Source organism: Streptomyces sp. NPDC001292 (assembly GCF_042896465.1).
GTDB lineage: Bacteria > Actinomycetota > Actinomycetes > Streptomycetales > Streptomycetaceae > Streptomyces.
This window is the reverse complement of record NZ_JBIAXG010000004.1, coordinates 157,500-213,735: the sequence shown is the minus strand read 5'-3', so window position 1 is coordinate 213,735 and position 56,236 is coordinate 157,500. Positions and strand designations below refer to the sequence as shown.

At 70.8% G+C, this 56,236-nt stretch carries 52 protein-coding genes and 2 pseudogenes (2 of these 54 only partly in view); 27 read left to right on the top strand and 27 right to left on the bottom strand.

The window, feature by feature from the left end:
- From ACFY4A_RS07505 to ACFY4A_RS07495, 3 genes are all read right to left on the bottom strand, one after another.
- On the bottom strand, positions 1–403 hold the 5' end (the start) of the coding sequence (locus tag ACFY4A_RS07505) for a patatin-like phospholipase family protein (protein WP_390828446.1). Its footprint begins 554 nt before the window's first position; only the first 403 of its 957 coding nucleotides appear in the window; the start codon lies at positions 401–403; its stop codon lies beyond the left edge, outside the window.
- Positions 404–637: 234 nt separating this feature from the next.
- Positions 638–775 (bottom strand): hypothetical protein, encoded by a 138-nt coding sequence (locus tag ACFY4A_RS07500; RefSeq protein ID WP_390828533.1) that lies wholly within the window; start codon positions 773–775, stop codon positions 638–640.
- A gap of 305 nt (positions 776–1,080) precedes the next feature.
- Positions 1,081–1,263, bottom strand: a complete 183-nt coding sequence (locus ACFY4A_RS07495; RefSeq protein WP_390828445.1) for a GNAT family acetyltransferase — start codon at positions 1,261–1,263, stop codon at positions 1,081–1,083.
- A 231-nt stretch (positions 1,264–1,494) separates the two neighbouring features.
- Between ACFY4A_RS07495 and ACFY4A_RS07490 the strand changes: the two genes are divergently transcribed.
- A complete protein-coding gene (locus ACFY4A_RS07490) occupies positions 1,495–1,782 on the top strand; it encodes a hypothetical protein (RefSeq protein WP_390828444.1) in 288 nt (95 codons plus the stop codon).
- A 223-nt stretch (positions 1,783–2,005) separates the two neighbouring features.
- Positions 2,006–3,619, top strand: a complete 1,614-nt coding sequence (locus ACFY4A_RS07485; RefSeq protein WP_390828443.1) for a right-handed parallel beta-helix repeat-containing protein — start codon at positions 2,006–2,008, stop codon at positions 3,617–3,619.
- Positions 3,620–3,637: 18 nt separating this feature from the next.
- Here the strand turns inward: ACFY4A_RS07485 and ACFY4A_RS07480 are convergent, their stop codons facing one another.
- Entirely contained in the window at positions 3,638–4,147 is a 510-nt protein-coding gene (locus tag ACFY4A_RS07480) for a hypothetical protein (RefSeq protein WP_390828442.1), read from the bottom strand.
- Positions 4,148–4,864: 717 nt separating this feature from the next.
- On the opposite strand from ACFY4A_RS07480, the gene ACFY4A_RS07475 reads away from it, so the two are divergent.
- Complete coding sequence (locus tag ACFY4A_RS07475; protein WP_390828441.1) at positions 4,865–7,054, top strand: phosphocholine-specific phospholipase C; 2,190 nt, start codon at positions 4,865–4,867, stop codon at positions 7,052–7,054.
- 236 nt (positions 7,055–7,290) lie between these two features.
- Here ACFY4A_RS07475 and ACFY4A_RS07470 read toward each other — a convergent pair whose 3' ends face one another.
- Together ACFY4A_RS07470 and ACFY4A_RS07465 are read right to left on the bottom strand one after the other, a co-directional pair.
- Complete coding sequence (locus ACFY4A_RS07470) at positions 7,291–8,358, bottom strand: LacI family DNA-binding transcriptional regulator (RefSeq protein WP_390828440.1); 1,068 nt, start codon at positions 8,356–8,358, stop codon at positions 7,291–7,293.
- Between the two features lie 171 nt (positions 8,359–8,529).
- Positions 8,530–10,461 carry a DUF2264 domain-containing protein gene (locus ACFY4A_RS07465; RefSeq protein ID WP_390828439.1) on the bottom strand — a complete coding sequence of 644 codons (1,932 nt, stop codon included), beginning with the start codon at positions 10,459–10,461 and terminating at the stop codon, positions 8,530–8,532.
- A 312-nt stretch (positions 10,462–10,773) separates the two neighbouring features.
- On the opposite strand from ACFY4A_RS07465, the gene ACFY4A_RS07460 reads away from it, so the two are divergent.
- From ACFY4A_RS07460 to ACFY4A_RS07440, 5 genes and pseudogenes are all read left to right on the top strand, one after another.
- Positions 10,774–12,114, top strand: a complete 1,341-nt coding sequence (locus ACFY4A_RS07460; protein WP_390828438.1) for an ABC transporter substrate-binding protein — start codon at positions 10,774–10,776, stop codon at positions 12,112–12,114.
- Positions 12,111–13,082: a carbohydrate ABC transporter permease gene (locus tag ACFY4A_RS07455; RefSeq protein ID WP_390828437.1), complete on the top strand. Its 972-nt coding sequence runs from the start codon at positions 12,111–12,113 to the stop codon at positions 13,080–13,082. Before ACFY4A_RS07460 ends, ACFY4A_RS07455 begins: the two co-directional genes overlap by 4 nt.
- Complete coding sequence (locus tag ACFY4A_RS07450) at positions 13,079–13,960, top strand: carbohydrate ABC transporter permease (RefSeq protein ID WP_390828436.1); 882 nt, start codon at positions 13,079–13,081, stop codon at positions 13,958–13,960. The genes ACFY4A_RS07455 and ACFY4A_RS07450 overlap by 4 nt, the downstream gene beginning before the upstream one ends.
- 116 nt (positions 13,961–14,076) lie before the next feature.
- Positions 14,077–15,060, top strand: coding sequence for a hydroxyacid dehydrogenase (locus ACFY4A_RS07445; protein ID WP_390828528.1), 984 nt, complete (start codon positions 14,077–14,079; stop codon positions 15,058–15,060).
- Positions 15,061–15,456: 396 nt separating this feature from the next.
- A pseudogene (locus ACFY4A_RS07440) lies at positions 15,457–15,673 on the top strand (aldehyde dehydrogenase family protein); the annotation flags it as partial.
- On the opposite strand, the gene ACFY4A_RS07435 reads toward ACFY4A_RS07440, so the two are convergent.
- From ACFY4A_RS07435 to ACFY4A_RS07420, 4 genes are all read right to left on the bottom strand, one after another.
- The gene (locus ACFY4A_RS07435; RefSeq protein WP_390828435.1) at positions 15,648–16,484 is read right to left on the bottom strand and encodes a DUF2877 domain-containing protein; all 837 of its coding nucleotides are present in this window, start codon (positions 16,482–16,484) and stop codon (positions 15,648–15,650) included. The pseudogene ACFY4A_RS07440 and the gene ACFY4A_RS07435 overlap by 26 nt on opposite strands.
- The gene (locus ACFY4A_RS07430) at positions 16,481–17,941 is read right to left on the bottom strand and encodes a DUF1116 domain-containing protein (protein ID WP_390828434.1); all 1,461 of its coding nucleotides are present in this window, start codon (positions 17,939–17,941) and stop codon (positions 16,481–16,483) included. The genes ACFY4A_RS07435 and ACFY4A_RS07430 overlap by 4 nt, the downstream gene beginning before the upstream one ends.
- A 230-nt stretch (positions 17,942–18,171) precedes the next feature.
- Positions 18,172–19,752 (bottom strand): transcriptional regulator, encoded by a 1,581-nt coding sequence (locus tag ACFY4A_RS07425; protein WP_390828433.1) that lies wholly within the window; start codon positions 19,750–19,752, stop codon positions 18,172–18,174.
- A gap of 346 nt (positions 19,753–20,098) precedes the next feature.
- A complete protein-coding gene (locus ACFY4A_RS07420; RefSeq protein WP_390828432.1) occupies positions 20,099–21,679 on the bottom strand; it encodes a PucR family transcriptional regulator in 1,581 nt (526 codons plus the stop codon).
- A 191-nt stretch (positions 21,680–21,870) separates the two neighbouring features.
- On the opposite strand from ACFY4A_RS07420, the gene ACFY4A_RS07415 reads away from it, so the two are divergent.
- The 3 genes from ACFY4A_RS07415 to ACFY4A_RS07405 all read left to right on the top strand — a co-directional run bounded on the left by ACFY4A_RS07415 (position 21,871) and on the right by ACFY4A_RS07405 (position 24,912).
- Positions 21,871–22,896 carry a carbamate kinase gene (locus ACFY4A_RS07415; RefSeq protein WP_390828431.1) on the top strand — a complete coding sequence of 342 codons (1,026 nt, stop codon included), beginning with the start codon at positions 21,871–21,873 and terminating at the stop codon, positions 22,894–22,896.
- 170 nt (positions 22,897–23,066) lie between these two features.
- Positions 23,067–24,344, top strand: a complete 1,278-nt coding sequence (locus ACFY4A_RS07410; protein ID WP_390828430.1) for an amidohydrolase family protein — start codon at positions 23,067–23,069, stop codon at positions 24,342–24,344.
- 1 nt (position 24,345) lies between these two features.
- Positions 24,346–24,912 carry a DUF1097 domain-containing protein gene (locus ACFY4A_RS07405; protein ID WP_390828429.1) on the top strand — a complete coding sequence of 189 codons (567 nt, stop codon included), beginning with the start codon at positions 24,346–24,348 and terminating at the stop codon, positions 24,910–24,912.
- A gap of 146 nt (positions 24,913–25,058) precedes the next feature.
- Here the strand turns inward: ACFY4A_RS07405 and ACFY4A_RS07400 are convergent, their stop codons facing one another.
- Positions 25,059–26,600: a M28 family metallopeptidase gene (locus ACFY4A_RS07400; protein ID WP_390828428.1), complete on the bottom strand. Its 1,542-nt coding sequence runs from the start codon at positions 26,598–26,600 to the stop codon at positions 25,059–25,061.
- A gap of 442 nt (positions 26,601–27,042) precedes the next feature.
- On the opposite strand from ACFY4A_RS07400, the gene ACFY4A_RS07395 reads away from it, so the two are divergent.
- On the top strand, positions 27,043–27,891 hold the full coding sequence (locus tag ACFY4A_RS07395; protein WP_390828427.1) for an arylamine N-acetyltransferase: 849 nt from the start codon (positions 27,043–27,045) through the stop codon (positions 27,889–27,891).
- Between the two features lie 56 nt (positions 27,892–27,947).
- Entirely contained in the window at positions 27,948–28,121 is a 174-nt protein-coding gene (locus tag ACFY4A_RS07390) for a hypothetical protein (RefSeq protein ID WP_390828426.1), read from the top strand.
- A 224-nt stretch (positions 28,122–28,345) separates the two neighbouring features.
- Here ACFY4A_RS07390 and ACFY4A_RS07385 read toward each other — a convergent pair whose 3' ends face one another.
- Complete coding sequence (locus ACFY4A_RS07385; protein WP_390828425.1) at positions 28,346–29,848, bottom strand: LVIVD repeat-containing protein; 1,503 nt, start codon at positions 29,846–29,848, stop codon at positions 28,346–28,348.
- Between the two features lie 65 nt (positions 29,849–29,913).
- Between ACFY4A_RS07385 and ACFY4A_RS07380 the strand changes: the two genes are divergently transcribed.
- A complete protein-coding gene (locus ACFY4A_RS07380; RefSeq protein WP_390828424.1) occupies positions 29,914–30,615 on the top strand; it encodes a DUF305 domain-containing protein in 702 nt (233 codons plus the stop codon).
- A 447-nt stretch (positions 30,616–31,062) separates the two neighbouring features.
- Here ACFY4A_RS07380 and ACFY4A_RS07375 read toward each other — a convergent pair.
- The 3 genes and pseudogenes from ACFY4A_RS07375 to ACFY4A_RS07365 all read right to left on the bottom strand — a co-directional run.
- Positions 31,063–31,197, bottom strand: a pseudogene (locus ACFY4A_RS07375) (3-alpha,7-alpha,12-alpha-trihydroxy-5-beta-cholest-24-enoyl-CoA hydratase); the annotation flags it as partial.
- A 160-nt stretch (positions 31,198–31,357) separates the two neighbouring features.
- The gene (locus ACFY4A_RS07370; protein WP_390828527.1) at positions 31,358–31,945 is read right to left on the bottom strand and encodes a TetR/AcrR family transcriptional regulator; all 588 of its coding nucleotides are present in this window, start codon (positions 31,943–31,945) and stop codon (positions 31,358–31,360) included.
- 48 nt (positions 31,946–31,993) lie between these two features.
- Positions 31,994–32,119 (bottom strand): hypothetical protein, encoded by a 126-nt coding sequence (locus tag ACFY4A_RS07365; protein WP_390828423.1) that lies wholly within the window; start codon positions 32,117–32,119, stop codon positions 31,994–31,996.
- 4 nt (positions 32,120–32,123) lie between these two features.
- Here ACFY4A_RS07365 and ACFY4A_RS07360 point away from each other — a divergent pair, with 4 nt between their 5' ends.
- The gene (locus ACFY4A_RS07360) at positions 32,124–32,528 is read left to right on the top strand and encodes a PhzF family phenazine biosynthesis protein (RefSeq protein ID WP_390828422.1); all 405 of its coding nucleotides are present in this window, start codon (positions 32,124–32,126) and stop codon (positions 32,526–32,528) included.
- Positions 32,529–32,656: 128 nt separating this feature from the next.
- Here ACFY4A_RS07360 and ACFY4A_RS07355 read toward each other — a convergent pair whose 3' ends face one another.
- Complete coding sequence (locus ACFY4A_RS07355; protein ID WP_390828421.1) at positions 32,657–33,817, bottom strand: nitrilase-related carbon-nitrogen hydrolase; 1,161 nt, start codon at positions 33,815–33,817, stop codon at positions 32,657–32,659.
- Positions 33,814–34,479, bottom strand: coding sequence for a FadR/GntR family transcriptional regulator (locus ACFY4A_RS07350; RefSeq protein ID WP_390828420.1), 666 nt, complete (start codon positions 34,477–34,479; stop codon positions 33,814–33,816). The genes ACFY4A_RS07355 and ACFY4A_RS07350 overlap by 4 nt, the downstream gene beginning before the upstream one ends.
- Positions 34,480–34,576: 97 nt before the next feature.
- Between ACFY4A_RS07350 and ACFY4A_RS07345 the strand changes: the two genes are divergently transcribed.
- From ACFY4A_RS07345 to ACFY4A_RS07315, 7 genes are read left to right on the top strand one after another with little or no spacing between them, the layout of a single operon-like run.
- Positions 34,577–35,770, top strand: coding sequence for an amidohydrolase family protein (locus ACFY4A_RS07345; RefSeq protein WP_390828419.1), 1,194 nt, complete (start codon positions 34,577–34,579; stop codon positions 35,768–35,770).
- The gene (locus ACFY4A_RS07340) at positions 35,767–37,386 is read left to right on the top strand and encodes an ABC transporter substrate-binding protein (RefSeq protein ID WP_390828418.1); all 1,620 of its coding nucleotides are present in this window, start codon (positions 35,767–35,769) and stop codon (positions 37,384–37,386) included. The genes ACFY4A_RS07345 and ACFY4A_RS07340 overlap by 4 nt, the downstream gene beginning before the upstream one ends.
- Positions 37,383–38,333, top strand: coding sequence for an ABC transporter permease (locus ACFY4A_RS07335; protein ID WP_390828417.1), 951 nt, complete (start codon positions 37,383–37,385; stop codon positions 38,331–38,333). The genes ACFY4A_RS07340 and ACFY4A_RS07335 overlap by 4 nt, the downstream gene beginning before the upstream one ends.
- On the top strand, positions 38,330–39,142 hold the full coding sequence (locus tag ACFY4A_RS07330) for an ABC transporter permease (protein ID WP_390828416.1): 813 nt from the start codon (positions 38,330–38,332) through the stop codon (positions 39,140–39,142). Before ACFY4A_RS07335 ends, ACFY4A_RS07330 begins: the two co-directional genes overlap by 4 nt.
- On the top strand, positions 39,139–40,107 hold the full coding sequence (locus tag ACFY4A_RS07325; RefSeq protein ID WP_390828415.1) for an ABC transporter ATP-binding protein: 969 nt from the start codon (positions 39,139–39,141) through the stop codon (positions 40,105–40,107). The genes ACFY4A_RS07330 and ACFY4A_RS07325 overlap by 4 nt, the downstream gene beginning before the upstream one ends.
- Entirely contained in the window at positions 40,104–40,937 is an 834-nt protein-coding gene (locus ACFY4A_RS07320; protein WP_390828414.1) for an ABC transporter ATP-binding protein, read from the top strand. The genes ACFY4A_RS07325 and ACFY4A_RS07320 overlap by 4 nt, the downstream gene beginning before the upstream one ends.
- A 12-nt stretch (positions 40,938–40,949) precedes the next feature.
- On the top strand, positions 40,950–42,260 hold the full coding sequence (locus ACFY4A_RS07315) for an amidohydrolase family protein (protein WP_390828413.1): 1,311 nt from the start codon (positions 40,950–40,952) through the stop codon (positions 42,258–42,260).
- A 157-nt stretch (positions 42,261–42,417) separates the two neighbouring features.
- On the opposite strand, the gene ACFY4A_RS07310 is transcribed toward ACFY4A_RS07315, so the two are convergent.
- From ACFY4A_RS07310 to ACFY4A_RS07300, 3 genes are all read right to left on the bottom strand, one after another.
- Positions 42,418–42,600: a hypothetical protein gene (locus ACFY4A_RS07310; RefSeq protein WP_390828412.1), complete on the bottom strand. Its 183-nt coding sequence runs from the start codon at positions 42,598–42,600 to the stop codon at positions 42,418–42,420.
- Between the two features lie 214 nt (positions 42,601–42,814).
- Entirely contained in the window at positions 42,815–43,168 is a 354-nt protein-coding gene (locus tag ACFY4A_RS07305) for a PP2C family protein-serine/threonine phosphatase (protein WP_390828411.1), read from the bottom strand.
- A complete protein-coding gene (locus tag ACFY4A_RS07300) occupies positions 43,056–43,331 on the bottom strand; it encodes a SpoIIE family protein phosphatase (RefSeq protein ID WP_390828410.1) in 276 nt (91 codons plus the stop codon). Before ACFY4A_RS07300 ends, ACFY4A_RS07305 begins: the two co-directional genes overlap by 113 nt.
- 406 nt (positions 43,332–43,737) lie before the next feature.
- On the opposite strand from ACFY4A_RS07300, the gene ACFY4A_RS07295 reads away from it, so the two are divergent.
- Positions 43,738–44,103 carry a hypothetical protein gene (locus tag ACFY4A_RS07295; protein ID WP_390828409.1) on the top strand — a complete coding sequence of 122 codons (366 nt, stop codon included), beginning with the start codon at positions 43,738–43,740 and terminating at the stop codon, positions 44,101–44,103.
- A 245-nt stretch (positions 44,104–44,348) separates the two neighbouring features.
- Here ACFY4A_RS07295 and ACFY4A_RS07290 read toward each other — a convergent pair whose 3' ends face one another.
- Both ACFY4A_RS07290 and ACFY4A_RS07285 read right to left on the bottom strand, forming a co-directional pair.
- Positions 44,349–45,320 (bottom strand): bile acid:sodium symporter, encoded by a 972-nt coding sequence (locus ACFY4A_RS07290; RefSeq protein WP_390828526.1) that lies wholly within the window; start codon positions 45,318–45,320, stop codon positions 44,349–44,351.
- A 398-nt stretch (positions 45,321–45,718) separates the two neighbouring features.
- A complete protein-coding gene (locus ACFY4A_RS07285; protein ID WP_390828408.1) occupies positions 45,719–46,207 on the bottom strand; it encodes a hypothetical protein in 489 nt (162 codons plus the stop codon).
- A gap of 109 nt (positions 46,208–46,316) precedes the next feature.
- Between ACFY4A_RS07285 and ACFY4A_RS07280 the strand changes: the two genes are divergently transcribed.
- From ACFY4A_RS07280 to uvrA, 4 genes are all read left to right on the top strand, one after another.
- Positions 46,317–46,505 (top strand): hypothetical protein, encoded by a 189-nt coding sequence (locus ACFY4A_RS07280; protein WP_390828407.1) that lies wholly within the window; start codon positions 46,317–46,319, stop codon positions 46,503–46,505.
- A 76-nt stretch (positions 46,506–46,581) separates the two neighbouring features.
- Positions 46,582–47,157 carry a GTP cyclohydrolase I FolE gene (folE, locus tag ACFY4A_RS07275; RefSeq protein ID WP_390828525.1) on the top strand — a complete coding sequence of 192 codons (576 nt, stop codon included), beginning with the start codon at positions 46,582–46,584 and terminating at the stop codon, positions 47,155–47,157.
- Between the two features lie 900 nt (positions 47,158–48,057).
- Positions 48,058–48,822: a Fe-S cluster assembly ATPase SufC gene (sufC, locus tag ACFY4A_RS07270; protein WP_390828524.1), complete on the top strand. Its 765-nt coding sequence runs from the start codon at positions 48,058–48,060 to the stop codon at positions 48,820–48,822.
- Between the two features lie 506 nt (positions 48,823–49,328).
- Complete coding sequence (uvrA, locus tag ACFY4A_RS07265; RefSeq protein WP_390828406.1) at positions 49,329–52,244, top strand: excinuclease ABC subunit UvrA; 2,916 nt, start codon at positions 49,329–49,331, stop codon at positions 52,242–52,244.
- Here uvrA and ACFY4A_RS07260 read toward each other — a convergent pair.
- The 5 genes from ACFY4A_RS07260 to ACFY4A_RS07240 form a co-directional block, all read right to left on the bottom strand.
- On the bottom strand, positions 52,182–52,373 hold the full coding sequence (locus ACFY4A_RS07260) for a hypothetical protein (RefSeq protein WP_390828532.1): 192 nt from the start codon (positions 52,371–52,373) through the stop codon (positions 52,182–52,184). The two genes, uvrA and ACFY4A_RS07260, sit on opposite strands and share 63 nt — an antisense overlap.
- A gap of 37 nt (positions 52,374–52,410) precedes the next feature.
- Positions 52,411–52,596 carry a hypothetical protein gene (locus tag ACFY4A_RS07255; RefSeq protein ID WP_390828405.1) on the bottom strand — a complete coding sequence of 62 codons (186 nt, stop codon included), beginning with the start codon at positions 52,594–52,596 and terminating at the stop codon, positions 52,411–52,413.
- 17 nt (positions 52,597–52,613) lie between these two features.
- Positions 52,614–52,967 (bottom strand): hypothetical protein, encoded by a 354-nt coding sequence (locus tag ACFY4A_RS07250; protein WP_390828404.1) that lies wholly within the window; start codon positions 52,965–52,967, stop codon positions 52,614–52,616.
- 727 nt (positions 52,968–53,694) lie between these two features.
- The gene (locus tag ACFY4A_RS07245; protein WP_390828403.1) at positions 53,695–54,444 is read right to left on the bottom strand and encodes a hypothetical protein; all 750 of its coding nucleotides are present in this window, start codon (positions 54,442–54,444) and stop codon (positions 53,695–53,697) included.
- A gap of 216 nt (positions 54,445–54,660) precedes the next feature.
- Positions 54,661–56,236, bottom strand: partial view of a metallophosphoesterase gene (locus ACFY4A_RS07240; protein ID WP_390828402.1) — the 3' portion only. It continues 41 nt past the right edge of the window; the window shows 1,576 of its 1,617 coding nt (coding positions 42–1,617); the start codon falls outside the window, past its right edge; its stop codon occupies positions 54,661–54,663.

Genomic DNA, 56,236 nt, shown 5'->3' with positions numbered 1-56,236 from the left:
CGAGAAAGAGCTGGAATCGGTGGTTGCTGAAGACATGGTTGACTCTGCCGGCTGCTGCCCGAACGATCAGCAGGGGATGGACGGGGAAAACGTAGTTGACTGCACCAGACGCCGCGACCATGCCGCTTAGCGGGCGACCAGGGAGGCGTCTGAGCAGCCCGTGCAACATCTCCGACGACACCAGCGGATACACGTCGTGCTCGCCGACCTGCAGCCAGACTCTCACGAGTTCCTCGACACCCTGCGCGTCGGGCCGCGCCGCGAAATAGGCAGCGTTCAAGGAGCCCACCGAGGCACCGACCACAAGGTCCGGACGAATGCCGTGGGCGGTCATCGCACGCAGCATCCCCACTTGCGCCGCTCCCAGACTGCCGCCGCCCGACAGAACGAATGCGGTGGTCATCGAGTCCTCCTGGCCGATCACGCCCTGAGCCCAGCCTGCGGCCAGGAGCGCCGGCGCGCCAATGAAGCGGGCGTCCGCTCCGGCGGACATGGCCGCGAGACATGCAGGTTTACAGCTCGGCCGCCCACTGATGCCGTCGAACAGTCGAGGCAGTGAAGGCACGCAGGAGCGCCCACGTTCACCTGTCAGAGCTGTGGGACACCGGCCACCGTGCCGCCCCGCCCTCGGACGTGGTTACGCCTCCTCTCCACAGTTCGGCGAGATCGACGACGGGGTCGGGGTAGCGGTCGTGGCCTGCGGGCCGTAGGCGTCGCGCCGCAGTCGCTGCTCCAGGACCTGCTCGATACTGGTGCGGCTTTCGGGCTTGCGCAAATCATTGACGGGTTCTTGACGCGGCTACGAGCCAAGGCCCGGTCCGACCCAATCTTGGGTCACACCCACCTCCACACCGGCGTCGCGGGCAATGTCCTCGGGCGCCACGCCGACGCTCCAGGCAGCGAGTACGGCGCGTCGGAGTTGCTCCGCACGCGTCTCCAACCCGATCTCGGCGGCTTCCCCGGATGCGGCCATCAAGTCAGCCGCGTCCTCGGTCAGCCGTTGGCCCGCCCGGCGGACCGCCAGGCGGGCTTCGTCCCGCGGACCGTTCACCGTCTGCCTCCCAGGGACCGCGCTGTCGATCAGCTCTGCGTGGACGACCGGGCGAGCTTGATGCTGAGCCACAGCAGGCTCACCGGCATCCCGATGCCGCACGCGTCGGCCAGGGCGAGGATCGCCGGTTCGGCGGCCGGCAACAGCTGCCGCAGACCACGCTCGGTGATCGCGGCAACAGGGAAACGGGGCAGCGTGGTGGTGATCGTCATGACGCACCTCCGCCTGATCGGCACCCAAGGCGCGCCGGCGGCGATCACGGTCACTGCCCGGCGCTTCGCAGGTCGAGTCGAGGCAGGCCGTCAGACGGCGGCACGGTGGCCGCCGGGCGCCCCGGGTGCAACGGAATGGGAACTGGGACCACTACTGCAGGGACTCATCCCGCTCACCTCCTCGCGCTCGCAGCGGTCACATCGAGCAGGGCACAACACACCCTTCCAAGCATGCTACGACTACCTGCAAACGCGATCTCTCGCCGAAATGCCTTCGACGGCGACATCATCGAGACCGGCGCCGGCTCCTACCGCTTGGCGCACGCCAAGGCCCAGCAGGACGGCGGCCGCCCACGGACGACACCCACCCACGCGATCAACGTGATTCTCCCCGCCCCGTTGCCAAGCCCGCGCATCGGGCCCGGCATGTCGGCTCAGCATGCGCGGCCTGGGGTGAAGCGGGCCGCGGCGACGATGTTGAAATCTCGCGCATGGGCGTACGACGTGTTCCGGCCGTAACCGTGAGCCTCGCGCTGGCAGGGCAGACAGCGATCTGATCGAACGATCGAGCCCGGGCGCTGGCGTTTGATCGGTCGATCGAAATGCGATCAAGATGTCCATATGGCTTGACCGAGATCAGTCAATCACCCTACGGTGAGGCACCACTCGGGGCGGAGACCCGTCGCACGACGCGCGCGTGGCCTGCCCGACCCCGCCGCTCCCTCCCCTGAGAGGACCCCGCATGCCCCACCGCCCCTCCGGCGCCCGCCTCGGCGCCGTGCTCGCCGGCGCAGTGGGAGTCGCGCTGGCCGCCACCGCCACCGCGTCCCCCGCCCTCGCGGACGACGCCCCGCAAGGGCACCGCTACTACCTCGACTGCTCCGCGGACGGCGGACCGGGCGACGGCAGTCACGCGCACCCCTGGACCTCGCTGGCTCAGGCCGGCGCGCACCGCTACGGTCCCGGCGACCAGTTGCGCATCGCACGCGGCGCGACCTGTATCGGCACCCTCGCCCCGACCGGCGCCGGCTCCGCCGACGCGCCCATCCGGATCGGCGCCTACGGCACCGGTGCGCTGCCGCATCTGGAGGGCGGCGGCGCGCACGACACAGTGCTGCTGCGCAACATGGAGTACGTCGAGGTCCGCGACCTGGAGATCACCAACTCCGGCGGCACGCCCGGCACCGAGCGCAACGGCGTCCGGCTGGAGCTGGCCGACTACGGCATCGGCCACCACTACGTGCTCTCCGGCCTGGACGTCCACGCGGTGCGCGGCGGCGACTTCAAGACCCTCACCGGTTCCAGCGGCATCCAGATCGACGTCGCCGGCACGACCACCGCGAGCGCCTTCGACGACCTGCGGATCACGGGCAACCGCATCCGGGACGTGGACCGGGAGGGCATCTACTTCAAGTCGACGTTCTCCCGCCGGGACCTGGTGGGCAACCAGCAGGACCCCAAGGTCTACCCGGGCCCGTGGACGCCCAGCACCCGCGTCCGCATCGACCACAACACGCTGACGTCGATCGCCGGTGACGCGATGAAGCTCGACACCACCTCCGGGGCGGTCGTCGAGCACAACCGGGTGGACGGCTTCCAACTGCGCTCCAAGGCCGCCAACGCCGGCATCTGGACCTTCAACACCGACGACACCCTCATCCAGTACAACGAGGTGTCCGGCGGCGGCAACAGCCTGGACGGCATGTCCTTCGACGCCGACGGCGCCTCGAACCACACCGTGTTCCAGTACAACTACAGCCACGACAACAAGGGCGGCTTCCTGCTGAACTGCCCGTACAGCGGCGCGAAGACCGTCGACGTCGTCGCCCGCTACAACATCAGCCACAACGACGGCGCCCGACTGCTGCAGAACTGCTGGGGCCCGATCCTGAACACGCAGATCTACAACAACACCTTCCTCAACGAGGAAGCCGTCCCCACCTACCTGGTGCAGGACGACGCCGGTTCGCCGGCCACCACCCGGCACGAACTGACGGTCCGCAACAACGTCTTCGTCGGTCCGGGGGACAACACCACCGGCACCTACCGCTTCAAGAACCCGACGCCGGACCTGCACTTCGACCACAACGTCCTGTACGGCATCCCGGGCAGCCTGCCCGCCAACACCGACGGCAGCGGCACGAACCCAGGTGGCAGCACCGCCGACCCGAAGCTGATCGCCGCCCTGGCGGGCGCCGACGCCGCCGACCCCGGCTCCTACCGCGTCGCCCCGGGATCCTCCGCCCTCGGCCTGGGCGTGCCCGTGCCGGACGCGGGCCGCCACGACTACTTCGGCTTCCCGATTCCGAAGCGGCACCCCGCCGCCGGCGCGTACCAGGGACCGCCGGTCCGCTGACCTGGGGGCAGGGCCGGCCTACAGGACCGGCGGAGACGACCGGCGCGCATGACCGCCCGTCAGCTGGGACCGGGGTTTCCCGGCCGTCACCGACGGGCGGGCCTGCGGGCCAGTTCGTAGGCGAAGCAGGCCCTTTCGGCGAGGCCGCCATGGGCGGCGCGGGGCGGAGCGCGGCGGTGAGACGGCATGGAACTCGGCGCCGCGCTCCGCGAACACCGGAGGCGGTGGGAAGGACGCCGGCCGGACGTACCTGGCGAGTTCACGGATCGTCCAGTGGTGCTCCTCGCAGATCCCGTGGCGTCCTGCGGACTCGAACCCGGTACGGGACAGGACGGCGTGGTCGGGGTCCTCCTCCCTGGCCCTGTCCCAGCCCGCGGGACCGCGGCCGGACGCGCCGAGGCTCTCCGGCCGGCCGCGCAGCACGCCGTCGAGTTGCCACTGCCACTCCCGCGGACCGGCCCACGGGTCGATCGACCAGCACAGCGCCCGGCGTCGACCGCGTCGTCGTGCCCTCCTGGCCCAGATCATGGTGCACCAGCCTGCGGCCCGCTCCACGTCCAGGCCTGCCCGTTCTCTCCCTCCGGTGTACGAGCGGCACACCTGAGGCGTCCACACACCGCTCCCGCCCGTCCGGGAGTGAACAATGCGAGACAAGTGGGCAACTTGTCTTGATAAGTCGGTCGGGCCATCGGAAAGCTGTAGGCACCACCGATCAGTCGGCACCACCACGCTCCCTCGCAAGGGTGGCTTCCCACCGAAGGAAAGGCCCTCATGCCCGACCCGACCTGCCGCCGCCTTCCGGGCACGGCCGGCGCCGCCGCCGCGGCCCGGCGCGGCTGTTTCTCCCCACCGCGACCGGACTCCTGAACGAGCGCCTCACCCATGGGCAGTGGCGCAACAAGCCGGTGCTCCTCTTCGTGCACCAGCCGCTGTCCTTCACCGCCTCCGGCACCTCCCGGCGCAGTTGCTGCGACACCGGGACAACGGCCATATCGGTGCGCAACCGATCCCGAGGCGTTCGTCCAACGGCGGCCGCCGTAAAGGCAGTAGCGCGTCGCACTTCGCGCCTTCCGCCGAGTTCCCCCACCGCAGGCGGACTTCCACCCGCTCATTCCCACCGCTATCTCGGACCTTCCCTCCGTACGTCCGATGGCCGCCTCCACCAGTCACCCCTGCCCCGAGAGGCTGTCGGCCCGTGCTGCTGCCGTGCTCCGGTCCGAATGTCACGTCGAAAGGATCATTCGCATGTCGCATGCCGACGAGCCCACCGAGCACCTTCCCCAGACCAACCCCGACGGCTCGCTGGCCGGCACAACCGGTCGCATACCGCGAGGCGTTCCCGCGTCCCTCTTCCGTTCGGGCCTGAGCCGGCGCCGACTGCTGCAGGCGGCCGCGGCGTCGGCGACGGCCGCGGCGACCACGGGCCTGACGGCGGCGGGCACCGGCAAGGCCGCGGCCGCGCCGGCCAACACGGCAGCGGTCGCCACCGGATCCACCGGCACGATCGCCGATCTCAAGCACGTGGTGATCCTCATGCAGGAGAACCGTTCCTTCGACCACTACTTCGGCATGCTCCCGGGTGTCCGCGGCTTCGGCGACAAGCAGGCCCTGCAGTACCCGGACGGCACCACTGTCTTCCACCAGCCGGACGCCAAGCGGACCGACGGCGGCTACCTGCTTCCCTTCCGTCTGGAGACGGGCAAGTACAACGCGCAGAACGCGGGCGGCCTGCCGCACGGCTGGACGGACGGCCACAACGCCTGGGCGACGGGCAAGAACAACGGCTGGATCGCCGCCAAGGGCGAGCAGACCATGGGCTACTTCACCGGCGAGGACATTCCCTGGCAGTACGCTTTGGCGTCCGCATACACAGTCTGCGACCACAACCACTGTTCGATCGCCACCAGCACCAGCCCCAACCGCATCTACATGTGGTCCGGCAGCATCGACCCGACTGGCGCGAACCACGGACCTGCCATCAACAACGGCGGCGACTACGGCTACCGATACACCTGGGAGACCTACCCCGAGGTCCTCCAGAAGGCCGGGGTCTCCTGGCAGATCTACGTCAACAACGACACCGACAGCAACTGGCTCGGTGACTACACCGACAACACCGTACGCTCCTTCGCCTCGTTCAATCCGGCGCAGCCCGGTGCCGACACCTCGCCCGACGGGCTGCTCGCGCGCGGCAACGTGCTGCAGACTCACACCAAGCCGACCGGGCCCAACTCCAACGAGAACGTCGACTACGTTCTCAAGGACTTCATCGACGCCTGCAAGCCCGGCGCACAACGGCCGCTGCCGGAGGTCTCCTGGATCGTCGCGCCCTACCTGTGGTCGGAGCACCCGGCCGGCGCTCCCGACTACGGCGCCGTCTACACCGACCGGGTCATCCGGGCGCTGCACGAGAACGAGGAGCTGTGGAAGTCCACGCTGCTGATCCTCACCTTCGACGAGAACGACGGCTACTTCGACCACGTGCAGGCGCCGCTGCCGGAGCCCGGCACGGAGGGCGAATTCGTGCAGGGGCTGCCGATCGGTCCGGGCGCGCGGGTGCCGATGACTCTGGTCTCGCCGTGGACGCGCGGTGGCTGGGTGTCCTCGGAGGTGTTCGACCACACCTCGATCATCCGGTTCCTGGAGCACTGGACCACGAGCCTGGGCAAGCCGGCGATCTGTGAGAACATCAGTGACTGGCGCCGGACGGTGTGCGGTGACCTGACGTCGGCGATCGACTTCTCCACGGCCGACACCTCGCTGCCCGACCTGCCGTCGGTCGACGTGCTGGTCGCGGCCGCGGAGCACGACCGGACGCTGCCGTCGATCGCCAAGGCGATCCCGGCCACGGGGCAGCAGTCCATGCCGGTGCCGCCGTCCGGCCGGATGAAGGCGCGGCCCGTGCCCTACCAGCAGCACGCCACCGTGGCCGTCGACCGCTCCAGCGGCAAGGTCACCGCGACCCTCACCAACGAGGGTGCGCAGGGCGTGAGCATGCAGGTGTTCCCGGACGCCTACCGCGATTTCGAGGCGACGCCGTTCACCGTCACCAAGGACGGCGCGAAGCGCTATGTGTGGGACACCGCGACGACCGACGGCAAGTACGCCTTCAGCATCTACGGCCCCGACCGATTCGTGCGGTCCTTCGCCGGAAGCGTCGTTCCGAGCGGCCGGAACACCGGTGCCGTTCCGCAGGTCGAGGCCGAACTCGTGCCCGGCCACCGTACGCTGCGGCTGCGACTGTCCAGCGGTGGACGCGACCAGGTCCGCTTCACCCTGACCGCCAACGACTACGAGGGCGGCCACAAGACGGTGTACGTCGACCAGGGCAAGCCCGCGGTCATGGAATGGCCGACCGACCACGACGGCTACTACGACGTGGTCGTCACCGCGGCCGACGGCTTCCGCTACCGCTTCGCGGGCCGGATCAGCTGACCCGCAACCCCCGGCCCCGGCGAGTTCTCCGACATCGCGCGAACCCGCCGGGGCAGCGGACGACCCCGCCGCGGAGGTGGTCGTGGGTGCGCGCTCGGGCATGCCCATGAGTAGTCTGGCCTTCCGGCCGACCAGCAGGGGCACGGCCTGGCCTCAGAAGTCACGTGCTTCGGGCGATGTAAGTGATCACCTGCCGGCGGCTACGGCTCCGAGTCCCTACGACTCAGCAAGTCCCGTCAGGCGGTGCCCGCACGGCCGCAGGAGGCGCGTACCTTCAGTTCGGGGAGCAGTTCCACCCGGTGGACCGGCAGGGCCGCGCCCTGCCGCAGCCGCCTCAGCAGCAGGTCGACGGCGGCGGCGCCGACTGCCCGCTTGGGCGGGGCCACGGCGGTCAGCGGCGGGGCGCCGAGGGCCGCGAAGACGTCGTCGTAGCTGATCAGCGCCAAGCCCTCGGGGACGGACAGGCCGCGTGCGCGCAGCAGCGCCGGAAGCTGGATGGCGTCCTGATCGTTGTGCACGAGTGCGGCTCGCACGCCCCTGCCGACAGCCTCGGCGAGCCGGCCGGCCACCCGCTCGGGGGCCGTGGCGGGATCGTCGATGTCGATCACCGGCTGCGGTGTCAGGCCGAGGGTGGCGCAGCCTTCGGCGTAACCGCTGCGCACCTGCAGCGCCGTCCAGGTGTCGCGGCGGGCGGCGAGGACGACCGTGTCGTGGCCGAGCGCGGCCAGGTGGCGCAGGGCGAGCAGCACGCCGTGCTGGTGGTCGGAGCTGACCGAGTCGAGTTCCGCGGCGGCCGTGCCGACGGGGGCCCTGCGTTCGACCAGCACGGTCGGGACCGGCAGTTCGTTGAGCCAGAGGCGGTCGTCCGGGTTGCTCGTGGACATCCAGTTGGGCGTGAGCATGAGTCCCTCGGCGCCCGACTTGAGCAGTTGTTCCGCCTGGCCGCGGTCCGCCCCGGGGTCGTAGGAGGAGATGCCGAGCACCAGGTGGGCTCCGGCGTCGGCGGCTGCGGCGCGCGCCCCGGCAATCACCTCGTCGAAGTACTGGCTGATGGTGTGGCTCACCGTGGGCACGATCAGTCCGAGGGTGCGGGCGTCGGTCTCGGCACCGGCGCGCTCGTCCGGTACCGAGACCGAGCCGTGCGAGCGGCGCAACAGGCCTGTCTCGGCGAGGGTCGCCACATCCCGGCGCACGGTGACCGCCGGGATGTCCAGGCGGGCCGCGAGGTCCGCCACCCGGACCGTGCCGAGCTTGCGCACGATCTCGAGGATCCGCGTCCGGCGCTCGTCAGCCGCGATCGACATGACGGTCCCCTTCTCCCTGACCTGACTCACCATGAGTCTAGCGTTCGATACATTACTGATCTATTGCTCAGATATTTGATCACTGTTCCCCCAATAGATCAAGATTCGATCGAGGGGTCTCCGGTCGGCCGCAACCCGCAGGACACACGGGGATACGGCGGGCTCGCGCCCTCAGTCCTCGTCGGATGCGACGGTCACCTCGTCCGCGCGGATGAGGGCCTCGCAGCGGCTGCCGTCCGGCCAGCGGACGCGCAGCCGGTGACCCACCGGGGCAGCCTCCACCGCGACCCGCGCGGCAGGCAGCGCGCCGGTCCCGGATCGGCTCAGCCGCACCGCCGAGACGAACAGGCAGTCCTCCCCCGTGACCGTGCCGGTCAGCACCGGGACCGCCGCCGCCGGCCCGAACGCGGTGCCCGCCGTCACGGGCTCGGTCGCGGCGGCGTCCAGGCCGTGCAGGGCGACGGCCTCGGAGACCAGCGCGGACCCGGTGACCCGTACCCGTGCTCCGCCGCCGGTCACAGCCGTCTCCACCGCGCTCCCGGCCACGGCCCACCCCGTGTGCCGTACCCCGGTCCCGGTGACGGCGCCGGTGACCAGGTGCGCGTGGACCTCCTCGGCTCCGGCGGCGAGCACCAGGGAGGTGACGCCGACGCCCGGCAGTTCGGCGCCTTTGATGCGGGGCCGGTGAGCGGAGGCCGCCCAGCCGCACCCCGTGCCCAGCGGGACGATCGGGCCGCGCTCGCTCGCCTCGCCGCCGGCCAGCAGCGCGAAGTGGTTGTCGGCGGCGCCTTCGAAGGCCGGCCAGGTGGCCGTGGAGTACGCCAGGCGCGCGTACAGCGGATCGTCCGGCAGGACCTCGTCGGCCGGCTGGTTGTCGCTGCCGTGGTTGTGCACGCGTACGAGCCCGTCGGCGGCCGTGGACTGGATGAGCCAGCCCGCTCCGCGCACCGGGACCACGGCGTCGCCGCGCTCGGCCGGTGCGGGTTCCTCCACGGCCGTCCACACGGAGTGGCCGGGCGGCAGCAGCAGGCCGAGGAAGCCCTTGCTCGCCCAGTACGGCGAGGCGGGGCCCGAGTACGGCTGCACCAGCGGAGGGCAGGGACCGAACCAGCCGAGCGTGAGCAGTCCGTCGTCGTCCACGGCGCCGTGGTCGAGGAAGTGGCGCAGGGTGCCGGAGGCCAGCCGCCGGGTGGTGCCCGGACTCAGCGGGGTGTGGCCGGTCAGGGCGCCGGCCCACGGTGCGGCGAGGGAGGCGAACCGGTAGATGAGCGAACGGCCCTGGTGCAGCGGGGCGCCGTCGCCGCCGAAGGTGTGCGCGTACTGCCCGAGGTGGGCTGCGAGCCGGGTGCCGTAGCGGTCGAGCAGCCGTCTGTCGTCCGCCAGATGGGCGTGCAGGACGGGGTAGAGGTGGAAGGCCCACCCGTTGTAGTGGTCGAAGGCGCGCGGCCGTCCATCGGTGTACCAGCCGCCGCCCAGGTGCCACTGTTCGATCCTGGCCAGGCCCTGGACGACAGCGCGTTCGGCGGCCTCGGTGTGGTGGCCGGTCTCGGCGAGGAAGCCTCCGACGGTGACCTGGAAGAGCCACCAGTTGTTGTCGACGGGGGTGTGGCGCAGTGCGCCCGCAAGCCAGTCGGCGGCGCGGGTGCGGGTCCGTGCGGGCAGGCGGTCCCACAGCCAGGGCCGGGTCAGACGAAGCGCGAGCGCGACGGAGGCCGCCTCCACCATGGCCTGTCCCCGGTCGGTGACCGCCGGCCAGGCGACCGGGTCGCGACCGGTCAGCTCCCTTTCCCCGGTGGGGGACCGTGTGCCCGCGGCCAGCCCCTCGGCGTACCGGTCGAGCAGCCGCAGCGGGTCCTGCCCATCGGCGCCGGCGACGCGGAGGGCGGCCAGCAGGAAGGTGCGGGCGTAGCCCTCCAGCGCGTCCGAGCGCGGGCCGGACCAGCTCGGGCGCGGGCCGGGCAGGGCTATCAGCGCATGGCCTGGCCCGGCGTGCCGCAGCGCGGCGGTGAGCAGCCTGTCCGCCGCGGCCTCCCAGTGGGCGCGGGTCCAGCCCGTGTACGGGCTGAGCGAGCGGTCCTCGGGCGGGAGGGACGTGCGCGGCATGGACGGGGCTCCTTGCTCGGGGGTCCCGAATCTAGAAGTCGTCCGATCGATCGTCAATGCAATCGATCGAATGATCTGAGCACGAGACGTCCACACCTCGCCAGCGTCACGAACTCGCAGAACATCTGTGATGGGCACCCCCTTCCCATCTGATCAGATGAGATCGTTCGATCGAAAGGTATTGACTTCGATCTGGAGCGTTCCCAAGATGTCGTGTACCCGGGCCCGACGGCCTCGGAGCCCGGCCGGCCTCGCCGCCGCCGGCTCCGCACCGGGCACACTCCATCCGTCCCGTTTCCCAGGAGCCGAGCCATGTCCGCTGCCCCCGCCCGCAGTCGCGGAGCCCTCCGCGCCGCCGCCGCGCTCACCGCCGCCGCTCTGTCGGCCACCCTCCTCGCCGCCTGCGGCAGCGACGGCGACAGCCCGTCGTCCGGCTCGGGCAAGCCCGTCGACATCACGTTCTGGGGCTGGGCGAAGGGCACCCAGCAGGTGGTGGACGCTTTCAACGCCTCCCACAAGGACGTGCACGTCAGCTACGAGGAGATCCCCTCCGGTGCGGCCGGCGGCTATGCGAAGCTCTCCAACGCGGTCAAGGCCCACAACGCCCCCGACGTGTTCAACGTCGAGTACCCGCAGCTGCCGGACTTCGTCAGCCAGGGCGCCGTCCAGGACATCAGCAAGTACGTCGGCGCCGACCTGAAGGCGAAGTACCTGCCGCAGGCGGTGCAGCTGACCACTCTCGGCGGTGCCACGTACGCGCTGCCGCTGGACGCCGCCCCGCAGGCCTTCTACTACCGCAAGGACCTGTTCGACAAGGCGGGCATCAAAGCGCCCACGACCTGGGACGAGTTCCGCACGGCCGCCGAGAAGCTGAAGAAGGCCGAGCCCGGCAGCCGTATCGCCACGTTCTTCCCCGACGACCCGACCACCTTCGAGGCGATGGCCTGGCAGGCGGGCGCCCGGTGGTTCGGCACCGCCGGGGACACCTGGCAGGTGAGCCTGGAGGCGCCCGAGACGAAGAAGGTCGCCGACTACTGGCAGAAGATGATCGACGACGACCTGGTCCGGGTCGAGCCCTCGTTCAGCCAGCAGTGGACCGCCTCGCTGCAGAAGGGCCGGACGGCCGGCTACCTGGGGGCGTCCTGGGGCGGTGGCGTGCTGAAGGGCACCCTTCCGAAGGACCAGGCCGGAAAGTGGGCCGTCGCCCCGCTGCCGTCCTGGAACGGCACCCCTGCGAGCGGCATGCTCGGCGGCACCACCTTCGCCGTCTCCAAGGACAGCAAGAAGGCGGAGGCCGCGGTCGAGTTCGCCACCTGGGCCACCACCACGGCCCAGGGCATCCAGGCCCGGATCTCCTCCGGTGACTCCTCCGCCTACCCGGCCGCCCCCGCGCTGGTGCCGGTCGCCGCGAAGGCGTTCAAGGCCGACTTCTACGGCGGGCAGGACATCTACGGCGTCTACAGGAACGCCGCCCAGTCCATCGAGCAGAAGTGGACCTGGGGTCCGGCGATGGGCGTCACCAACAACTCCCTGAAGGACTCCTTCGGCAAGCTCTCCTCCGGTTCCGGCACCATCGCCCAAGCCCTCGCGGCCGCGCAGAAGGACACCGTCGCCGAGCTGAAGAACCGCGGTCTGAAGGTCTCCGCGCAGTGACCTCGACCGCTCCCACGGCCACCCGCGCGGTCTCCGCCGCCCCCTCGCGTACCGCCGCCGTCCGGCGGCGGCGGTACGGGGCGCCCGCCGTGCTGCTCGCGCCGTTCTTCGTGCTCTTCACCGGCGCCACGCTGGTGCCGGTCGGCTACGCGGCCTACCTCAGCCTCTACGCCGAGCACCGCTCCGGCCTCGGCTTCGGCGGCAGCGAGACCGTCTTCACGGGACTCGGGAACTACACCCGGGCCCTGGGCGACGCCGCCTTCCGCGGCGGCTTCCTCAACCTGGCGCAGTACTGCCTGCTCTACATACCGCTGATGATGATCCTGGCGCTGGTGCTGGCCCTGCTGCTGGACTCCGCCCTGGTCAAGGCCCGCCGGTTCTTCCAGCTCGCCCTGTTCCTGCCGCACGCTGTGCCGGGCACCATCGCCACCCTGGTCTGGATCTACCTCTACACACCCGGCATCAGCCCGGTGATCGGCGCCTTGAACTCGCTCGGCGCCGAGGCCGACCTGCTGGGCCACCCGTTGCCGGCCGTCGTCAACATGGCGGTGTGGGAGTGGACCGGCTACAACATGGTGATCTTCTTCGCCGCGCTGCAGGCCATCCCGCGCGAGGTCCTGGAGGCCGCCGTGGTCGACGGTGCCGGGCCGCTGCGCACGGCGCTCAGCGTCAAGATCCCGCTGATCCGCTCCTCACTCGCCGTCGTCGGCCTGTTCACCGTCATCGGCTCCCTGCAGCTGTTCACCGAGCCGATGATCCTGCACGGCACCACCCCCAGCGTCGTCTCCACCTGGTCCCCCAACATGTACGCCTACACCGCGGCCTTCGAGCGGCACGACTACGGCCTGGCCGCCGCCTCCTCGGTCCTGCTGGCGCTCGCCGCCGCCGCGCTCTCCTTCGTCGTCACCCGGGCCACCCGCGCCCGGGGCGAGGACCGGCCCCAGCCCGCCACGGAGGCCGCCGCATGACCACCGCCACCGCACAGCCCGGCGCCGCGCGCGCGAAGGGCCATCCCTGGTCACTGTCCGGGACCGCCGTCAACGGCGCGCTGGTGCTGGCCACCGCCTACACGCTCCTGCCGCTCGCCTGGCTGCTCACCGCCGCCGCCAAGAACACCGGCGACCTGCTCGGCGGCCGTACGCTCACCCCCTCCACCTGGCACCTCGGTGCCAACCTCCACGCCCTGGCCACGGCCGGCGACGGCATCTACTTCCGTTGGTACGTCAACTCCCTGCTGTACGCCGGGATCGGCGCCCTGCTGTGCGCGCTCGTGTGCGTATGCGCGGGGTACGCCTTCCACGTCTACAGCTTCCCCGGCAAGGAGAAGCTGTTCGGGCTGGTCCTGCTCGGCGTGCTGGTGCCCACCACCGCGCTCGCGCTGCCGATGTACCTGCTGGCCTCCAAGCTGGACGTCGTCAACACCTTCTGGGCCGTGTTCGTCCCCAGCCTCGTCAATCCCTTCGGCGTCTATCTGGCGCGCGTCTTCTGCGCCGGATACGTACCGGGCGAGGTGCTGGAGGCCGCCCGCATGGACGGCGCCGGCGAGCTGCGGACCTTCTGGTCGGTGGGGCTGCGGATGGTGATGCCCGGACTCGTCACCGTCTTCCTGTTCCAGTTCACCGCCATCTGGAACAACTTCTTCCTCCCCCTGGTGATGCTCTCCGACAACCGGCTGTTCCCCCTCAGTCTCGGCCTGTACAGCTGGAACACCCAGACCCATGCCTTCCCCGAGTACTACCCGCTGGTCGTCACCGGCTCCCTGCTAGGCATCGTCCCGCTGGTCATCGCCTTCATCGCCCTGCAGCGCCACTGGAAGGCCGGCCTCACCGCAGGAAGCGTCAAATGACGTCCGCCCCTGCCGCACCCGCACCGGAGAACCGAGTGTCCAACCCCCCGACCGCACCAGCCGCGCAGCCGAACCCGGCCACCTCCGGACAGCGGCGCCCGCGCACCCTCCTGGCCATGCACGCCGATCTCGCCGACCGGCTGATCGACCGCGCCACCCTGAACCGGCTCACCGCGCTCGCCGACCTCGACCCGGCCCTCGTCGTCGACGACTTCGGCGATCCGCGGGCCGCCGCGGCCCTGCGCGAGACCGAGGTCATCGTCAGCAGCTGGGGCTGCCCGCCGCTGGACGAGGACGTCCTCGCCCGGGCGCCCGCGCTGCGCGCCGTCATCCACGCCGCCGGATCGGTCAAGCACCACATCACCGACGCCTGCTGGCGGCGCGGGATCCAGGTCACCTCGGCGGCCTGGGCCAACGCGCTGCCCGTCGCCGAGTACACCGTGGCGATGATCATCCTCGCCAACAAGCAGCTGCTGCGCATACGGGACGACTACCGCGCCCGGCGCGGCGTCGAGCACGACTGGCTGGCCGCCTACGCCCACGTCGGGAACTACCGGCGTACGGTCGGCGTCGTCGGCGCCTCCCGCATCGGCCGCCGTGTCCTGGAACTGCTCCGCCCGCACGACCTCAACCTGCTCCTGCACGACCCCTACGTGGACGCGGCGGAGGCCCAACTCCTCGGCGCCCGCTCCGTGGAGCTGGACGAGCTGTGCGCGGCCAGCGACGTGGTCACCGTCCACGCCCCCGAACTCCCCGCCACCCGCAACCTCATCGACCGCCGACGGCTCGCCCTGTTCCGCGACGACGCGACCTTGGTGAACACCTCCCGTGGCTCCCTCATCGACCAGGACGCCCTGGTCGACGAACTCCTCACCGGCCGCCTCAACGCGGTCCTCGACGTCACCGTCCCCGAAGTCCTGCCCGCGGACTCCCCGTTGTACGACCTGCCCAACGTCCTCCTCACCCCGCACGTCGCCGGCTCCCTCGGCGGCGAACTCCACCGCATGGCCGCGGCAGCAGCCGACGAACTCGCCCGCTACACCGCCGGCCTCCCCTTCGCTCACCCCGTGCACCACGAGGAGACCACCCGCTCGGCCTGACGAGGCCGTATCCTTCACGACCGCTCCGGTCAGGCACGCAGTTCCGTGCCGTCGGGGAACCGCACCGTCACAGCAGGGATGTGACAGGCCGGCCGCGACTCGGTCCGGCGCCGTGCCCGCAGTGACCGATGACAACCTCCGGCGGCTCGGCGCCTACCGGGCCACATGGGATCCCGAGGGCCTGTTCGTGTCCTGGCTTGGACGACCTGAACTGCACACCAGTGCCGCACATGTCCAGGAAAACCCGACAGCCGTAGCGAGCGACTGAGCGGAGGGCCTGCGGCCAGGGTGACCTCAACCGCCGCCCGGCGTCCCAGGCTCGGCTCCCTGTTGGTGCTGTGCACCAGCGTCGGGCTCGCGGGGCTACCAGCTGGGCCGCCATCGTCCGCTTCGCCGCCGACCGGGCTGAGTTCGAACCTGTGGACAGGCGACGAGGACGAGGGCGACCGGTTCGTAGGGGAGTGTCAGGCGGGCGGCGTCTTCGTGAACGGCAGGAGGTCTCGGACGCGGCGCTCCCCTTCGGCGGCGCCACGCGGTCCGGGTACGGGCGCGAGCTGTCGGACACGGCAGCAAGGAGTTCCGCAACGTCACGACGGTGTGGATCGGGGCCTGACCCCGTCGCGGGCGCGGGTCGCCAGGCGCGCGCCCGCACACAGGCCGTGCAGCAGGTCGCACCCCGAACTGTGGCCGACGGCGAGCAGGGCGGTGACCGGGCCGGACGGGTCGCTGCCGGTCGCGGCGGCCCGCAGCAGCGCCGCGACCTGAGGGATGCACAGGCCTTCGGCGGCATGCCGGAGAAGGGCCGCGGAGACCGGTGGCGTCAGCGTGTCCGCCTCTGCCGCGACGTGTGCGAGTGCCGCGAGCCAGTCCGGCGGGCGCGGCTGCACCAGGGCGGCGAGCAGCAGGCCGCACAGGAAGTCGTCCCCGGAGGGTGTCGCGCCGGGGCCGAGGCCGAGCAGGGCGCGGGCCGCGCGCCGCCGGGCCGCGGTGCCGCCGTGCGCGAGCATCCGCACGAGGGCACGGGCGGCGGGGCGGACCTCGGCCGGCAGCGGCCGGGGCGGGCGGAGCGTGGCGAGCCGGTCGAGGACCGGCCCGGGTGCCGCGTCCTGGGCGCGGGGCGGCGCCCAGAACTCCCCCGCGGTCAGGCACAGGGACCCGATCGCGATCCGGCCGGCCCCGACGCGTCCCGTACGACCGGGGGTCAGCCCGTGGAAGGGCCGTTCCCCCGCGGCGCGCGGCAGGACGACGGCGGCCGGCACCCGCACGGCGCCGGGCACCACCAGGGCCAGCGGTGCCCGCTGTCCGTGCGGAAGCAGATACAGCGCCTGCCGGGCGACGGCGATGACGCGGGCGGGCCGGGCGGGGCCCGCCAGGACATCGCGGGCCAGTTCGCTGACCAGGCCCGGCAGGGCGGTCGGGCTCATGGCGTCTGTGTGTCCTCCGGCTCCCCGCCCTGCGGTACGGGGAAAGCGGCGAGCGCCTTGACGAAGCACTCCATCGGGGCGTGCACGAGGCCGGCGCCGATCTGGCCGATGCCCCGTTCCCGGTGGGCGATGCCGGTGGTGACGACGGGTTCGATTCCCGTGTCGACGACGGCACGCAGATCGATCCCCACCGGCGAGCCGAGGCCACCCAGCGCGGGCAGCCGGTACGCCTCGTGCCGGGCGAGGGTGATGCGGGCCATGTCGCGGCTGGTGCGCAGCGCCTGGTCGACGGTGCCGCCGACGAACCCGGTGATGGCGGGGGCGGCGGCGAGCGAGAAGCCGCCGAGGCCGTTGGTCTCGGTGATGGCGCTGTCGCCGATGTCGGGGTTGGCGTCCTCGGGCCCGTATCCGGCGAAGTAGAGCCCCTCGATGCGGGCGGCGGGCGCGGTGAACCAGGTGTCGCCGAGGCCGCTGACGCGGATGCCGACCTCGACACCGTTGCGGGCGAACGCGGTGACGAGGGTGGAGTGGGGCACACCGTGCGCGGCGGACGTGGCCAGCTTGGAGGCGGCCATGGAGAAGTTCAGGAACCAGTAGTGGTTCGCAGCGAGGAACTCCAGGACGTCCGGGCCGTGCTCCGCCCGGGCCAGCGGGGCGGCGATCTCACGCAGGAGCAGCGCGGACGCGGCCGTGTTGCGGCTGTGGCACTCGTCGCCCATCTGGAGGGCCTGCGCGGTGATCGCGCGCAGGTCGACCCCCTCGGGCAGGGTGCCCAGAACGGCGTCCAGGGTGGGGGCGAGCACGTCGGCCATCCAGCGCAACCGCTCCATGACGTCGTCGCCGAGGGCCCCGTAGCGCAGACAGCGGCCGGCGCCTTCATTGAGGTTGGCGTAAGCACGCCGCCCGGTGGCCGGGTCCTCGACGACGAGCACCGGCATGGACGGGGACGTGATGCCGCCCATCGGCCCGACGGCTTCGTGGTGGTGGCACGGCTCGAAGCGCAACCCGCCGGAGTCCGCGAGGAGTTCGGCCTTATCCGGGGTGTCGGCCCAGCCTTCGAGGAGGGCGGCGCCGATCACGCCGGCGCGCATCGGCCCGCACATGTCGGCCCAGCCGATGGGGGGTCCGGCGTGCAGCAGGACACGTTCGCCGGTGGCGCGGTCGTCGAGGACGGGCAGTACCTCGCGGGCCGGGCGGACGTCGCGCCACAGCGGCCGGGCGGCGAGCAGGCGTGTGACGGCGGTGCGGTTGGCCTCCTCGACGAGCGGGTGGGCGGTGAGCTCGGCGAGGTTCCAGCCGGCGTCCGGGTCGCCGCCGGCCGGGGGACGCCAGTCGAGGACGTCGACCTGGGCACCCGCGGTGCGCGGGACGTCGGCGAAGTCGGGGACGCCGACGGCGGCGATCCGGGCCGGGGTGTCGCCCGCACCGAGCAGGGCGGGCGCGGTGGGAGCGTTCATCAGATCTCCTTCGTGGATACCCCGGCCTTCAGACCGGGGAGGAAACGAACCCCTGCGGAGCAGGGCAGGGAAAGCCGGTTCGCTTCAGGGAGGAACGGCATCCAGACCCTCAGCTGTTCTCCTGCTCACGCGTGCGGAAGGTCCACAACGCTGGAATCTCCCGCCTCTGGACGGGAGAGGAAGTCGAGTGGGGGTCTCCTGACGTGTTCGGGCCGATGCGGTGCGGCAGGTCATCCGGTCGACGTCAAGTCCCGTGTCCCTACTGGGCCGTGTGCCGCGGAGCCGGTCAGGACCACGGCCCATTCGGCCGCGTCCGTGCTGGTCGGCGCGAGGTGGGCGCCCGCCTGCGCGAGGCGGGTCCGCTGGGCCGCCGTGCCCTGCGGGTCGCGCTCGGAGCCGACGACGAACGCGAGCACGGGGGGCCGTTCGGACGCCGGGACCCGCTCCAGTTCGGCGGCGAGGGCGGCGGCCGGGTCGGGGCCCGCGCCGTGGCCGAGGACCACGTCGAGGAGGACGGCGGCGGTGTTCGGGTCGTGCAGCGCGGCGCGCAGATGGGCGGCGCGGACCGTCGGGTCGATCATCGGGTGCGGGCGGCCGGCGGTGTAGGCGTCGTCGCCGAGGTCGAGCACCAAGTGCCCCGCGGGCAGGGCGATGTCGCCGCCCGGAGCGAAGGGCCGCACCGCGGTGACCGCGTCCGGCAGCAACTGCCGGGCCTCGTACGCGAAGGTACCGCCGGCGTACAGGGCGCGCAGGTGGCGGCCGCGGCCCGGGCTCACCGAGGGCGGCGTCCAGACAGGCGGCGGGGTGGCGCCGAGGGCGCTCAGCGCGGCGCGGGCCGCGTGCCGCAGGGTGCCGACGACGGTGACCCGGCCGCGGGAGGCCGCCCGGTCGGGGCCGAGGAACGCGGCGACTACGGGCTTGTCCGCGCGTGCGGCGCGGGTCAGGACGCGTTCGGCGACGTCCGGCGCGGGAGGCTTGGAGACCAGGACGATCAGGGCGCAGCCGGAATCGGCGTCGAGCAGGTCGAGCGCGTCGAGCGTGGTGCGCGCGCCGACCTCGGCGCTCAGGTCGCGCCCGCCGGTCCCGATCATCTGCCGGACGCCTTCGCCGGCGGCGTCCAGGAGGCACGACACCTGTTGAAGTCCCGTGCCGGAGGCACCGATCAGACCGATGCGGCCGGGACGCAGCGCGTTGGTGAAACCGAGCGGTATCCCGTCGAGGAGCGAGGTGCCGCAGTCGGGGCCCATGGCGAGCAGTCCCTGCCGGTGGGCCTCCTGCTTGATCCGGATCTCCTGGGCGAGCGGCACGTTGTCGCTGAACACGAAGGCGTGCATGCCGAGCCGCAGCGCCTTGAGGGCCTCGGCGGCGGCGTAGGGCCCAGGGGTGGAGATCAGGGCGAGGCTGGTCGCGGGGTCCGCCTCGACCAGCGCACGCGGCACCACATCCCCCTCCCCTCCCCCGGGCAGCGCGTCCTGGGCCGGCTGATCGAGGAGTGCGGGCACCTCGTCGAGGGCGCGCTCGACGGCTTCGGCGGTGCCGCGCAGGGCGACGACGAGATCGGCGGGGCGGGCGGCGCGACCCTCGTCGGTGAGCAGCCCGGCATCGGCGAGCAGCCGCAGATTGGGCTCGGTCGCCATGACCAGGCTGGCGGCGTCGATTCCGGCCAGGGCGGTGAGGTGCTGAGCGGCGCGCATCAGGGCGACGGAGTCGGCATAGGCGTCGCGCCGTACGGAGTTGGTCGTGTGCGTCGCGGTCGACGTGGCGGACTCTGGGGCGGTTCGGGCGGCGGTTGCGGTCGGGGTCGGCTCCATGACTCGACCGTACGGCCGCCCCCGGGGGAGGTGTCTTCGGCGACCGGTGCCAGCGGGAGGGTGCCGATCACCGGCAGCGGCTGACAGTGCCCGCGGGCGCGGCGCGCCTCAGCATCGTCGGGACACCGCTCGTTCCCCGACGACTCGAAAGACGACTCGAAAGGTGTCGCTCATGCAGCTGCCCGATCCCGCCACACCCGCCACGCCGCCGTCCGGAGCCCTCTGCTGCTCGGGTTCGGGCTCGGCGACCGCCTGTGGCACGTCCTGCCGCTGACCGGCGCGGTGCTGTATCTGCTGTTCTCGCTGCCGCAATGGCGTGCCTCGCGGGCAGCCGCCGCGGCGCCGGTCAGCGTGCGCGCGCGCTGAGCAACCGGTGGGCGTGCACGGCCAGTTCCGTCTGCAGACGGCGCATCGGGTCCTTGTCCGGGGCGCCAGTGAGCCGTTCGATCTGCTTGAGGCGGTAGCGCAGCGTGTTGTAGTGGATGTGGAGTTCCTCGGCGGCCTCCACGCCGTTGCGGTCGTGCCGCAGGTACACGGCGAGGCTGTGCACGAGGCTGCCGTCGTGCCCGGCGTCGTAGCGCAGCAACGGGCCGAGCGTGTCCTCGACCAGGGCCTGGAGTTCGGGTGCGGGCAGCTGGTCGAGCAGCCGGTAGATTCCGCTCTCCTCGTGGAGCCGGACGAACGACCGTGCGGGGCCCTCGAGTTCGCGGCCGAGTGCGAGCGCGGACAGGGCTTCGCTGTGACTGAGGTGCAGGTCGGCGAAGTCGTCGCGGACGGTGCCCGCGGCGACGGCCACAGTCCGCCCCGGGCAGGCGGCGGCGACGGCGCGGCGCAGACGCTCGCAGTCGCGGCGCAGCGCGGTGCGGTCCGGGCCGCCCGGGGCCACCAGCAGGGTGAGGCCGCCAGGGGTTCCCCAGGCCGGGGTGTCCGCGCCGAGGGCGGTGCGGGCGGCGGCGAGCAGCCGGTCCTCGGTGAGGCGGGCACCGCCGCCCTCGGGGGCCGCCGCCGTGGCCTCCACCACGACGGTGGCACGGGGGCGTTCCAGGTCCCAGCCGAGGGCCGCGGCCCGGCGCGCCGACTCGGCGCGGTCGCGCGGCGGGTGGGAGACGAGCTCGGTCAACAGCAGGGTGCGGTATCGGCGTTCACGTTCGGCCAGCACCCGCTCCTGCACGGCGAGCATGGCCGCAAGACTCGCCACGTGCTCCACGGCGGTGGCCTGGTCCGGGTCGGGTTCCTGGCCGTCCGCCGTCCACAGGGCCACGTCACCGCTGGGCCGGTGGCCGACCGTGATGGGCCGGGTGAGAAGGGCCACGGCGTCCTGCGGTACGTCACCGACCGCCGCGAGGACCGTCCCGTCGGCGCCGCGGATGGCGGCGGGGCAGCCGGTCTCGCCCGCGAGCAGAGCGACGAGTTCACGGTAGGAACCGCCATCGAGGACGGCCCGCGAGAACCGGTCCCGCAGGGCCTGGGACCGTTCGAGGCTGAGGGCCTGGCGGTTGACGACGGTGCCGATGACCTCGGAGAGAATGTCGTTGAGCATCACGTCGCCGGGCAACTCGACGACGGGGAAGGCGAGTTCGTCGGCGCAGAGCAGCAGCCGGGCGGGCAGCCGCGGCAGGTACGGGCCGACCTTCACGCCGAGGGCGGCAAGGCCGCGGGCGGCCAGTTCCGGAACGAGGTCCGCCAGCGCCTGTTCGTCGTCGCGCACCGCGTAGGCGGTGGTGAGCAGGAACTCGCCACCGCGCATCCAGCGGATGATGTCCGGCACTTCCATGATGTTGGCGACTCTGATCGCGCGCCCGGCGCCGGCTCGGCCGGCCGCCAGGCGGGCGCCCGCGAGGGCGGGCAGCTCCAGCGCCCCTGCCACGGTCAGGACTCCGGCAGGGGTGGGCGCGTGCAGCGTCGGGGCAGTGCGGACTGAGGCCACGCAGCTCACTATGAGCGGCCGCCCTGCCGCTGTAAACGGCCAGGACACGACTGTGTATACAATATCTGGCGGCCGCCGACGCCTTCTGTCGTCCTGCCCGCGGGCACTGTCAGGGAGCGTCAACGAGCCCGCGTCCACACTGGCAACCGCTGCCCATGACCCTTTGCACCCTGCGTTCCTATCGTCCTGGCATGCCTCCTGGAACCGCACCTTCTCCGAGCCCCGTCCGGGCCCCGTTGCCGCCCGCCGGCGGCCCCGTGACCGTCCTGGCGATCGGCGGCAACGCCCTGCTGCGCGGCGGTGAGCGCGCCACGATCGACGAACAGTTCGAGGCAGCCGAGCAGTTGGCCGAGCCGGTGGCCGAGCTGGTGCGGGCCGGGCGCCGCGTCGTCGTCACCCATGGCAACGGACCACAGGTCGGGTTCATCAAACGGCGAGCCGACCTGGCCGCCGAACTCGCCCCGGAGCTGCCTTTGTTGAACCTCGACATGTGCGTGGCCGACTCGCAGGGCAGCCTCGGCCACATCCTCGTACGGGGCCTGTCGCGCCTGCTGCCGGCGCACGCCTCGCCGGTGGCGCTGCTCACGCACACGGTGGTGGACGCGGCCGACCCGGCGTTCGCCCGGCCCACGAAGCCCATCGGGTCGCACTATCCGCAGGAGCGCGCGGAGCTGCTCGCGGCCCGGCACGGGTGGACGGTGGGTGAGGACGCGGGGCGCGGGTGGCGGCGTCTGGTGCCCTCACCGGCCCCGCTGGACGTGGTCGAACTCGACGCGGTCAGGGCCCTGCTGGCCGCCGGGCACGTGGTGGTGGCGGGCGGGGGCGGCGGCATCCCCGTGGTGCGCGGCGCGGACGGCGCGCTGCGCGGCGTGGAGGCGGTCGTCGACAAGGACGCCACGTCCGCCCTGCTCGCCGCGGCGCTCGGCGCGGACGAGCTCATCGTGACGACGGGCGTGGACCGGGTCGCGCTGGACTGGGGCACGCCCCGCCACCGCGATCTCGACCACCTGGACGCCGCGGCGGCCCGCCGGCACCTGGCGACCGGTCAGTTCCCCGAGGGCAGCATGGGTCCGAAGGTGCGCGCGTCGCTGGCGTTCCTGGAGTCCGGCGGGCGCAGTGTGCTCATCACGTCGCCGCGCTCGCTGGGTGCGGCCCTGAGCGGCACCACCGGCACCCGCATCGAGACGGGCCGCGACACATCAGGTGCCGACCAGTAACACCGCAGCGGCAAGATCCCGGTTCTGGTCCGCAAGGCGGACTTCCCCGCCGGCACCTGACCTGACCCGTCGCAAGCCCAGCACCCGCAAGCCCCACCCCGCAAGCCCCGCACCCGCACTCCCCGCACGTACGGTCCCCATCCGCCACGACCACGTGAGGAGAACCCATCGTGAGCGCTCTACTGCTGCGCCACGCACGCGTCGAGGACTCTCCGGACCCGGCAGACATCCGGGTCCGTGACGGACGTATCGAGACCATCGGCCAGGACCTTCAGCCGCCCGACGGCGCCGAGGTGCTCGACTGCGCGGGGCGGGTGGTGATCCCGGGACTCATCGAGGCGCATCTGCATCCCGACAAGGCGCTGCTCGACTCCGTGCGGCCCAATCCCACCGGGACGCTCGCCGACGCCATCCGCGTCACCGCCGAGCTCAAGGCCGGCTTCACCCGTGACGACGTGCGGGCGCGTGCCGAGCAGGTGCTGCGGATGTGCGTCCTGAACGGGACCACGACCGTCCGCGCCCACCCGGACGTCGATCCGGTGGCCGGCCTCGTCGGCTTCGAGGTGTTGCTCGAACTGCGGGAGTCCTGGGCCGACTTGGTCACCCTGCAGGTCGTCGCGTTCCCGCAGGAGGGCGTCTTCCGGGCGCCCGGCACGGAGAAGCTGCTGCGCAAGGCGCTGGACGCGGGCGCCGACGCCATCGGCGGCTGCACCTACTCGGAGGCGTCGGTCGCCGAGTGCCACCGGCAGGTGGAGCTGGTGCTCGACCTCGCCGCCGAGTACGGGGTGCCCGCCGATCTCCATGCGGACTTCGCGGACGACTGCGGCGACGAGCGGTTCGCGCTGGCCGAGTTCATCGCGGCCCGCACGGTCGCACGTGGCCTGTCCGGGCGTGTCACCCTGGGCCACGCCACCTCCCTGGGCGGCCGCCCGCCCGCCGAGCGCCGCGCCGTGCTGGCCGACCTCGCCGCGGCGGGCGTGGCCGTGGTGCCGCTGCCGGCGACGGATCTGTTCCTCGGCGGGCGCGGCGACGACACAGCGGTGCGCCGCGGCCTCGCCCCGGTGCGGGAGCTGTGGGAGGCGGGGGTTCTCACGGCTTGCGCCACCAACAACATCCGCAACGCGTTCACCCCGTACGGAACCGGTGACGTCCTGGAGGTGGCGCTGCTGCTGGCCCGGCTGGGACATCTTTCGGGCCCGGCGGACCTGCGCCGGGTGCTGCGCATGGTGACGTACGACGCCGCGCGGGTGATCGGGCTCCCGGAGGGGGACTACGGGGTTCGCGAAGGCACGGTCGCGGACCTCGTCGTGCTCGACACGGACGACTACGACTCGGTGCTCCTGGAGCGCCCCATCCGTACCGCGGTGGTCAAGTCCGGACGTGTGGTGGCCCGTTCGACGTTCGCCGCGGAACTCGACAGCTCCCTCGTGACCGGTCGGGAGGCCTGACATGACCGAGACGACCACCGACCGGCAGGCGACGTCGGCCAAGGCCCCGCCACCGAGGCGGGAGCGCATACCCCACGAGATCGCGGCGTCGGTGCTGGCGGCCACGACCGCGTTCGTCGGCGGCACCGTGTGGCACCTGCCGCCCTGGGCGATCTTCATCCCCTGGGCAGGGATGTTCCTGCGCGGCGGGCCGAACCTCCCCGACGCCAAGCGACTGTGGCTGGCCATGCCGATGGGCTCGACGTACGCCCTGGTGATCGTGTTGCTGGAGACCCATCAGGGCACGGCCTTCGGTGAGAGCCAGCTCGCCCGCAACGCGTTCGGAGCGCTGTGCATCCTCGTCGTGAACTCCGCGCTGATGTACACGGGCAAGCTCAAGCTGTTCTCGCTGATTCCCGGCATGTTCTTCGGCTTCGCCAGCTACTTCGCGACGTTCTTCGGCGGGTTCGGCTACGACGTCGGCAACCCGTGGGCGGCGTGGGTGTCCGTGATCGCCATGAACGCGCTGGGGCCGGTGTACGCGTGGCTGTCGATGTCGCTGACGTTCCCGGTGAAGACACGGTCCTGACGGTCGCCGGGCTCCGCCTCGGGGGCGCGCCTGCCGCCGCGGGGCGGAGGTCTCCCTCCGCAAGGAACCGCAGCGACTGCGGCTCCCGCCGCAGCATCGAAGGGGAGGGCCGGACAGTCCGGCCCTCCCCCTGTGTGTACCGGGAGTTACTCGGTGACCTCGTGGTCGTGGCCGTCGTGCAGGCCACCGCCGCTGCCCGCCGAACCCTTGGTGTTCTGCGGGGCCACCGGCTTGTTCAGGAGGCTGGTGTCCCAGGCGTACTGGCCCACCGCGTTGGCGATGACGTCGATGTTGACGTCGAGCGCCTTGATGTTGATGTTCTTCAGGGTGTCGCAAGCGGCGTGGTAGCAGGGGTCGTACGCGACACCGGCCGTACCGCCGTACACCTTTGCCTGCTCCGCCGTCTTGATGCCCTCGGCGCCGGTGAAGGTGCCGCCCGAGGGGATGCCCACCTCGATGAACGGCCCGTAGTCCGACCGGCCGGTGAAGTCGGTGCCCTCGCGCGGGATGCCCCGGCTGTCCAGGTAGTCGGTGATCTGCCGCTCCAACTGCGCCGAGCCCTCCGGGCCGGGGCCGGCACCGACCTGGTCGGAGTCGTCGCCGTCGTAGACGAACTGGGCGTAGTTCGGCGAGGCGATCATGTCGAAGTTCAGGTACAGCTTGACCTTCGCACGGTCCGCCGCCGAGAGGCTGTCGACGTACGCCTCCGAGCCCAGCAGGCCGAACTCCTCGGCCGACCACCAGGCGAAACGCACCTTGTTCTGGACCTTCTCGTGGGCGAGGTTCAGGGCGACGTTGAGGATGCCGGCGGAGCCGGAGCCGTTGTCGTTGATGCCCGGGCCGGCCGCCACCGAGTCCAAGTGGGAGCCGAACATCACCACGTCGTCGGGGTCGCCGCCCTTGGTCTCGGCGATGACGTTGTACGTGTGCCGCATCTCGGCGAAGGTGCGGATCTCCAGGTTGACGGTCACCGCTCCGGAAGTGGCCTTGGCCGCCAAGGCCTCACCGTCCGCCTGCGTGACGCCGCCGGTCGGGATCTTCGCGGCGTTCGGGTCTCCCAGGGTGCCGTTGAGCGCGCCGTCGGTGTTGTTGTAGATGATCGCGCCGACCGCGCCCGCACCGGCGGCGGTCTCCTGCTTCTGCGCAAAGGTGCAGCCACCGCGCTTGATCAGCGCGATCTTTCCGGTGAAGGTACCGGGGGCGTAGTCCTCGGGCTCGCAGCCGGTGGTGTCGTCGACCGACACCACCGCGACCGGGGCGGTGATGCCGCCGGTGGGGCTGTTGGTGGAGTACGTCATGGCGATCATCGGGACGTCCTGCTGCTGCGGCGACACCACCCGCAGGCTCTCCGCCAGCGTCTGGCTGAACTGGTAGTCGAACTCGTTCCGGGTCACCGAGTACCCGGCCTTCCGCAGCAGGCCTTCGACGTACTCGGCCGACTGCCGGTGTCCCTCCGACCCGGCCACCCGGGTGTTCCCGTTCTTGTCGGCGATCCGCTGGAACTTCTTCAGATGCTCGTAGGCATCCTCGGCGTTGCTCGTGTTGACGAGCTTCTTCGCGAGATTGGCAGCCTCCTTGGCAGGGTCGCTGTGGGCGGAGGCGGTGCCCGATCCGATCAGAAGCAGGGGCGCTATGAGCCCTGCGACGGATACGGCGGCTACCGTGGTGCGGCGGTTCCGAGCGTTCAAGACGCTTCCTTCCGGCAGTCCATGAGAAATGGGCGTACTGGCCGCAAACAGGCCGAGCGACGTACGGCGGTACTCCGGGGCAGGCAGGGACGAAACCGGATCGCTCCGCCGCCCTGCCACCGGCAAGGAGAAAGGTATCTGCTCAGTAAACGCTTGGTAATGGGTTGGCAGGAATCTTCGGTGCCGGCGCTGCCCGTGCGCGTGCCGAGCGCACCGATCGGCCCCTGACCCGACCGAAGTTGGCTGGGAGTCACCGGTTCTGGCTAGTGCCCCGGCAGGCAGCGTTTGCCCGTTGAGGAGCGGCGTCCGGTGCGTGCTCTCGGTGTGCCGACCGGAAGTCCTCGTACTGGGCGTACTTGGGCTTTCGGGCGGTGCGGCGAGAGTGCGTGCCGGGCGTCGCGACGGGGCGAACGTTGCCTGTTGGGGCACTAGAGTCCGGGGCATGTCGAAGGTGGATGTCGGCCGCTATCTGGAGCGACTGGGTGTCGCGGCTCCCGGCGCGCCGTCAGTGGCGGGGCTGCGCGCGCTGCACGCCGCGCATGTGGCCCGGGTGCCGTACGAGACGCTGGAGATCCATCTGGGGCGGGCGACCACGGTGGATCCCGAGGAGTCGGTGGCCCGGATCCTCCGGGGGCGCGGCGGCTACTGCTTCCACCTCAACGGAGCCTTCGCCACCCTGCTCGACGCCCTGGGGTACGCCGTGACGTGGCACCGCGGCGGAGTCCAGGGCAGTCAAACCGCCCAGCCGCCCGGCGCGAACGCCAACCATCTGGCCCTCACGGTGGTCTGCGAGGGCCGGACCTGGTTGGTCGACGTCGGGCTCGGTGACGCGCTGTACGAGCCGCTGCCGCTCCGGGCCGGGGAGCACCGACAGGGGCCCTTCACCTATCGGCTCTCGCGGTCGGCGGTCGAGCCCGGCGGGTGGCGTTTCGACCACGACCCCCGCGGCTCCTTCACCGGGATGGACTTCACCATGGCACCCGCCGGGCCGGAGGACTTCGCCGCACAGCACCGGGAGTTGTCCACCTCGCCGAGTTCAGGGTTTGTCCGGGTCGTCTCCGCGATCCGCAGGGATGCGGCCGGCACGGACGAGCTCCGGGGCTGCGTACTGGCCCGGACGGCGGGTGACGGGCGGTCGGAGCGGGAACTGACCACCGAGGCCGCCTGGTTCGGAGCCCTCGCGCAGGTCTTCGGGCTCACCCTCACCGACGTCGGCGAGGAGGAGCGGTCCGCGCTCTGGGAGAGGGTGCGCTCGAGCCACCGCGCGTGGCTCGCCGCCCGCTCCGGCTGACGGGATGGCACCATGCGGTGTGCCGGACTCGGCGGTCGACCGACCGCGCTGTCCGGGTGACCGGCTTCGCCGCTGCCGCTCGCGCCACGTACGACGTCATCCCTCCCGAGTATGCGCGCCGGTGGGACGCCGCTCCGGAGTGGGTCCGCGCCGAACTCGACCGGCACGGCCGTCGCCACCCGGTCGCATGCGGCCAGGGTGCCGTCCAGCAGGTCGGCACCGGCGCGTAGGTGACCACGGTGACAGGCCTACGCCCACCGGAGTGCCCGGGCGGTCCGAAGCGCCGTTGACGGCCGAAGTCCTCGAGCACTCGCCCGTGCGAGCTGAGTCGGCGCGATCCGGGCTGGGAGTCGGGTGTCCCGCCGGGCGATGAGCCGCCCGGCGGGACCGGTGCCACAGTGCTTGCCCACGTCTCCGGGTTCCTGGGCCCGGAGCCCGGCAGGCCTTTGCCGGGTCAGTCGAAGTAGTCAGGCTGGGTCTGGACGTTCAGCTGGTCCAGGTGGATCCTCTGGGCCGGGTCGGTGCGCCGGTCGCTGAGCTTGAGCACATCGAAGCCCTTGGCGATGTCGTTCGAGTAGATGTAGCCGTTGTAGTAGTACGCGGACCAGGAGCCGCCCACGGTCAGCCGGTCCGTGGTGAGCGGGCCCCGCTCGAAGTAGCCGATCTCCTTCGGCTTCGTCGAGTCGGTGAAGTCCCAGACAGAGAGGCCGCCCTGGTACCAGGCCTGGACCATGATGTCGCGGCCCTCGACCGGGATCAGCGAGCCGTTGTGGGCGACGCAGTTCTCGGTGTCCGCCTGGTGCCGGGGAATCTTGAAGTAACCGCGGAAGACGAGCTTGCGCTGGTCGCCCTTGCCCACGATGTCGTAGATGCCGTCGGCTCCGCGGTTCGGGCCGATGGCCGCGTTGCAGGTCGCGGCGCCTCCGCCGCCGAGTTCGTCGGTGAAGACGACCTTCTTCGCGGTCTGGTTGAAGGTCGCCGAGTGCCAGAACGCGAAGTTGACGTTGTCCTGGACCTGGTCGATGACCTTCGGGTGCTCCGGGTCCTTGATGGACATCAGGATGCCGTCGCCCATGCATGCACCGGCGGCCAGGTCCTTCGACGGCAGCACGGTGATGTCGTGGCAGCCGGTCGTCTTGGAGACACCCGGGTTGGTGGGCCCGCCGGGGTTGCCGCCGCCGTCGGGGCCGTCACCCGGGAAGAGCACCGCGAAGTTGACGACCGCGGCCTTCTCGGGAGCGTCGCGCGGCACCTTGACGATCGAGATGCCGTCGTGCGGGGGCTGGCAGTCGGGGAACGACGTGCTCGGCGAGTACGAGGACACGTAGATGTAGACGTTGCGGTCATCGGGAACGAGGGAGTGCGTGTGTGAGCCGCAGCTGGTCTCGACGGCCGCGACGTACTTCGGGTGCTTCTTGTCGCTGATGTCGAAGACCTTCATGCCCTCCCACGACGACTTCTCGCTCGCGGGCTGCGGCGTGCTCGAGCAGGAGTTGTCGCTGCGGGAGGAGTCGGTGGACAGGAACAGCAGGTTCCCGGAGACGGACACGTCGTTCTGCGATCCCGGGCACAGCACCTGGGAGACCGTCTTGGGAGCCTTCGGGTTGCTGATGTCGAAGATGCGGAAGCCGTCGTAGTTGCCGGCGAACGCGTACTTGCCCTGGAATGCGAGGTCGGAGTTCGTGCCCGGCAGGGCGTCCTTGGGGATGTTGACGAGGTGTTCGATGTTGTCGGAGTGGACGATCTCGTCCGGCGCCGGTATCTCGCCATTGGCGATGGCCGCTCTTGTCTCGGCCGCCTCACTCTTCGATACTCTCTGAGGCGCGGTGGTGGCATCGCCGGGATCGGGCGTCGCCACGGCCGGAGCGGCCGTGAGCAGCGCCGTCAACAGGCCGGCGGCGGCTGCCACGACCCCCAGGCGTCTGGGCCGTGTTCGGGGACTGTTCAAAAGGTTCACTGTTTCCTCCCTGGTCTCCGTTCGCAAGGGAACGGTTCACGCACAGCGGCAGTATCGTATTTTTCATGTACAGATCAAAAGATGGCAACGTACTCGTCGTGAAAGTTTTTGGTCGCGTCAAGTGGCGGGCAGTCGCCGCTCTCACCCTTGTCGCCCTCGCTGTCAGCGGGTGCGACTCGGACGCGGACGCCCCGGGGAAGAAGAGTGCTCCCGGCCCCTCGGTGATCGCTCCCGGCAAGCCCGGTGAGCCCGCCCGGACCCTGTCCGCCGAGGACGCCGCGAACGAGATGCCCGACGACTCCCCCAATGCGGCGGACTTCGAGTACGTCCAGATGATGATCGTCCACCACGGCCAGGCCCTGGAGATGACCGAACTCGCCGAGCACCAGGCGAAGTCGGGCGGCGTGAAGCGGATCGCCTCACGCATCGCCGCGGGTCAGGGTCCTGAAATCGATGCCATGAAGGGGTGGTTGAAGAACCACGGCGGGGCGCGGCGCACGAGCGGTGGCGCGGGCTCGGGGCACAACCACGACCACGCCGCGATGCCCGGCATGGCGACCGAGGCACAGCTGAAGCAGTTGCGCGCGGCGCGGGGCGCGGCCTTCGACGAGCTGTTCCTGAAACTCATGATCACGCACCACGACGGCGCGATCACCATGGCCACCTCGGTGCTCTCGGACGGCAACAACGTACAGGTCGAGGAGATGGCGAACGAAGTGATCGCCCAGCAGACCAGCGAGATCAGCCGGATGCGTGAGATGCCCTGACGATCGGCATGGCGTTCCGCGAGCCTCCCCCTGGGCACCCGGCCGTGCGATGCAGGAGGCAGCCGTAGTCGCCTCGCGCCCGCCCGCCGGCCGGCCGCACGGAGGGAGCCCTGTGCTCCAGGTAGCCGTCGTCGATGGACACGGCACCAGGCTGAACCCTGGCCCTTGCGGACCGTCCCTGTCGGCGCGTGCCGGCTCAACGTCCAGGAAGGCTGGTGGCACATCACCGCCCGCAACACGGCTTTGTTTCGGCATGGCCGGCGAGCTACCGCCGATCATCATCAGCGACCTCTTCGGCATCCACCGGAACACCGCTGCTCAGTGGGTGGCTCCGGCCCAGGACAGCTGGGCCGGCTGCCTCGCGGCCCTCAGAACCCGCCCTTGAAACCCCGTTCTCGAAGCGCCTACGCGAGATCACCGAGTGCTCAGGGGCGGTTTCTCATCCCAACCGTCCCCGGTGTCCCAGATGCGCAGCCGCAGGGTCTCACCGGGGAAGAAGACCCCCGCGAAGCGCGTACGGCACGCCGCGATGCGAGTGGCGTCCCCGCCCAGCAGGCGGTCGGTGACGGCTTTGACCGCCATCTCTTCGCCCCTTCCCCCTCAGGAGTAGGTGATCTCGACCCGATCGGTGAGTGGCACGGCCTGGCAGGCCAGGACGTATCCCTCGACGATGTCCTGGTCGTCCAGGACATCGTTGCGGAGCATCTGCGCGGAGAGCATCCGGATCGGGGTTATCTCATGTTCATGACCGCACGGCAACGCCCTCCAGCACCATCGACAGGTACTGGCGGGCGATCTCCTCCGGGCTGTGCTGTCCGCCCGGCCGGTACCAGGACGCGGCGACCCATACGGTGTCGCGCACAAAGCGGTAGGTGAGTCGGATGTCGAGGTCGGCGCGGAAGACCTTGGCGGCCACTCCGCGCTCCAGCGTGCCCAGCCACGCCTTCTCGAACCTCACCTGCGAATCGGCGAGATAGCCGAAGCGCGGCTGGGTCCGGAGGTGCTTGGACTCCTTCTGGTAGATGGCGACCGCGGCGCGGTGCCGGTCGATCTCCCGGAAGGACTCGGTGACGAGGGCCTCGATCGTCTCCCTGGGGCCGAGCCCGGCGGCGAGCACGCCCTCGTACCTGGCCCATAGCTCGTCCAGAAAGGTGGAGAGGATCTCGTCGAGCATCGACTCCTTGGAGTCGAAGTGGTAATAGAGGCTGCCTGCGAGCATCCCAGCCGCGTCAGCGATCTTGCGGACGGTGGTGGCGTTGTACCCCAGTGCGGCGAACACCTCGGCGGCGGTGGCCAGGAGTTCCTCGCGCCGCTCGGGCGACGGGCTCATCGTGGTCTTCTTGCTGTGGCTACTTTTCGGCACCTGGCCATTCTCGCCTCACGCGTGCTGGCTGCTGACGGACAGGGCCTCGCCCGTCATGTAGGAGGCGTAGCCGGTGGCCAGGAACACGCCGCGCTTCCGCCCGCGTCCTGGAACAGCCGCGGACACCCCCCGCGTTGCCACGCACATGACGACGAACGCGCCGCGGCCCGAGGTGCTGCGATACACCGCCTTCTCCAGCGCCCCCGACGGCGGAAACCCCGCCGGCGTCGTTCTGGACGCCACCGCCCTGGACGACAGCGACATGCTGGCCATCGCCGCCGACCTCGGATACTCGAAGTCCGCGTTCCTGACCGCGCCCCCGGAGGGCCGTGACCCGTTCCCCGTCGGCGGCGTCGTCGAGGACCCGGCAACCGGCGCCGCGGCCGCCGCGTTCGGTGCGTACACCCGTGAGCTCGGCCTGGTCCCCGAGGACGCCGTCCTCACCCTGCATCAGGGCGAGGACATGGGCCGCCCTGGCGAACTCACGGTGACGCTGCGCGCGGGTGACCCGCGCGTCCGCGTCAGCGGCACGGGAGTTCGCATCAGCTGAAGCGCCGGCCCAAGACCAGTGGGGTGACGGTGACGGCCCGGCCGGGGTCACGGTCCCACTCGGCGTGCGCCTTGCTCACAGCAGACGGTGAGCGCGACGCGCCCCCCTTGTGGCGCTGCGGTCGCCCATCACGTACTGGTGACGGTGGTGCGGGCGGACTCGTCGACCTGGAGGGTGAAGACGTCGGGGCGCGCGTAGTGGCCGGTGGGGTCGAAGTCGAAGCGGGCACGTGTGAGGTCGTCGAGGTCGAGTTCGGCGGTCAGGATGCCCTCACTGTCGCGGAGCGGGCCGGCGAGGACCTCGCCGAGCGGGGAGACGATGACGGAGCCGCCGCCGATCAGGACGGTGTCGGGCGCGTCGCCCTGGACGGGGTGGAGGTCGGCGGGCAGGGCTTCGCGGCGCAGGTACTGGTTGGCGCTGAGGACGAAGCAGCGGCCCTCCAGGGCGATGTGCCGCATACTGGCCTGCCAGGCATCGCGGTCGTCCACGGTCGGCGCGCACCACAGGTCGATGCCCTTGGCGTACATGGCCGTGCGGAACAGCGGCATGTAGTTCTCCCAGCAGATGGCCGCGCCGAGGCGGGCGGTGCCGGTGTCGACGACGGGGAGGGTGGAACCGTCGCCCTGACCCCACAGGTAGCGTTCGGCGGCGGTCGGCATGAGCTTGCGGTGCAGGCCCAGATAGCCGTCGGGGCCGAAGAAGAGGGCGACGCAGTAGAGGGTGCCGCCCTGGCGTTCGACGGCGCCGACGACGGCGTGGCAGCCGAGCTCCCGGGTGAGGGCGGCCAGGGTGTCGGTCTCGGGGCCGGGGACGTCGATGGCGGCGGCGTGGTAGCGGCGGAACAGTTCGCGGCCGGCCGGGGTGCGGCTGCCGACGGTGATGTCGAAGTCCAGGCCCTTGGGGTAGCCCCCGAGGAACGCCTCGGGCAGGACGACGACCTCCGCGCCTCGGTCGCCGACGGCCTCCCGAATGAGTTCCTCGGCGCGCTTCAGCGCGGCCTTCGTGTCGAACAGCGGGGCGGCCGCCTGGACGACGGCAGCGGTCACGGTACGGCGGGACTCGGGGGCCGCGGCAGCGGCCTGGGGCAGGGAAGTCATGGCCCCGAGACTAGGAATCCCCGAATCGCCGAGCAAGGCAATGACGGAGACGGGGACGCCGCCGGCAGCGGATCCAACGCCGGTGACAGTACCGCCGGTGACGGCGACCCGGCCGCCGGGCAGGTCGCCGAGGGCTTGGTCCGTGGTGACGACCAGGTCGGCGTTGCGGATCAGCAGATCGGCGGCGGTCACCCTTCTGCCTCCGGGTAGTCGTCCAGGATGGCGAGCGCCGCGGCGGTCGCGGCGACCGGGTCGCCGGCGCGCACGGCTTCGAACAGCGCCGTGTGGAACGGGTCTTCGCCGGCGTCGTCCATGCACTGGTTGGCCTTGACTGTCTCCCACAGGGCGTCGCTCATGTTCCGGTAGAGGTCGCTGAGCAGCGGGTTGTGGGACGCCTCGGCGATGCGCAGGTGGAAGTCGACGTCCGCATCGGTGAAGGCGTCCAGGTCCCGGGCCCGGCCTGCGGATTCCCTGCGTTCCATGGCTTCGCGGAGCGCGGCGAGGTCGCCCTCGGTGCGCGTCGTGCTGGCGAGGCGGGCGGCGACTATGTCCAGGCCGCGGCGGACCTGAAGGATGTCCGCGGTCCTCGCCCGGTCGAAGTGCCGGCGCAGCGCGACCTGGCCCTCGTCGGTGGCGGTGACATAGGTGCCGTCGCCTTGACGGGTGGTGAGCAGTCCGGCGTGGACGAGCACCCGGACCGCCTCGCGGATGGAGAGCCGGCTCACGGCGAGGGCCGCGGCGAGTTGGTCCTCCGGCGGTATCCGGTCGCCCACCTGCCATGTGCCCCGCGCGATTTCTCCGCGCAACTCGTTGATCACGGTGTCGACGATCGACACCCGTGCCACGGGTTTCATGCACCCCCCTTCCCTAATCATCTGATGACTTGATAACCATATGGCTCTCCGAGGGCAGAGTTCCAGCCCTTTCACCGACTCTTAGGGGGCCGCTGGCATGACCCACGCCCTGTTCACCCACATCCGCCCTCATGGCGGCGATCCTCACGACGTGCTGGTGACCGACGGCCGCATCGCGGCCATCGATCCCGCGACGCGGCCCGGGAACTGCGTCGTCGTCGACGGCGGCGGTGCCCTTGCCCTGCCTTCCCCCGTCGACGCGCACATCCATCCCGACAAGTCGACCTGGGGCCGGCCGTGGCTGAGCCGCGAACCCGCCGACACGCTCCGCGAACTGATCACGAACGACGTCGCCACCCAGCGCGCCATGACCTCTCCGGTACACGAACGCGCCGGCGCCCTGATCGCCCGGGCGGTCGGCCGCGGTACCCGCGCGATGCGCGCGCACGTCGATGTCGCACCCGTCCACGGGCTCTCCCACCTGCACGGGATCCGCGCCGCCGCCGCTCCGTTCGCAACGGCGATGGACCTGCAGGTGGTGGCCTTCCCCCAGCTCGGCCTCCTCACCGAGCCCGGCACCGCCGACCTGCTGGAGCAGGCCGTCAAGGAGGGCGCCGACATCGTCGGCGGCCTGGATCCGATCGGCATCGACGGTGACCTCGACGGGCATCTGGACGTGCTGTTCGGCATCGCCGAGCGCACCGGCGCACCGATCGACATCCACCTGCACGACCGCGGCCGAGCGGGCCTGGACCAGGTCGCCGAGATCGCCCGCCGTACCCGGGCCGCGGGCATGCAGGGAGAGGTCACGATCAGCCACGCGTTCTGCCTGTCCGACTGTGACCCCGCCGAGTTGGAGCGCACCGCCGAGCTACTGGCCGACGCGGACGTGGCGGTGACCACCTGCGCGCTGGGCAGCGAGCCGGTCGTGCCCTTCCGGCCGCTGGTGCGACGGGGCGTGCGGGTCGCCGCCGGTTCGGACGGAGTGCGGGACGCCTGGACCCCGTTCGGCGACGGCGACATGTTCACGCGGGCGCATCTGCTCGCGTACCGCACCGATGCCCGCACCGACGAGGAACTGGCGGCGTGCTACGCCGTGGCGGCGCACGGCGGCGCGGACGTCATGGGCCTGGAACGGTCCGAGCTGCGGGTCGGCGACCCTGCCGACTTCGTTCTGCTGGCCGGGGAGTCCGTCGCCCAGGTCCTCGTCGACCGGCCGCTGCCCGCGATGGTCGTCCGTGCCGGGAACGTCGTCGCCCGTGACGGGCGCCTCGAGAGGACCACCCGGTGAAGCGCCGCAGGCCGGCCCTGCTCACCGGCGGACTCGCGCTCGCCCTGACTGCCTGCGGCACCACGACGCTGGGCGGGCAACGAGCGGCCAACACGACGGCGGACCTCGCCACCACCACCGCGTCGGCCACCCACGGTGTGGACCGGATCGCCTGGAACCTGCCCTACGAGCCACAGACGCTGGACCCGATCCGCTCCTTCAACTACGCCGAGAACACCGCGTTGGCCAACATGTGCGAGAGTCTGATGCGGCTCACTCCCGACCTGAAGATCCGCCCCGGTCTGGCCGAGAAGGCGGAGAATCCGACCCCGACCCGATGGGTCTACACACTGCGCAAGGACGTCAGGTTCTGGGACGGCGACCAGATGACCGCCGACGACGTGGCGGCCAGCCTCAACCGTCACCTCGACCCGACGCTGGGCACCTGGTGGAGCGACTACTTCGAGACTGTCGCCTCCATCAAGGCGACCGGGCCGTACCAGGTCACGATCGACCTCAAGCAGCCCGACGTGCTCTTCAACCAGGCCATGGCGACCGCCGCCGGAGCCGTCGTGGAGAAATCGTTCCTGGACAAGGCCGGAAAGAACCTCGGCTCTCCCACAGGCGGACTCATGTGCACCGGACCCTTCAAGTTCGCCGGCTGGAAACCCGGCGACTCCCTGCGGCTGACCCGCAACGACAGCTACTGGGACCCCGGACTCGAAGCGAAGTCGCGGACGTTGGTATTCCGATTCATCGCCGACGAGACCACCGCGGTCAACGCCCTGCGGTCCGGTGAGGTCGACGGGCAGTACTTCTACCTCCCTCCTGCCGGACTCAGCCAACTGGACAACTCCCCCACCGGCTCGGTCACGCTCGGCCGCTCCCTCACCTTCTGGACTCTGCTCGGCGCCGCCAAGTCCGGCCCGTACGCCGACCCGCGCGTGCGTGAGGCGTTGTCGGCCGCCCTCGACCGCCCGGGAATAGCCCGGGTGATCTTCCAGGGGGCAGCCGCCCCGGAAAGCTCGTTGGCCAACTCCGACTACTGGGGCTATGCCGCCGGCACCTTCCGCGCCGCACACGACGCTCTGCCCCCGGCGAGCCCCGACCTCGCCCGCGCCCGGCGGCTCCTGAAGGCCGCCGGCAAGCCCTCCCGTCCCCTCACCATCGGCATCCAAGGCAGTTCGGCGGTGCACGAACAGACCGCGAGCATCATCAAGGCCGCCGGCGAGGACCTCGGGCTCCGCGTCACGATCAAGGTCATCCCGGTCGAGCAGTACGGCAACCTCTACAGCGACCCCAAAGCCCGGGAAGGCATCGACGCCTTCCTGAGCACCTGGTACGGCAACATGCCCGATCCACTGGACGCCTACCGGGTCTTCACCAAGGGCGGCCGGTCCAACTTCAACGACTACGCGTCCGTGGACGGCGCCGTCAGACAGGCACAGGCCGCCTACGACCCGCAACGGCGGGCCGAGCTGGTCAGCGGAATCCAGGCCGCCGTCAGCCGTGATGTGCCCTGGACACCCATCACCTCCCTTCCCGTCATCCTCTACATGAACAAGCGGATCACCGGAGCGGTCGCCTCGTTCTCGTACCTGTACTACCCCTGGGCCGCCGGGATCGGTGCGCGATGAGGTGGCCGACATTCCTGGCACGACGGCTGGCCGCGCTCGCGGCGGTCCTCCTCGTGGCCTCCTTCCTGGTGTACGGGCTGCTCTACACCGTTCCCGGCGGTCCGATGGCGTTCCTGCTGGGCAACCGCAGCGGCAGCCCCGAGCAGATCGCGGCGATCCGTCACCAATACCACCTCGACGAGCCGTTCCTGGTCCGCTACTTCAGCTGGCTGGGCGACGCGCTCCACGGTGACTTCGGTCAGTCCCTGGTCTACCGCCAGGACGTGTCCGCCCTGATGTCCACCCGGCTGGCGACAACGGGGCTGCTGGTGCTGTACGCCGCGGTGATCATCGTCGTCATGGGCATCGCCCTCGGCCTGCTCGGAGCGCTGCGACGGGGCCCGGTCGACGCGGCCGTCTCGGTGGTCAACAGCGTCTTCCTGGCCACTCCCACCTTCGTCGTGGGCGTAATACTGGTCGTCGTCTTCGCCCTGAGTCTGGGCTGGTTCCCGGTCTTCGGCCCGGGAACGGGCCTGGGCGACCGGCTGTATCACCTGACGCTGCCCGCCATCGCCCTCAGCCTCGGCAGCGCCGGCTTCCTGGCCCGCATCACCCGTGCCTCGGTGGGCGCGGAGTTGCGCCGCGAACACGTGGAGACGGCGCGCAGCCGCGGATTCTCCGAGTCCCACATCGTCCGCCGGCACGTGCTGCGCAACGCGTCGATCCCGGTCGTGACCGTCATGGGCCTCACCGTGGCCGGCCTGATCGCGGGCTCCGTGGTCGTCGAGAACATCTTCGCGCTGGACGGACTCGGCTCCCTGCTGGTGCGGGCCATTCTCCAGCGGGACTTCGCCGTGGTGCAGGGCGTCGTTCTCGTCCTGGTCACCGCGTTCGTCATCGTCAACCTGGTGGTCGACCTGTGCTACTCGCTCATCGACCCCCGTCTGTCTCCAGGGGAGGCGGCATGAAGGCACGCCTGGGCCCGACGGGCCTCGCAGCAGTGGCAGTGCTCGCGGTCATTGCCGTGGTCAGCGTCTGTGCGCCGCTGCTGGCGCCCTACGATCCGAATCGGCCCGACCTCTTCAACGCGCTGGCCGGGAGCACCGGCAGCCACCTGCTCGGTGGTGACGCGCTCGGCCGGGACATCCTGTCGCGGCTGATGTTCGGGGCCCGCACGACGCTGCTGGGCCCGCTGGTCATCATCGCACTGTCCACCGTGGTGGGCACCACGCTCGCGATCATCGCCGCGTGGTCCGGAGGCCGGGTCGACGCCGTCATCTCCCGGCTGCTCGACGTACTGTTCGCCGTGCCCGGCATCGTGTTCGCCCTGGTGACCGTGGCCGTGCTCGGTCCCGGTATGACAGGAGTGGTCATCGGCCTGTCCGTGGCATACACGCCGTACGTGGCCCGCGTCGTCCGCAGCGCCGCACTGCGGGAGCGCGGTCTCCCCTACGTCGCGGCCGCCTGGCTCCAGGGCAGATCGGCCGTCGCCATCTGCGGGCGGCATCTGCTGCCCAACCTGCGCCCGTTGATCGTCGCCCAGTCGGTGTCGGCACTCGGCTTCGCGATCATCGACCTGGCCGCGATCTCGTTCCTAGGACTCGGTGTGCAGCCACCCGCAGCCGACTGGGGCCTGATGGTCAAGAACGGACTGGACGGCGCGATGCGCGGCCAGCCGATGGAGGCCATCAGCGCGGGCGTGCTGATCGTGATCGTGGTGGTCGCGGTGACGGTGCTCGGCGACCGCATGGGTGCTCAGCAAGGCGGTGCGCGATGAGCAACGATCTCCTGGTCCTGGACCGGTTGCGGCTCGAGGTTCCGGCCGGCCGCAGGCAATGGCGGACGCTCGTCGACGACGTCAGCCTCACCGTCGCCCCGGGCGAAGCCGTCGGTCTCGTCGGCGAATCCGGTTCGGGGAAGTCGATGACCGCGCGGTCCGTCCTGCGGCTGACCCCGCCCGGCGCACGGCTGAGCGGCCGGATCCAGTTCGACGGCACGCCGGTCCCCGACCTCGGGACGCGGGAGCTGCGCGCCCTGCGGGCGCGCCGGGTCGCGATGATCTTCCAGGACCCCCGGGCGCACATCAATCCGGTCCGCAGCATCGGTGACTTCCTCACCGAGGCGCTGGTCACCAACCTGTCGGTACCCCCGAAGCAGGCTCACGCCAAGGCCGTCCGTCTCCTCGCCGATGTCGGCATCACCGACGGCGAGCGCCGGATGCGACAGCATCCGCACGAGTTGTCCGGCGGACTGCTCCAACGCGTCATGATCGCATCGGTGCTGGCCGTGGAACCCGACCTGGTGCTCGCAGACGAGCCCACGACCGCTCTGGACGTGACCACCCAGTCGGAGGTGATGGCCATCCTGGACGAACTGCGCCGGGACCGCGGTATGGCCATGCTGCTGATCACCCACGACCTCGAGCTCGCCGCAGCGACCTGCGACCGCATCGGCGTCATGTACGCCGGACGGATCGTGGAGGTGCAGTCCGCAGAGGCGCTCACCGGATCCCCCCAACATCCCTACAGCAGTGGCCTGTTGACCTCCCGACCGAGTATCGACCGGGTCGTCCGTCCACTGCCCGTCGTCCCCGGCCGGGCGATCGCGGCCTTCGAGGCGGGCAATGGCTGCGCCTTCGCACCCCGCTGCGCGGTCAGCACACCGGAGTGCTCGACCGCCCGCCCGGCGCTGCGCGCGGTGGGCAGCGCCCACGTCGCCTGCATACGAGCGGAGGAACCGTGACCGAGATCCTGGTCAGGGCAGAAGGTCTGCGCAAGGTCTACGGGAAGGGCGCCGTCGCCGTCGACGACCTGTCCTTCACCGTCGCCCGCGGTGAATCACTGGCCGTCGTGGGCGAGTCGGGCTCGGGCAAGACCACCGTCGCCCGCATGCTGCTGGGTCTGGAAACTCCCACGGCCGGCACGATCAGCGTCTGCGGACGACCACGGACGGGCCGGACCGGCTCGGCCGAACGGCGCCGCCGGGCCCGGGAGATCCAGATGGTCTTCCAGGACCCGTACTCCTCGCTGGACCCGTTGCAACGCATCGGGGACGTCATCGAAACCAGCCTCGCCCTGCACTTCCCGCTCAGCACGCACCAACGGCGCAGCCGGGCCCTGGAACTGCTGGAGGCCGTGGGGCTGACCGACCGGCACGCCACGATGCTGCCCCGTCAGCTCTCCGGCGGACAGCGACAACGCGTCGCCATCGCCCGCGCGATCGCCGTCGAACCGCAGGTTCTGGTGCTGGACGAGGCGGTCGCGGCACTGGACGTCTCCGTGCAAGCGCAGATCCTCAACCTGCTGACCGACATCCGCGGGCGCAGCGGCATCAGCTACGTGTTCATCTCGCACGACCTGGCCGTCGTCAACCAGATCAGCGACACGGCGATCGTGATGTCCGCCGGCCGCGTGGTCGAGCGCGGGCCGACCCAGCAACTGCTGCGCGCCCCACAGGAGGAATACACCCAAACCCTCCTGGACGCGGTCCCCCGACCCGGCTGGAAGCCCCGCCGTCGCGCGGACGGCTCCCACCCTTCCCCGCACCCCACTTCCCCCCGTCCCCAAAACTGAAAGGCCATCACCATGTGTCAGGACCACCATCAGCCGCCTCCCTCACACGTCGCCCGGCGCGGCGTCCTCGCCACCGCGATGGCACTGGCCGGCGGATCCCTGCTCGCCGGCACGGCCGAGGCGGCCGCGCGTACGCCGGAACGGAAGGCACCCGGCACCGGCCCGGCGCCGTCCGGCGGCACTCTCGTCGTCGACGGCGGCACCCTCCTCGACCCGCTGACCGGTGCGGTGACCGCCGACTCCGTGGTCGTCATCGTGGACGGCACCGTGCGGGCCGTGGGCAGCCGGGACGCCACCCGGCGTGCCCGCGCGGCGCTACGAGCGGGCGTGACCGTGGTCGACGCCCACGGCCGGTGGGTGCTCCCCGGCCTGGTCGACGCCCACATCCACATCAACTCCCTCACCGAGGCCGGCACGGCCCTGCGTCAGGGGGCGACCAGCGTGCGCAGCGGGTCCACCGGCTTCTACCAGGACATCGCCGTGCGCGAACTGGCCCGATGGGCCCCGGCCCGGGCACCGCGCATGCGGGCCGCCGGCATCTTCGTCACCCCCGACCTCGGCGACACGATCCTGGCCGACCCCGACCTCGCTCCGCTTGCCCGCCTCAAGGACGGCGTCCGCTCGTCCGAGGCACTGCGCCACGTGGTCGACGTGAACCTGAACCGGGGCGCGGACGTCATCAAGACCCGGGTCAACGACCGTGCGGGCCTGCCGGACCAGGACCCGCTGCACCAGGTGTACAACCGTGAGCAACTCGCCACGGTGGTGGCGGCGGCACGACGCCGCGGAGCCGACGTGCTCTGCCACAGCTACAGCGAACAGGGCTGCCGCGACGCCGTCCTGGCGGGTATCCGCAGTCTGGAGCACGGTGTCTTCGTCGCCGAGGACACGCTGCACGAAATGCGGCGCCGCGGTACGTACTTCACGCCCACCCTGACCGCCATCGCCGGGCTGGCCGAATCCGACGACCCCGTGCTCGCCGCGCGCGGGCGCGAGTTCCTCCCCGTACTGCAGCAAGCCGTGCGCACGGCGCACGACATGGGCGTCCCAGTGGCGGCCGGGACCGACTCCGCCGGGGGACAGATCGATCCGATCGGCGGTGAGGTGGTGCTGATGCACCAGGCCGGCCTGCCGGCCCTGGACGCCATCCGCACCGCCACTACGACGGCGGCACGGCTGACCGGACTGAGCCGCAGCGCAGGGCGGCTGGCCCAGGGCTTCCGTGGCGACGCGGTGCTGCTCGCCGGCAATCCGCTGGAGGACGTCACAGCACTGAGGACGCCGAGCGCGGTGATCAGCAGCGGCGTCGTCGTCGGCAGCTGACGGCCGCCTGCGCGAGCGGTGCGCGCTGGTCTCGACGCGAACTGAGCGTGCTGCTTGGCCACGGTGGCCAAGCAGCACGCTCAGTCACGAGGCAGGGCCTCGGGCACCCTGAAAGGATTCCTCTCGTCGTCCTGTCGATTCTCCCTCCGGCCATTCGTCATATCCGCGCAACCAACCCCATGCGCGCGGAGCGCACCGTGAAGTACCTGCTGCTGATCAACACCCCGTCGTCCGACTCCACCGCCGCATCCAGATCCCGAAGCAACTGTTGGAGGATGGCCGAAGACACCTCCGAAAGCCACGCCCGCTCCGGGGTCTTCTTCACGGCCGTCAGCCGCATGGACGACTCCCCCGACGTGGCGAACGGCCGCCCTGCAGCGCGGGCGTGGGCGTCTCCGCCCGGTACCCGCGCAAGGAGTACGACAACCACGCCCGCAGGTACCGTGGGGCGGCCTTTTCTGGTCGGGCTCGTACTTCGCCGGAAGCTGCGGCGAAACACCGCTGGCCGTTGTACGCCAGTACGGGTAGAGGCAGGTCGCGTCGCCGTCTTCTCGTCAGTCGGGGCCCACTCTGCCGACTTCGGGGTCGGGCAGGCCTGCCAAGAGTGCAGCGTTCGTGACGGCATCGGCGTGGGGGCCGAGCCATTCGCAGAGCAGGATGGTGGCATCGTCCTGCAAGTGGTTGCCGTGGTGGCGCAGGTGGCCGCGGATGAGGCGGCGGAGGGTTTCGGGGACGTTGAGCCCGTCGGCGTGGTGGCGGATGAGAAAGTCGATGAAGCGGGCGATACCGAATTCCTCACCGCCGCTGGTGCGGGCTTCGGTGATGCCGTCGGTGTAGAGAACGAGACGATCGCCGGGTTGGAGCGGCTCGTGGCACAGGGCGGTGGGCAGGCCCAGGTCGGTGCACATGGGATGCGCCGGCGGACACTGCAGGAGTGGTCCAGCGTCCGCCACGGATGACGACGGGCGGAGGGTGGCCGTGGTTGGTCCAGGTCACCATGCCGGTGGCGGTGTCGAGGTTGGCCAAGATGCCGGTGACGAAGCGTGACGGACCGAACTGCTCCAGCAGCACCTGCTCGATGGCATCGCCGAGATGCTCCAGACCGGTGCCCTGCCTGGCGGTGGTTGCGGCAGGCAGCCATCGCGAGGTTGGCGGTCAGACCGGCCGATGTGTCGTGTCCCATGGAGTCGAAGATCGACAGATGGACGGTGCCGGCGGCGGTGGCGTAGTCGTAGGCGTCGCCACTGACTTCGTAGGCGGGCTCCATCACAGCGCTGATCACCACCCGGTGGTCGGCGTAGGTACGCGGCGGCATCAGCGTCCACTGCATCTCCGCGGCGACGTTCATGGGCTGGGTGCGGGTCAGGCGGGCGTAGGAGTCACTGATGTCCTGGCTGGCGACCACCAGCATCGCTACCAGCGAGGCCAGTGCCAGCATGTCCTGGTATGCGTCCTCCCCGTCCTCGACGGTGGTCACGTGCAGCACGCCGAGGCGTTCGGTGCCGTCCAGCAGCGGTACCCACCATCCGTGGGGGCCGTCCGCGCTCCCGGGGGCAGGCACGATGCGACCCTGCTGATAGGCGCGGCCCGCGACGGTGCCCTCGATGGTCAGCTCCGCTCCGCCATCCGGGGCGTGCACGGGGACGTCGAGCCCGTCGCCGGTGACCAGTCGCAGGACTTCGCGCCGAAGGTCGCCCAGGTAGATCAGAACGTCGTGGAAGCCGGCTGCCGCGGCGTGGTCGGCCACGCGCGAGGGCAGGCTCTCGAACGGCGTGACGTGGCTTTCGGCCAGCAGCCCCGTCAGCATGCGCCGCATTGCGCTGTCCCGCTGCGTCACGAGTGACCTCCGTACGACTCGCACGGCGCGGCGTCCACGAGAGCCTGGAGAAACGGCTCAAGGGAGCAAGTTCCCAGCACCAGGGAGGTCGACTCCGGCCGTTCGTATGCCTGGTCAGCCATGATGCTGTCCGAACGCCCCTGGCCAGGGCCTGCTCAGCATTTCACGCCGCCGCATACCTCGCGCGGAACAAGCTCTGGGTGCGCACCAGGTCCCGAGAGGTGCGCGACCGCAGGTTCCCGGCCGGCCGGTCAGGTGGCGACGGGCAGATCGCGAGTCTGCTTGGCGGTGGGCATCAAGCGGGGAACGAGGCGGACGTAGGCGACCATGCCGAGGACCTCGACCAGGGTCTGGGTGACCACCACGACCGCGGCCACGGCGAGCGCGTCGGGCAGGGAGAGGGCGAGAGGCAGAACGACCAGGGAGTTGCGCGTCGCGCCGGTGAAGACGATCGCCCGCCCGGCGCCGGTGTCGAGGCGGAACAGGCGGGCGACGACCTTCCCCGCGAAGGCCATCACCAGCAGGAACAGAACGTAGAAGGGGACGACGGCGGCGACGTCGGCGAAGCTGTCGTCGAGCTTGGGGACCTGCGAGGCGACGACCGTGAGCAGGGTCGCGGCCATCAGCGGCACCATAGTGGTGGTCGCCGCGTCGGAGACCTTCTGCCCGGCCGGACGGCGGGCGGCCCACGCCTGCAGCGCCCAGGCCAGCGCGAGCGGGATGACGATCAGGAACGCGAAGGCTTCCAGGAACGGGCCGGCCTCCACGATGTCGGCCAGTTCGGAACCCATGAACAGGTACAGGAACAGCGGCAGCAGCAGCATCTGGGCGACGAGCAGCAGCGGAGTGGCGGCGAGCAGGCGGCGGCCGGAGCCGCCGGCCAGCCCGCAGAAGACGATCACGTAGTCCACGCAGGGGCACAGCAGCACCAACAGCACCCCGACCCGCACGGCTTGGTCGGCGGGGAGGAACGCGAACATCGCCGCGACCACCAGCGGCACCACCACGAAGTTCACCACCAGGGCCGCGGTGAGGAACCGGCCGTCGCGCAGCGATCGGACCAGTTCGGCGGCGGGTACCTGGAGGAAGGTCACGAACAGCAGGGCACCGAGCACCGGGTTGATCGCATGCTCCAGGCCCGGCCCGGCACCGGGGGCCAGCCGGCCCAGCAGTCCGCCGACGCCCATCGCCGCGAGGTGGATCGCGACCTGGTGGTGTTCCATGTGCCCGACCAGTCCCCGCGGTCCCTGCTGCGACACCCCGACTGCTCCCTCGTGCTCGTCCGGCCCGCCCCGCGGCGTCCGGCTCCCCATCCTCGCAGGTCACGCCACCGAAACGAACACCGGCAGCGCTGGGTCTGTCAGCGCGGCGGCGCGCTGTCCCGCAACGCCGTCGGACGGCGGGCGTGCCGAGATCAGCAGGCGCCGGGCTGGAGTGACAGGCCGCGGCCAGGCGGCGCCGACGCACGACGAAGAGCCCCGCTGCTGCGGCCGAGGGTGCAGGCGACCGGGGCATCCCGTCACGCCTCCGGGTCCGGGCCGGGAACGCGCCCTCCCACCGAGCCTTCCGTAGCGGGCGGGGTTGAGCCGGGGCGGCGGCGCGCGGGCAGGGCAGCGTCCCGTCAGTGGTCTCGCGCCGTCCGGTCGTCACCATCGGTGTCACTGGGGACAAGCCGGACGCAGCATTCCCCCGGCTCGGGGGCCAGGACGGCCTGGACTCCGCCGACCTGAAGGCCGCTGAGGCAGCCGCTGAGAAAGGCCTGGTTCATGCCGCACACCAGGTCGGGGGCCTTCGCGGCCAGCGGGTGGAACGGGCAGTTGCGCAGCCGGAGCCGGGTGGGGGTTTCCCGGACCGGTTCGTAGCCGTACTGCTCCAGCAGCCCCTCGCAGACGGTCAGCCCGCGCTCCGGACCGAGGCGACCCGGGCGGGTCTCCTCCCGCGCGACCTCGCCCATCCGCCGGCCCCGCTCCTCAGAGGTCCGCACCGCCGCCTGTACGGCGTTCTCGCCGGCGCCCTCGGTCAGTACGGCGTCCAGGAGAAGATCCGCGAGGAGTTCGTGACGCCGGTCCGGGATGCTCACGGTGATCTGGGTGTCGGTGGGCTCGTACACCTTCGGCCGCCGGCCGACCTTTCGGATCCCACCGGGTGTTTCGTAACGCGCGTGCAGCAGGCCGGCGTCGACGAGCTTGTCGAGGTGGAAGGCCGCGAGCTTGCGCGAGATGCCGACACTGGCCGCGGCCTCGTCGCGGGTGACGGCGCGGCGAGCGGCCGCGACGGCTCAGGGAGCCGAAGGAGCCGTCCCTGCCGAACGGCACTTCCCGCTGCCGGTGGTCCTGGCGCACGGGCTGTTCGCCGTGGTCACCCTCGTCCTGGTACTCCTCACCGCCCTCGGCATCGGCGGCAGCTGACATGACCGAGTCGCCCCACGCCACCGCCCGCACGCATCCACACGGCCACGACGGAGCGGCACCCGCAGGGCGCGCCATGCGGGTGGTCCACGAGCCCGGCGGTATCGACCTGGCCGCCGCGGAACACGCCGCCGGCCAATTCCTCAACGCCCTCGGCATCTCCACAGCCTCGGAGAGTCTGCGCGGCACCCCGGGCCGGATGGCACGCGCCTACGCCGAACTGTTCAGCCCGCGCCCCTTCGACCTGACCACCTTCCCCAACGACGAGGGCTACGACGAACTCGTCCTGGCCCGCAGCATTCCCGTCCGATCGGTGTGCGAGCACCATCTGCTGCCGTTCGTCGGCACCGCCCACGTCGGCTACCTGCCCGGCGGTCGCATCCTGGGCCTGTCGAAACTGGCTCGTGTCGTCGAGCACTTCGCCTGCCGGCCACAGGCCCAAGAACGTCTGACCAAGCAGGTCGCCGACTGGCTGCAGACCCATCTGGAACCCAAGGGCGTGGGAGTGGTGATCGAGGCCGAACACTCCTGCATGACGCTGCGCGGCGTCCAGGCCACCGGCTCCAGCACCATGACCTCCACCCTGCTCGGCCTGCTGCGTTCCGACGCGCGCTCCCGCAGCGAATTCCTCGCCCTGACCGGCGCGGCCTGATGGCCAAGCCCCACCATGTCCAGAGCGCCGTCGGCGTCCGGCACCAAGACGGAGGTCACGCGCCTACGGTGGCGGGTCCCCAGGCCGCACTGAACGGGCGTTTCGGCTCGCTGGACCTGCCCGACGACGACGGTCGCCTCGTTCCGGTCGTCGACTCTGCCGGCAAGGTCCCCACGGACGCGGCCTGATCACGGACTACGCCCCCGCTCCGGCTCCCAGGGGTACCGCGTCGAGGCGTTTCTCCGACGACGATGATGACGACCACGGCCACGACACCGCTCCGGCCCGGGGCAAGGTCGGCACGGACGTGGACCGCGAGACCGTCACCGTGGCGGCCGCCCCTCCAACGCGTGGGCCGGAGCCCCGCCACCGGCCGGGTGGAAGGTGGAAGGTTGAGCGGCAGAGGGCTCCCCGGCAGGGACGACCGGCCGGCTCAGCTCGCCACGCGCGCGCACCGTGGCGTGCGGCAGGCCACGGGGCTGATCACTACACCGACGGGGACGGCGCGATCTCGCGCTACGAATTTCGTCCGAGCGGTGCGTGAGCACTTCCTGTCGAACGACCCGGACCCACCCGGCAGCCTGTTCTTCCGGCACGTCTGGCCCACCCGGCTTCCAGGCCTTCAGTCCGCCCCGGAGCCGCCGTCCCACCGACGACGGCTACGGACCGGCCGGGCTTCCCGCCGGGTGCTCCCGCCACGGACGACCATGTCGCCGACGTGACGCCCGTAGCCATCGCCGAGAAGTCGTAGGCACGACCCTCCGCGGGCATCACCTGCATGTGGCACGCGGGCCACCCGCGCTGTACCGGACAGCCGGGGCTGAGCCACGCTGGATGAGAGGGCCGCGCGGCGCCTATGCCATTCAAGTGGGTGAACAAGGTGAGGCAGGTGAGGTGACCATGGCCACCCTCGACATCCGCGACCTGCGCTGTTCGGTCCACACCGACGCCGGGCCGCGCGAGATCCTTCATGGGGTCGACCTGACCGTACGCCAGGGCGAGACCCACGCCATCATGGGCCCCAACGGCTCCGGCAAGACCACCCTCGCCTACGCGCTCGCCGGGCACCCGAAATACCTGATCACCTCCGGCAGCGTCACCCTGGACGGCGAGGACGTGCTCGCAATGAAGGTCGACGAGCGGGCGCGGGCCGGGATTTTCCTCGCCATGCAGTACCCCGTCGAGGTTCCCGGCGTATCCATGTCCAACTTCCTGCGCACCGCCGCCACCGCTGTCCGCGGCGAGGCCCCCAGGCTGCGCACCTGGCTCAAGGAGGTCCGCGAGGCGATGGAGCGCCTCCAGATCGATCCCGCCTTCGCCGAGCGCAACGTCAACGAGGGCTTCTCCGGAGGGGAGAAGAAACGCCACGAGATCCTCCAGCTCGAGCTGCTCAAACCGAAGATTGCGATCTTGGACGAGACCGACTCCGGTCTGGACGTCGACGCGCTGCGCGTCGTCGCCGAGGGAGTCAACCGCGTCCGCGCCACGGGACAGGTCGCCACCCTGCTGATCACGCACTACACGCGCATCCTGCGCTACGTCCGCCCCGACCACGTCCACGTCTTCGCCGACGGTCGCATCGTCGACTCCGGCGGCCCCGAACTCGCCGACCGGCTGGAGGACGAAGGCTATGAGGCATACGTGAAGGGCGCGGCGCGAGGCTGAACGGCCCGTCCCGCCCCTCGCTCCGGGCGGCGGCCCGGCCTTGGGAGCGTTGTCACGGAAGTCCTGCCGGTGGAGCCTTCAGCGCGAAACCCCGGCGATTCCCGCACGCCGCGGCGGCCATTCGCATACGCGTGCCGCATCGGCGATCCTGGGAAGTGACGCTGGATGCAGCCGGACCGCGTGCGCGTGGTCGATCCGCCCCCGCCGGGCCGATGGTTCATGCCCTGCCGGACCAGGCCGACCACTCAGCCGCCCGGGGCACGGAAAGTGGGGTGCGCGCACGGGCAGGTCCACCTGGACGCACGACAGCCCAGGAGGCGGCCATGACGTCCGGCTGGAGGACGGTCGCGTACGGCAGCCCCGCCGACGCGCCGGCTGCCTGCCGAGGCGAGACACCCCAATCCGCCAAGCCCGCCAAGCAGGACTCCTCACCGCCCGGAGCCGGGGGCGCACGGTGAACAGCCTGACCGATTCCCGATGACGTTGGATCCCGAGAGGGGGCGGAAATGCCCGACCGGCTGGTGGTGCACGGGGCACGGGAGCACAACCTGCGCGACATCGACCTCGACCTGCCCCGTGACAGCCTGATCGTCTTCACCGGCCTGTCCGGCTCCGGCAAGTCCAGCCTGGCCTTCGACACGATCTTCGCGGAGGGGCAGCGGCGCTACGTCGAGTCCCTGTCCGCGTACGCGCGCCAGTTCCTCGGCCAGCTCGACCGGCCGGACGTGGACTTCATCGAAGGCCTGTCCCCGGCGGTGTCGATCGACCAGAAGACCACCACCCGCAACCCGCGCTCCACGGTGGGTACGATCACCGAGGTTTACGACCACCTGCGGCTGTTGTACGCCCGTGCGGGCGTCCCGCACTGCCCCGCCTGCGGCGCACGCGTCGACCGGCAGACCCCGCAGCAGATCGTCGACCAGGTCCTCGGCCTGCCCGATGGCACCCGCTTCCAGGTCCTCGCCCCTTTGGTGCGCGACCGCAAGGGCAAGTACGACGAACTGCTCACCACCCTGCGCGGCCAGGGCTTCTCGCGGGTGCGGGTCGACGGCGTGGTGCACCGGCTCACCGACCCGCCGGCCCTGGCGAAGCAGCGCAAGCACCGCATCGAGTGCGTGGTCGACCGGCTGGCCGTCAAGCCGGGCGTCGCACGCCGCCTCACCGATTCGGTGGCAACCGCCCTGCGGCTGGCCGAGGGGCAGGTGATCGTCGAGTTCCTCGATGAGCCAGAGGGGTCTGCGGTCCGGGAACGGGTCTTCAGCGAGTATCTGGCCTGTCCCAACAGCCATCCGCTGACGGTGACGGAGCTGGAGCCGCGGACGTTCTCGTTCAACTCCCCCTACGGGGCGTGCCCGCGCTGCACCGGCTTGGGCGTACGCACCGAGGTCGACCCTGACCTGGTGGTGCCGGATGACACGCTGTCCCTGGCCGACGGGGCGATCGCGCCGTGGGCGGGCCGGCAGACCGAATACTTCCAACGGCTGCTGGAGTCTGTGGCCACCGCCTGCGACCTGCCGCTGGACACGCAGTGGCGAAGGCTGTCGGCCGGGCAGCGCACGGCGGTGCTGTACGGCACGGACGAGCCGGTCCACATCAGTTACCACAACCGGTTCGGCCGGGAGCGCAGCTACTGGACGCGGTACGAAGGTGTGATCCCGTTCCTGGAGCGCCGCGTCGCCGAGGAGGACTCGGCCTACGGCCGCCAGCGGTACGAGGGCTACCTGCGGGAGGCCCCCTGCCCCGCCTGCCAGGGCACCCGGCTCAAGCCGGAGATCCTCGCCGTCACCCTCGAACACCGCGAGCTCGGCGAACGGTCCATCGCCCAGGTGGCGGCCCTGTCCGTGCGGGACTGCGCGGACTTCCTGGCCGGACTCGTGCTGGACCGCCGCCGGCGCATGATCGTCGGCAGGGTCCTGAAGGAACTTCAGGCGCGCTTGGGCTTCCTGCTCTCCGTCGGCCTGGACTACCTGGCGCTGGACCGGGCCGCGGCCACCCTGTCGGGCGGGGAGGCGCAGCGCACCCGGCTGGCCACACAGATCGGCTCCGGTCTGACCGGGATGCTGTACGTGCTCGACGAGCCGACCATCGGGCTCCACGCACGCGACCACCGGCGCCTGCTGGACACCCTGCTGAGACTGCGCGACCTGGACAACACATTGATCGTCGTCGAGCACGACGAGGACACGATTCGGGCGGCCGACTGGATCGTCGACCTCGGCCCCGGTGCCGGCGAGCACGGCGGCCGCGTCGTCCACAGCGGCCCACTGCCCCAACTCCTGAAGGATCAACGGTCGCTGACCGGTGCGTACCTGTCCGGGCGCAGGCAGATCCGAGTCCCCCCGGTACGCCGCCCGGCCTCGCCCGACCGGCAGCTGACGGTGGTCGGCGCCCGGGAGCACAACCTGTGCGGCATCGACGTCTCCTTCCCGCTCGGCTGCCTGATCGCGGTCACCGGCGTGTCCGGCTCCGGCAAGTCCACGCTCGTGAACGACATCCTCCACCCGGCTCTCGCCCGGCACCTGCGCGGCAGCCGCACCGTGCCCGGGCATCACCGCAGGCTGCTCGGCGCCGATCTGGTGGACGCCGTCGTCCACGTCGACCAGTCACCGATCGGCCGCACCCCGCGCTCCAACCCGGCCACCTACACCGGTGTGTGGGACCCCATCCGCAAGCTGTTCGCCGCCACCACGGAGGCGAAGGTCCGCGGCTGGCAGGCCGGGCGGTTCTCGTTCAACGTCAAGGGCGGCCGCTGCGAGGCATGCGCGGGCGAGGGCACCCTCCGCATCGAGATGAACTTCCTGCCCGACGTGTACGTCCCCTGCGAGGTCTGTCACGGCACCCGCTACAACCGTGAAACCCTCGAGGTGCGCTACAAGGGCAGGAACGTCGCCGAAGTGCTGGACATGCCGATCGAGCAGGCCGCCGAGTTCTTCCACCCCAGCACATCGATCCACCGGCACCTGCGCACCCTGGTCGACGTGGGCCTCGGCTATGTACGCCTCGGCCAGCCCGCACCGACCCTGTCGGGCGGCGAGGCCCAGCGCGTCAAGCTCGCCACCGAACTGCACAAGCGGTTCACCGGCCACACGCTGTACATCCTCGACGAGCCCACCACCGGCCTGCACGCCCACGACATCGCCAAGCTCCTCGATGTGCTCGGCCACCTGGTCGACAAGGGCAACACGGCGGTCGTCATCGAACACAACCTGGACGTGATCAAGACCGCGGACTGGGTCATCGACCTCGGTCCCGAGGGCGGCATGGCCGGCGGGCGGGTCGTCACCGAAGGCACCCCTGAACACGTTGTCACCGTGGAGCACAGCCACACCGGCCGCGCACTGCGCCAAGTACTTCCGAAGTCAGGAATCGTGACTGACCGTCAGGTCGTATCGCACCACAAGAGGCCGGTCGGGCGCCCGTAGGGGTGCGGCGCCCTCCCAGGTGAGGACGTGGGTGGCGACGCGGTCGAGGAACCAGCGGTCGTGCGCGGTGACGACCACCCAGCCCGGGAAGTCGAGCCGGCTGAGTGCCGGGATCATCGCTCTGCTCACCAGCCGACCCCCTGGCGAGCAGGCGGCGAAGCGCTGACTACCGATGGTCGGGGACGGCCGGGTGCCGCGCCTGCCTGGGCACATCCTGCCTGCCGAGCAGTTCCGACGCCTGATGCCGCGTGTGCTCTGCCGCCAACTGAGCCTCCGCGACGACGTCACCGCGTTCGCGTATCAGATCCTCGTAGATCAGCAGTTGTACGTTTCCGGTGGGGCTGCTTGTCACAGTCGATCCTTGGGCTTTCAGGCCCGGTTGAGCCGGGCGGCGATTCCGTGTCCGATCAGCAAATAGATCACTGCGGGTAGACCGTAATTAAGGACGACGCGTAGGCCCTCTGTGTCCATTGTGAAGATATCCTGCGACCACCAGGCCAGCCAGTCCGCCGTTGCCTGCACGAACTTGACGAATACGTTCGCCTGGTTCGCGTCGAGCAGGAACAACAGAATCCACAGGACCAGCAGGCCTGCCGCGGTGTCGGCGATCGTGCAGACCGCCAGCGCTGCGCGCCGTCCAGCGGCCTGGTGGCGCACGGAACGGTCTGGACTTGAGGGCTGGTGATACGCGGGGTATCCGGAAGCCGGGTCTGTGTTGCTCACAAGAAATTCCGATCTGAGGAGGTGTCGTGTTGGCGCGGTAGCCCCGAGTGTTGAAATTCAGTCCGGGGGTGCTGCCCCGCTCCTCTTTTCTTCTGCGTCTTGCCGGCGCGATCGCGTTACACCTCAATCGCGATGCCGCATCTATGGTCGCCTATTCCGGTACTTACCCAAATGTTCAGGAGCGGCGGCACATTTGAGGACGGCGCGGCAGAAGCCGTCCCGGACGCGCCCCGGAGCGTCTTGAAGCGGCGCGACCAGAGGGACTCGAGCGTCCCGGCCACCTGCACCCGGTGGAGCGACCCGTCGCGAAGGCGACCGGCTGGGGCAAGGCCAGGGCCGGGGAACGCGGGGACATGGACAGAAAGTGCCTTCTCACTGGGGTGACAGAGGCCCTGGACAAGCCTCGTCGTCCCAGTTCAGAAGGCACTTTCGCGGTTGCCGCTCAGCGGCTGGCCCGGCGTCGCTCCGGCCGCTGTGGCGGAAGCGGTGTCATCACGCCGTCATGGAGCGGTCGTCACTGGGTGATGGACGCCTCCAGGTGGAAGGGGTTGCGCAGCTCCGGAGTGGTACGGCGGGCTTCGACGACGAACTCCCAGACACCGGGCTTGGGCGAGGTGTAGGTGCGCGTCAGCGGATTGCAGCCGTAGCCGTCGTAGTAGTTGGGGTAGCAGTAGATGGTGCCGGTCGCGGAGGACTCGCCGCTGACGCCCTCGGGGTTGAAGGCCCATCAGCGGGTCTGACTGCCGTCGGCAAGACCGGAGAGGTTGACCGTCAGGCTCTTGGTGCCGGCCGGGACGGCCACGGTGTAGCGGACGGTCTCGTTGCGGGAGACGTTGCCCTCCGCCGACCAGGTGGTGCCCGGCGTCAGCGGGGCGGCGGCCTCGACGGCCAGGTAGGCGGACTGCTCGACGGCCAGGGTCGAGGGGTCGTCGATGGTCAGCACGGCGCTGTGGGTGCCCTGGGTGACAGGGTTGGCGGTCACCTGGACGACGGTCGGGACGTTCTTCTCCAGGGCGACGAACTCAGGAGCGGTGAACGTGCCGTCGTTGCCCTTGAGGACAAGCTTATAGGGCCTGGCGTCGTCTCGGCCGCTGGTGCGGGTGAGGGTGACGTCGTAGGTGCGGGACTCCCCGATCTTCTGGCCGCCGCTGCCCGGGGCGCAGCTGTTGAACAGGCCTCGGCCGGTGTTCGGCGTGGCCAACTGGCCGGAGAGCACGGTGCAGACCGGGGCCGAGACGGTGACGTCGTCGCCCCGGGCGACGCCCTTGGCGATCTCGTTGCCGGCCTTGGTCAGGTACTTCCAGGCCGCCGGAACGTCGAACTGCCCGCGGCCTTGGGCAATGGCCTCCACGGTGTCGTTGTAGTCGGCCGTGGAGTAGACGGCCCTGCGCAGCTCGGCAGGGGTGACGTCGATCCCGTTCTGCTCGGCGGCGGACAGCAGCAGTGCGGCGGCGCCGGTGGCCTGCGGGGCGGCCATGGATGATGGACAACAGGCCGGACAAGCAACCCCGGACCTGTGCGGTTTGGGCATGTTATCCACCGTGCACAAGGAGATCCAGACCGCTTCCACCCACTGCCGGCCGAGGAGCGCGCCGGGTCGCGCGTCGCGGTCGATCACGACGGGCGACCCGGCCGGCGGCAGGGCGGGACGGGGCGGGATCTCAGGTGGGGGCGGCCGCGGTCCCGGCCCTGCTTACTTGCTGAAGGTGAGCGAGGCGGCCGGTGAGGCGTTCCCGTACGCGTCCACGGCCACGACCCGAGCCACATACCGGCCGCCCTCGACCGTGCCCGGTACGGGGATGTCGAGGGTGTTCGGGCGGGGCATGAAGTAGTAGTCCGAGAAAACCTTGGACGAGACGACCGACTTCCCCGTCGAGGCGTCGGTGACGTCGACGTTGTAGTGGTGCATCATCTGGTCGTCGGTGGCCTGGGCGACCCGCAGGACCGTGCCGCTCTTGTCGTCGTACTCACGGGACAAGGGCTGACGCGTGGTGAACTCCGGTGCCACGGTGTTGCGCGCGGCATCCGTGTAGCGGAAGTTGTCCTTGATCTCCTGGTTCGTCGCACCCTTCAGACGCACGGTCCAGGTGGCGCCGCTCAGGGTGCCCGCGCTGGCGTACGGCGGCTGCCAGCTCGCCGACCACTTGCCGCCGGTGTAGATGTCGTGCTTGTCGGCGGCCATGTTCACTCGCGCGATCTCCGTACGATCCTTGTAGACCTCGACGAAGAGCGCCTGCGCGGTCGGCGACTCGAAGCGGTTCGCCAGTCCGCCCTCCGTGACCATCTGGTAGCCGTGGTCCATCTCGATGTACGACATCGAACCGTCGTTGACCGAGGTGAAGTCGCGCTGGTGGATGGAACGGTCGTCGTTGATGTTCAGGTGCGAGTGGCCGGAGAAGTAGATGGCCTGCGGGAAGGCGCTCAGGTCCTCCGCGAGGCGGGGGTTGGCCGTCTGCTGTCCGTCCATGACCGTACCGGTGGTGGGCCGGTGCCCCTGGACCAGGACGGGCTTGCCGGCGTACGCCGGGTCGGCGGTGATCGCGGCGAGGCGCTCCTTCAACCAGGTGCGCTGGGCCGTGTCGGAGTTGTACGTCTCGGTGTTGACCGTGAGCACGTGCAGGCCCTTCACCTCGGCCTCGTAGTAGCCGCCGCCCGAGTCGGGGAACCACGCCTTGGGGTACCCGTCCCGTATCGCGGCGAGGCTCGCGTCGTGATTGCCGTTGGAGATCAGCACCTTGGTGCCGGTCATGCCCTTGCGGGCGAGGTTGGCCTGGAAGATCTCGGACACGATCTTGTGGTCGGGGCCCTTGCCGTCGCCGTTGTCGTTGATCATGTCGCCGTTCAACAGGATCGCGTCCGGCTCGGGGAAGACGGACCCGATGGTGTCGAAGAAGCTCTCGTACTTGGCGTCGTTGCCGGCGTGGCCTCCGACATGCACATCGGACATCACGACGAAACGGGCGAGCGGCTTCTCATCAGTCCTGATCAGGTAGCCGTACGACACTGGAACGCTGCTCCGTTCGCCCTGGAAGGCGACCGCGGTGACGTTGGTGTCCTTCTTGATCCGCAGCGGGTTGTCGGGCGAGTAGACGCGGCTGTCGCGGGTCGGCGTCGTGCCGTCCAGGGTGTAGCGGACCGTGGTACCGCGCTCGGCCTGGAACTTCAGCTCCACCGCATGCTCGTACCGCCCGCCGGGGACGCTGACGCGAGGCGCAGCAGGGGTGGCGGAGCTGGGCGAGTCGGCGTGAGCCACGGCCGGGGAGACAAGC

Coding starts and splice junctions, on each gene's coding strand:
- ACFY4A_RS07495 (WP_390828445.1), bottom strand. CDS start 1,263: ATGACGATCACCACCACGCTGCCCCGTTTCCCTGTTGCCGCGATCACC.
- ACFY4A_RS07490 (WP_390828444.1), top strand. CDS start 1,495: ATGCTACGACTACCTGCAAACGCGATCTCTCGCCGAAATGCCTTCGAC.
- ACFY4A_RS07485 (WP_390828443.1), top strand. CDS start 2,006: ATGCCCCACCGCCCCTCCGGCGCCCGCCTCGGCGCCGTGCTCGCCGGC.
- ACFY4A_RS07480 (WP_390828442.1), bottom strand. CDS start 4,147: ATGATCTGGGCCAGGAGGGCACGACGACGCGGTCGACGCCGGGCGCTG.
- ACFY4A_RS07475 (WP_390828441.1), top strand. CDS start 4,865: ATGTCGCATGCCGACGAGCCCACCGAGCACCTTCCCCAGACCAACCCC.
- ACFY4A_RS07470 (WP_390828440.1), bottom strand. CDS start 8,358: ATGTCGATCGCGGCTGACGAGCGCCGGACGCGGATCCTCGAGATCGTG.
- ACFY4A_RS07465 (WP_390828439.1), bottom strand. CDS start 10,461: ATGCCGCGCACGTCCCTCCCGCCCGAGGACCGCTCGCTCAGCCCGTAC.
- ACFY4A_RS07460 (WP_390828438.1), top strand. CDS start 10,774: ATGTCCGCTGCCCCCGCCCGCAGTCGCGGAGCCCTCCGCGCCGCCGCC.
- ACFY4A_RS07450 (WP_390828436.1), top strand. CDS start 13,079: ATGACCACCGCCACCGCACAGCCCGGCGCCGCGCGCGCGAAGGGCCAT.
- ACFY4A_RS07445 (WP_390828528.1), top strand. CDS start 14,077: ATGCACGCCGATCTCGCCGACCGGCTGATCGACCGCGCCACCCTGAAC.
- ACFY4A_RS07435 (WP_390828435.1), bottom strand. CDS start 16,484: ATGAGCCCGACCGCCCTGCCGGGCCTGGTCAGCGAACTGGCCCGCGAT.
- ACFY4A_RS07430 (WP_390828434.1), bottom strand. CDS start 17,941: ATGAACGCTCCCACCGCGCCCGCCCTGCTCGGTGCGGGCGACACCCCG.
- ACFY4A_RS07425 (WP_390828433.1), bottom strand. CDS start 19,752: ATGGAGCCGACCCCGACCGCAACCGCCGCCCGAACCGCCCCAGAGTCC.
- ACFY4A_RS07415 (WP_390828431.1), top strand. CDS start 21,871: ATGCCTCCTGGAACCGCACCTTCTCCGAGCCCCGTCCGGGCCCCGTTG.
- ACFY4A_RS07405 (WP_390828429.1), top strand. CDS start 24,346: ATGACCGAGACGACCACCGACCGGCAGGCGACGTCGGCCAAGGCCCCG.
- ACFY4A_RS07395 (WP_390828427.1), top strand. CDS start 27,043: ATGTCGAAGGTGGATGTCGGCCGCTATCTGGAGCGACTGGGTGTCGCG.
- ACFY4A_RS07380 (WP_390828424.1), top strand. CDS start 29,914: ATGTACAGATCAAAAGATGGCAACGTACTCGTCGTGAAAGTTTTTGGT.
- ACFY4A_RS07370 (WP_390828527.1), bottom strand. CDS start 31,945: ATGAGCCCGTCGCCCGAGCGGCGCGAGGAACTCCTGGCCACCGCCGCC.
- ACFY4A_RS07360 (WP_390828422.1), top strand. CDS start 32,124: ATGACGACGAACGCGCCGCGGCCCGAGGTGCTGCGATACACCGCCTTC.
- ACFY4A_RS07350 (WP_390828420.1), bottom strand. CDS start 34,479: ATGAAACCCGTGGCACGGGTGTCGATCGTCGACACCGTGATCAACGAG.
- ACFY4A_RS07345 (WP_390828419.1), top strand. CDS start 34,577: ATGACCCACGCCCTGTTCACCCACATCCGCCCTCATGGCGGCGATCCT.
- ACFY4A_RS07335 (WP_390828417.1), top strand. CDS start 37,383: ATGAGGTGGCCGACATTCCTGGCACGACGGCTGGCCGCGCTCGCGGCG.
- ACFY4A_RS07330 (WP_390828416.1), top strand. CDS start 38,330: ATGAAGGCACGCCTGGGCCCGACGGGCCTCGCAGCAGTGGCAGTGCTC.
- ACFY4A_RS07325 (WP_390828415.1), top strand. CDS start 39,139: ATGAGCAACGATCTCCTGGTCCTGGACCGGTTGCGGCTCGAGGTTCCG.
- ACFY4A_RS07315 (WP_390828413.1), top strand. CDS start 40,950: ATGTGTCAGGACCACCATCAGCCGCCTCCCTCACACGTCGCCCGGCGC.
- ACFY4A_RS07310 (WP_390828412.1), bottom strand. CDS start 42,600: ATGCGGCTGACGGCCGTGAAGAAGACCCCGGAGCGGGCGTGGCTTTCG.
- ACFY4A_RS07305 (WP_390828411.1), bottom strand. CDS start 43,168: ATGTGCACCGACCTGGGCCTGCCCACCGCCCTGTGCCACGAGCCGCTC.
- ACFY4A_RS07290 (WP_390828526.1), bottom strand. CDS start 45,320: ATGGAACACCACCAGGTCGCGATCCACCTCGCGGCGATGGGCGTCGGC.
- ACFY4A_RS07280 (WP_390828407.1), top strand. CDS start 46,317: ATGCCGACACTGGCCGCGGCCTCGTCGCGGGTGACGGCGCGGCGAGCG.
- folE (WP_390828525.1), top strand. CDS start 46,582: ATGCGGGTGGTCCACGAGCCCGGCGGTATCGACCTGGCCGCCGCGGAA.
- sufC (WP_390828524.1), top strand. CDS start 48,058: ATGGCCACCCTCGACATCCGCGACCTGCGCTGTTCGGTCCACACCGAC.
- uvrA (WP_390828406.1), top strand. CDS start 49,329: ATGCCCGACCGGCTGGTGGTGCACGGGGCACGGGAGCACAACCTGCGC.
- ACFY4A_RS07245 (WP_390828403.1), bottom strand. CDS start 54,444: ATGGCCGCCCCGCAGGCCACCGGCGCCGCCGCACTGCTGCTGTCCGCC.